This window comes from Dyadobacter alkalitolerans DSM 23607 (assembly GCF_000428845.1).
Taxonomy (GTDB): Bacteria; Bacteroidota; Bacteroidia; order Cytophagales; family Spirosomataceae; genus Dyadobacter; species Dyadobacter alkalitolerans.
Window position 1 is genome coordinate 1 of record NZ_AUAS01000012.1, and the last position, 57,671, is coordinate 57,671.

Annotated in this window: 46 protein-coding genes and 1 pseudogene (1 of these 47 running past the window's edge); 27 read left to right on the plus strand and 20 right to left on the minus strand. The window is 46.4% G+C overall.

Features of this window, described 5'->3' with window-relative positions:
• Positions 1-57: 57 nt before the first annotated feature.
• Positions 58-1,743: an IS1182 family transposase gene (locus tag G395_RS29785; protein ID WP_051350259.1), complete on the minus strand. Its 1,686-nt coding sequence runs from the start codon at positions 1,741-1,743 to the stop codon at positions 58-60.
• Between the two features lie 48 nt (positions 1,744-1,791).
• On the opposite strand from G395_RS29785, the gene G395_RS0119130 reads away from it, so the two are divergent.
• The 3 genes from G395_RS0119130 to G395_RS0119140 all read left to right on the plus strand — a co-directional run bounded on the left by G395_RS0119130 (position 1,792) and on the right by G395_RS0119140 (position 4,020).
• A complete protein-coding gene (locus G395_RS0119130; protein WP_026631537.1) occupies positions 1,792-2,364 on the plus strand; it encodes a Crp/Fnr family transcriptional regulator in 573 nt (190 codons plus the stop codon).
• 76 nt (positions 2,365-2,440) lie between these two features.
• On the plus strand, positions 2,441-3,178 hold the full coding sequence (locus tag G395_RS0119135; protein WP_026631538.1) for an SDR family oxidoreductase: 738 nt from the start codon (positions 2,441-2,443) through the stop codon (positions 3,176-3,178).
• A gap of 539 nt (positions 3,179-3,717) precedes the next feature.
• Entirely contained in the window at positions 3,718-4,020 is a 303-nt protein-coding gene (locus G395_RS0119140; RefSeq protein ID WP_026631539.1) for a putative quinol monooxygenase, read from the plus strand.
• Positions 4,021-4,430: 410 nt separating this feature from the next.
• On the opposite strand, the gene G395_RS0119145 is transcribed toward G395_RS0119140, so the two are convergent.
• Positions 4,431-5,321, minus strand: coding sequence for a VOC family protein (locus G395_RS0119145; protein ID WP_026631540.1), 891 nt, complete (start codon positions 5,319-5,321; stop codon positions 4,431-4,433).
• Positions 5,322-5,806: 485 nt separating this feature from the next.
• On the opposite strand from G395_RS0119145, the gene G395_RS32780 reads away from it, so the two are divergent.
• From G395_RS32780 to G395_RS32995, 3 genes are all read left to right on the plus strand, one after another.
• The gene (locus G395_RS32780) at positions 5,807-5,884 is read left to right on the plus strand and encodes a hypothetical protein (protein ID WP_229204235.1); all 78 of its coding nucleotides are present in this window, start codon (positions 5,807-5,809) and stop codon (positions 5,882-5,884) included.
• Between the two features lie 166 nt (positions 5,885-6,050).
• Entirely contained in the window at positions 6,051-6,182 is a 132-nt protein-coding gene (locus tag G395_RS32920; protein WP_262485398.1) for a hypothetical protein, read from the plus strand.
• Between the two features lie 934 nt (positions 6,183-7,116).
• Positions 7,117-7,323, plus strand: coding sequence for a helix-turn-helix domain-containing protein (locus G395_RS32995; RefSeq protein ID WP_026631542.1), 207 nt, complete (start codon positions 7,117-7,119; stop codon positions 7,321-7,323).
• 92 nt (positions 7,324-7,415) lie between these two features.
• On the opposite strand, the gene G395_RS0119165 is transcribed toward G395_RS32995, so the two are convergent.
• Together G395_RS0119165 and G395_RS0119170 are read right to left on the minus strand one after the other, a co-directional pair.
• Positions 7,416-9,905, minus strand: coding sequence for a bifunctional YncE family protein/alkaline phosphatase family protein (locus tag G395_RS0119165; RefSeq protein WP_026631543.1), 2,490 nt, complete (start codon positions 9,903-9,905; stop codon positions 7,416-7,418).
• Positions 9,906-9,936: 31 nt separating this feature from the next.
• Positions 9,937-11,946: a TonB-dependent receptor plug domain-containing protein gene (locus tag G395_RS0119170; RefSeq protein WP_157486743.1), complete on the minus strand. Its 2,010-nt coding sequence runs from the start codon at positions 11,944-11,946 to the stop codon at positions 9,937-9,939.
• A 266-nt stretch (positions 11,947-12,212) separates the two neighbouring features.
• On the opposite strand from G395_RS0119170, the gene G395_RS0119175 reads away from it, so the two are divergent.
• The 3 genes from G395_RS0119175 to G395_RS0119185 are packed head-to-tail and all read left to right on the plus strand — an operon-like array spanning position 12,213 to position 16,068.
• On the plus strand, positions 12,213-12,551 hold the full coding sequence (locus G395_RS0119175) for a PadR family transcriptional regulator (protein WP_026631545.1): 339 nt from the start codon (positions 12,213-12,215) through the stop codon (positions 12,549-12,551).
• Positions 12,552-12,567: 16 nt separating this feature from the next.
• Entirely contained in the window at positions 12,568-15,186 is a 2,619-nt protein-coding gene (locus G395_RS0119180) for an ABC transporter permease (RefSeq protein ID WP_229204227.1), read from the plus strand.
• A gap of 12 nt (positions 15,187-15,198) precedes the next feature.
• Positions 15,199-16,068 carry a carboxypeptidase-like regulatory domain-containing protein gene (locus tag G395_RS0119185; RefSeq protein ID WP_026631547.1) on the plus strand — a complete coding sequence of 290 codons (870 nt, stop codon included), beginning with the start codon at positions 15,199-15,201 and terminating at the stop codon, positions 16,066-16,068.
• Positions 16,069-16,114: 46 nt separating this feature from the next.
• Here the strand turns inward: G395_RS0119185 and G395_RS0119190 are convergent, their stop codons facing one another.
• On the minus strand, positions 16,115-17,512 hold the full coding sequence (locus G395_RS0119190; RefSeq protein ID WP_026631548.1) for a hypothetical protein: 1,398 nt from the start codon (positions 17,510-17,512) through the stop codon (positions 16,115-16,117).
• A 350-nt stretch (positions 17,513-17,862) separates the two neighbouring features.
• Here G395_RS0119190 and G395_RS29795 point away from each other — a divergent pair, with 350 nt between their 5' ends.
• Positions 17,863-18,921, plus strand: a complete 1,059-nt coding sequence (locus G395_RS29795) for a hypothetical protein (protein WP_157486744.1) — start codon at positions 17,863-17,865, stop codon at positions 18,919-18,921.
• A 15-nt stretch (positions 18,922-18,936) separates the two neighbouring features.
• Here the strand turns inward: G395_RS29795 and G395_RS29800 are convergent, their stop codons facing one another.
• Together G395_RS29800 and G395_RS0119205 are read right to left on the minus strand one after the other, a co-directional pair.
• Positions 18,937-19,356, minus strand: coding sequence for a BLUF domain-containing protein (locus G395_RS29800; protein ID WP_051350260.1), 420 nt, complete (start codon positions 19,354-19,356; stop codon positions 18,937-18,939).
• A 215-nt stretch (positions 19,357-19,571) separates the two neighbouring features.
• A complete protein-coding gene (locus G395_RS0119205) occupies positions 19,572-20,138 on the minus strand; it encodes a hypothetical protein (RefSeq protein WP_026631549.1) in 567 nt (188 codons plus the stop codon).
• A 238-nt stretch (positions 20,139-20,376) separates the two neighbouring features.
• Here G395_RS0119205 and G395_RS0119210 point away from each other — a divergent pair, with 238 nt between their 5' ends.
• Together G395_RS0119210 and G395_RS0119215 are read left to right on the plus strand one after the other, a co-directional pair.
• A complete protein-coding gene (locus G395_RS0119210) occupies positions 20,377-21,021 on the plus strand; it encodes a hypothetical protein (RefSeq protein WP_026631550.1) in 645 nt (214 codons plus the stop codon).
• A 146-nt stretch (positions 21,022-21,167) separates the two neighbouring features.
• On the plus strand, positions 21,168-23,576 hold the full coding sequence (locus tag G395_RS0119215; protein ID WP_229204229.1) for an FtsX-like permease family protein: 2,409 nt from the start codon (positions 21,168-21,170) through the stop codon (positions 23,574-23,576).
• A gap of 358 nt (positions 23,577-23,934) precedes the next feature.
• On the opposite strand, the gene G395_RS0119225 is transcribed toward G395_RS0119215, so the two are convergent.
• The gene (locus tag G395_RS0119225; RefSeq protein WP_026631552.1) at positions 23,935-25,329 is read right to left on the minus strand and encodes a DUF4270 family protein; all 1,395 of its coding nucleotides are present in this window, start codon (positions 25,327-25,329) and stop codon (positions 23,935-23,937) included.
• Between the two features lie 503 nt (positions 25,330-25,832).
• Here G395_RS0119225 and G395_RS0119230 point away from each other — a divergent pair.
• Both G395_RS0119230 and G395_RS0119235 read left to right on the plus strand, forming a co-directional pair.
• Entirely contained in the window at positions 25,833-26,861 is a 1,029-nt protein-coding gene (locus G395_RS0119230) for a Kelch repeat-containing protein (RefSeq protein ID WP_026631553.1), read from the plus strand.
• A gap of 2 nt (positions 26,862-26,863) precedes the next feature.
• On the plus strand, positions 26,864-27,214 hold the full coding sequence (locus tag G395_RS0119235; protein WP_035361803.1) for a DUF4907 domain-containing protein: 351 nt from the start codon (positions 26,864-26,866) through the stop codon (positions 27,212-27,214).
• A gap of 35 nt (positions 27,215-27,249) precedes the next feature.
• Here G395_RS0119235 and G395_RS29805 read toward each other — a convergent pair whose 3' ends face one another.
• Positions 27,250-28,371, minus strand: a complete 1,122-nt coding sequence (locus G395_RS29805) for an endonuclease/exonuclease/phosphatase family protein (RefSeq protein WP_051350261.1) — start codon at positions 28,369-28,371, stop codon at positions 27,250-27,252.
• Positions 28,372-28,541: 170 nt separating this feature from the next.
• Here G395_RS29805 and rimP point away from each other — a divergent pair, with 170 nt between their 5' ends.
• The 3 genes from rimP to infB all read left to right on the plus strand — a co-directional run bounded on the left by rimP (position 28,542) and on the right by infB (position 33,524).
• Positions 28,542-29,024, plus strand: a complete 483-nt coding sequence (gene rimP / locus G395_RS0119245) for a ribosome maturation factor RimP (protein WP_026631555.1) — start codon at positions 28,542-28,544, stop codon at positions 29,022-29,024.
• Between the two features lie 87 nt (positions 29,025-29,111).
• Positions 29,112-30,353: a transcription termination factor NusA gene (gene nusA, locus G395_RS0119250; RefSeq protein WP_026631556.1), complete on the plus strand. Its 1,242-nt coding sequence runs from the start codon at positions 29,112-29,114 to the stop codon at positions 30,351-30,353.
• Between the two features lie 72 nt (positions 30,354-30,425).
• Complete coding sequence (gene infB / locus G395_RS0119255; protein WP_026631557.1) at positions 30,426-33,524, plus strand: translation initiation factor IF-2; 3,099 nt, start codon at positions 30,426-30,428, stop codon at positions 33,522-33,524.
• Positions 33,525-33,596: 72 nt separating this feature from the next.
• Here infB and G395_RS0119260 read toward each other — a convergent pair whose 3' ends face one another.
• Positions 33,597-35,237, minus strand: coding sequence for a carboxylesterase/lipase family protein (locus tag G395_RS0119260; RefSeq protein ID WP_026631558.1), 1,641 nt, complete (start codon positions 35,235-35,237; stop codon positions 33,597-33,599).
• Positions 35,238-35,379: 142 nt separating this feature from the next.
• Here G395_RS0119260 and G395_RS0119265 point away from each other — a divergent pair, with 142 nt between their 5' ends.
• Positions 35,380-36,126 carry an NUDIX hydrolase gene (locus G395_RS0119265; protein ID WP_026631559.1) on the plus strand — a complete coding sequence of 249 codons (747 nt, stop codon included), beginning with the start codon at positions 35,380-35,382 and terminating at the stop codon, positions 36,124-36,126.
• 29 nt (positions 36,127-36,155) lie between these two features.
• Here the strand turns inward: G395_RS0119265 and G395_RS0119270 are convergent, their stop codons facing one another.
• Entirely contained in the window at positions 36,156-36,338 is a 183-nt protein-coding gene (locus G395_RS0119270) for a hypothetical protein (RefSeq protein ID WP_026631560.1), read from the minus strand.
• Positions 36,339-36,722: 384 nt separating this feature from the next.
• Here G395_RS0119270 and G395_RS0119275 point away from each other — a divergent pair.
• Together G395_RS0119275 and G395_RS0119280 are read left to right on the plus strand one after the other, a co-directional pair.
• Positions 36,723-37,562, plus strand: a pseudogene (locus G395_RS0119275) (ABC transporter ATP-binding protein); the annotation flags it as partial.
• A gap of 10 nt (positions 37,563-37,572) precedes the next feature.
• Positions 37,573-41,208, plus strand: a complete 3,636-nt coding sequence (locus tag G395_RS0119280; protein ID WP_026631562.1) for an ABC transporter permease/M1 family aminopeptidase — start codon at positions 37,573-37,575, stop codon at positions 41,206-41,208.
• A 20-nt stretch (positions 41,209-41,228) separates the two neighbouring features.
• On the opposite strand, the gene G395_RS0119285 is transcribed toward G395_RS0119280, so the two are convergent.
• The 4 genes from G395_RS0119285 to G395_RS0119300 form a co-directional block, all read right to left on the minus strand.
• Entirely contained in the window at positions 41,229-41,912 is a 684-nt protein-coding gene (locus G395_RS0119285) for a DUF2490 domain-containing protein (protein ID WP_084439730.1), read from the minus strand.
• On the minus strand, positions 41,912-42,502 hold the full coding sequence (locus G395_RS0119290) for a hypothetical protein (protein ID WP_157486745.1): 591 nt from the start codon (positions 42,500-42,502) through the stop codon (positions 41,912-41,914). Before G395_RS0119290 ends, G395_RS0119285 begins: the two co-directional genes overlap by 1 nt.
• A gap of 82 nt (positions 42,503-42,584) precedes the next feature.
• On the minus strand, positions 42,585-43,898 hold the full coding sequence (locus G395_RS0119295) for an MFS transporter (protein ID WP_026631565.1): 1,314 nt from the start codon (positions 43,896-43,898) through the stop codon (positions 42,585-42,587).
• Between the two features lie 83 nt (positions 43,899-43,981).
• On the minus strand, positions 43,982-44,446 hold the full coding sequence (locus tag G395_RS0119300) for a hypothetical protein (RefSeq protein WP_026631566.1): 465 nt from the start codon (positions 44,444-44,446) through the stop codon (positions 43,982-43,984).
• 160 nt (positions 44,447-44,606) lie between these two features.
• On the opposite strand from G395_RS0119300, the gene G395_RS0119305 reads away from it, so the two are divergent.
• Together G395_RS0119305 and G395_RS0119310 are read left to right on the plus strand one after the other, a co-directional pair.
• A complete protein-coding gene (locus G395_RS0119305; RefSeq protein ID WP_026631567.1) occupies positions 44,607-46,238 on the plus strand; it encodes a T9SS type A sorting domain-containing protein in 1,632 nt (543 codons plus the stop codon).
• 11 nt (positions 46,239-46,249) lie between these two features.
• Entirely contained in the window at positions 46,250-48,265 is a 2,016-nt protein-coding gene (locus tag G395_RS0119310; protein WP_026631568.1) for a thioredoxin domain-containing protein, read from the plus strand.
• A 24-nt stretch (positions 48,266-48,289) separates the two neighbouring features.
• On the opposite strand, the gene G395_RS0119315 is transcribed toward G395_RS0119310, so the two are convergent.
• A complete protein-coding gene (locus G395_RS0119315) occupies positions 48,290-48,811 on the minus strand; it encodes a DinB family protein (RefSeq protein ID WP_026631569.1) in 522 nt (173 codons plus the stop codon).
• Between the two features lie 144 nt (positions 48,812-48,955).
• On the opposite strand from G395_RS0119315, the gene G395_RS29810 reads away from it, so the two are divergent.
• The 3 genes from G395_RS29810 (at position 48,956) to G395_RS0119330 (ending at position 52,132) form a co-directional block, all read left to right on the plus strand.
• On the plus strand, positions 48,956-49,507 hold the full coding sequence (locus G395_RS29810; protein ID WP_157486746.1) for a hypothetical protein: 552 nt from the start codon (positions 48,956-48,958) through the stop codon (positions 49,505-49,507).
• 142 nt (positions 49,508-49,649) lie between these two features.
• On the plus strand, positions 49,650-50,573 hold the full coding sequence (locus tag G395_RS0119325) for a hypothetical protein (RefSeq protein ID WP_157486751.1): 924 nt from the start codon (positions 49,650-49,652) through the stop codon (positions 50,571-50,573).
• Between the two features lie 2 nt (positions 50,574-50,575).
• Positions 50,576-52,132, plus strand: a complete 1,557-nt coding sequence (locus G395_RS0119330; RefSeq protein ID WP_026631571.1) for a phosphatase PAP2 family protein — start codon at positions 50,576-50,578, stop codon at positions 52,130-52,132.
• Positions 52,133-52,211: 79 nt separating this feature from the next.
• Here G395_RS0119330 and G395_RS0119335 read toward each other — a convergent pair whose 3' ends face one another.
• The gene (locus tag G395_RS0119335; protein ID WP_026631572.1) at positions 52,212-54,374 is read right to left on the minus strand and encodes a xanthine dehydrogenase family protein molybdopterin-binding subunit; all 2,163 of its coding nucleotides are present in this window, start codon (positions 54,372-54,374) and stop codon (positions 52,212-52,214) included.
• Positions 54,375-54,408: 34 nt separating this feature from the next.
• On the minus strand, positions 54,409-54,900 hold the full coding sequence (locus G395_RS0119340) for a (2Fe-2S)-binding protein (RefSeq protein ID WP_026631573.1): 492 nt from the start codon (positions 54,898-54,900) through the stop codon (positions 54,409-54,411).
• Between the two features lie 173 nt (positions 54,901-55,073).
• Here G395_RS0119340 and G395_RS0119345 point away from each other — a divergent pair, with 173 nt between their 5' ends.
• Positions 55,074-56,309, plus strand: a complete 1,236-nt coding sequence (locus G395_RS0119345; protein WP_026631574.1) for a DUF819 family protein — start codon at positions 55,074-55,076, stop codon at positions 56,307-56,309.
• Between the two features lies 1 nt (position 56,310).
• Here the strand turns inward: G395_RS0119345 and G395_RS0119350 are convergent, their stop codons facing one another.
• Both G395_RS0119350 and G395_RS0119355 read right to left on the minus strand, forming a co-directional pair.
• Positions 56,311-57,072, minus strand: a complete 762-nt coding sequence (locus tag G395_RS0119350; protein WP_026631575.1) for an MBL fold metallo-hydrolase — start codon at positions 57,070-57,072, stop codon at positions 56,311-56,313.
• 5 nt (positions 57,073-57,077) lie between these two features.
• The gene (locus G395_RS0119355; protein WP_026631576.1) at positions 57,078-57,455 is read right to left on the minus strand and encodes a response regulator; all 378 of its coding nucleotides are present in this window, start codon (positions 57,453-57,455) and stop codon (positions 57,078-57,080) included.
• 186 nt (positions 57,456-57,641) lie between these two features.
• Here G395_RS0119355 and G395_RS0119360 point away from each other — a divergent pair, with 186 nt between their 5' ends.
• On the plus strand, positions 57,642-57,671 hold the 5' end (the start) of the coding sequence (locus G395_RS0119360; protein WP_026631577.1) for a DUF1684 domain-containing protein. The gene runs 630 nt beyond the window's last position; only the first 30 of its 660 coding nucleotides appear in the window; its start codon is at positions 57,642-57,644; its stop codon lies off the right edge, out of view.

Sequence of the window (57,671 nt, forward strand, 5' to 3'; positions counted from 1 at the left end):
GTGGCCGTTGCACAACTGATCATGAACTTGCCATAATCTCTGATTGTCTGATCTTTCTTAGAATGCGTGGGAAAAGACAGGAAAAATAGGAGAAGTGCGGACGTACCTGCGAATAATGGGCCTTGTATCCTCTAATGCTTCACTTTTTTGAGTTCTTCTTGTAAGTGATTTGAGGTATTTTTTCAGGTTGAAGCATGTTGCGGCCATCAGCATAACTTTATGGGCTCCGGCTTTACCAATCACATTAATCTTTTTCAATCCATAATGATAAACCAGACTACCGAAGACTGGCTCTACTGTACTTTGGCGTAATCGCTTCATCTGGTAACCTCGTTTACTTAACTGCCTGTGATGGGCTCGGCGGTAGTGCTCATCATATGCAGTAGTTTGTATTCTTTTAAACGGGGACTTGGGAGTACACGCATCTTTTAATACACATGGTAAACAGTCTTTTCGTGATGCTCGATAACCCTTTAGCAAGCGTCCATCTGAAGTCTGTTCAAAATTTTTAAAAGGAATCGTTTTACCCATAGCGCAGATAAACTGATTTTTTTCCTTATCGTAAATCAGGCCTTCTCTTTCTGGTTTATACATACCGAAAACTGGTATCCATCCGGTTATGTTTCTTAGCTCCAAAAATTCATAGTTAGGTCCATTAGAATAGCCGGCATCAGCTAAAAGATCAGTCATCCGAAGCTCGTTCGCTTTAAGTCGATTTTGAACTTTGACAGTCATTGCCGGCAAGTATTGACTATCTCGTCCATCTGCAAAATCAGCCTGAATGTGACTGATTACACCTTCGGCAGTATCTACCGACATGCTGCAGTGATAATTAAGCTTTCTTGCTTTACCAGGTTTTACCGAAATACGTGCATCCGGATCATTAGGACTGTAATGCGTCTTATTACTGAAGAGTTGGGCTTTTTCGTGAGAAGCGCCGCTGGCACCGACCGGGTTTTTACGCAGTTTATCATGGACATGTTTCACACGGTTCAATTCGTGCTGTGGAGCTGTGATCAACCCCACTGTCGAAGCTGTGGCAGCGATTACTGGCTCTTGGTTTTCGCTATCTAAGGCTTCGAAGTGTCTTTCAATAGATTGAAAAGGTCTTTTCAGTTCAAGGCTTTCCATTGAAGCGTTGGCTTTAACCGGAGCAGAATCCATGGCCTGGGTATGTCCACTGACCATGCCCTTATCAACACACAAGGTAAAGACCTTATTAAATAAACTTTCAAAAACAGCAGCAGGATACAGTTGGCGAGTGCGACTGATGGTCGAATGCCAGGGCAGCTGTTCATCTATGTCATATCCCAAAAAGTAAAGAATGTCCATCCGCATAGAACAGTGCTCAACGAGTTTGCGATCAGACGTTATGTTTTCGAGGTAACCTGTAAGCGTCAATTTGAACCGGGTCGCCGGGCGAAATACGACAGGGTCGATGGATGGATTTCCAGTGCGACCATACAGATCATGCGTATCGCTGTAAATGGATTGTAGATCCAGAGTCTCTCTGAGCCTCCTATAAAAATTATCCTTTGGAATCCGCTCGGATAACTGGAAGCTTAAAAAGAGCTTTTCGGAGTAATTTTTTCTTCCTTGCATTCCTGAAGTTACGAAAATCCAGGCAGTTATGGAAGAGCCTAAGGCTGTTTTTTTGCCGAGTTGTGCAACAGCCACCACCGTTTCCGCGTACACCCGACAAATAACATAATCAAGCAACCAATTAACAACTTCTATGAGCATTTGCACGGCGTTAGTGTCAAATACGCTGATGATAAGTAAATTTGTAAAGTGGAAAATTCACTTATCTGTTATCTTCAGAGAATCAGATCGCTCTCCTCAGTTCAGAAGGAGTTGATATCTGCTGCGTTTCACCCTTTAAAAGTAAAGGAAGATGCCTGTCTTTTCACCGGCGGGACCGTGTGTCATCACCTGTATTTTATTACCAAAGGGGTCCTGAAATTTGTATCCTCTGACGATCAGGGGCATGAAGCCACCCATTTCTTTCTTCAGGAAAATCACTTTTGTACCATCCTGGATAGTTTTCTCAATCAGAAAGTGACTGATGACCGCATTCAGGCCGCGTGTGAAGCCGAAGTACTCAGTGTTAATTTTCTGGCACTGCAGAAGGTCTACATGCAGTTTCCTGAATTTAAATCTTTGCTTGATGACATCTTCCAGCGGCAGCTTCTGGAGAAGGTAAACTTGCGTAATGCCTACCTGAACAGAGATGCGCTTAGCCGTTACCTGTTGTTTATCGAAAGGCAGCCGGACATCGCCTTACGCGTCAAAATGCAGGATGTGGCATCCTACCTCGGAATTGCACCACAGTCCCTAAGCCGATTGCGTAAACAAATTTCTTAACGATGTTGCTTTTTAACATATGTGAAGTGTAGCCTGATTGCAAATTCTGAATTTTGCAGCTGTTTAAATTTAACATATGGAAAATCAAGTAAACAGGTTATTAGCAGGAAAAAGGGTAGTTATCTTAGGTGGAAGTTCTGGTATCGGGTTGGCCACAGCAAAGGCCGCCGCAGATGAAGGTGCCGAAGTAATCATTGTATCAGGCACTCCACTGCGGATTAAGCAGGCCTTGCAAACACTGCCCGCAACCGCGCAAGGGCACTCCGCAAACCTTAGCCGGGAAGAAAATATTAAAAACGCGTTCAAAGCAATCGGCCGTTTTGACCATCTAGTGTATACGGCAGGCGAAAACCTGACTTTAAACACCATTGATGGAACAGAGTTGGCCGATGCGCAGCGGTTTTTCATCCTACGTTTTTGGGGCGCTTTTGCTGCGGTTAAATATGGTGCTCAGCTCATTAACGCAGGGGGCTCGATCACACTTACCAGCGGAACTGCAAACGCCCGTCCGGGAAAGGGCTGGAGCGTTGCCAGCAGCATCTGCGGGGCTGTTGAAGGCTTTGTTAGAGCGATGGCCGTGGAACTGGCGCCTGTACGAGTTAACAGCGTTGTACCTGGCGTAGTAAAGACTAACCTTTGGGGTGCCATGAGCGAGCAGGACCGGGAAGGACTTTACAACTCGATGGGTGAGAGCTACCTTGTCAAACGTGTCGGCGAAGCTAACGACATTGCCCAGGCACACCTGTATCTGATGAAACAACAATTTGGTACCGGACAAAATCTGGTTATTGATGGTGGGGGCTTATTGGTTTAAAACCATCTGAATGAAAAGAGCTGTATGGAGCGTTATACAGCTCTCTTTATGCCGATCTTTTTTAAATGCAATGTACAATTCAGGTTCTAAACTTAATCACTAGGTGGTGGATCGGCTCGAAAGCTTCATGGACATGTCCGAGCGCCTGCCCTAGCCGCTTCGAAAGCGCCTGTCCAAAACGCCTTCTAAGCACAGATGTGGCGATATCAGCCGTCTAACTATCATTTTCTGTACTGAATGCTTTTATCCGATCGAGTTAACCCACATTTCCATTAATTGCCGAATTTCATTTTAACCACCGTATTTTTTAAGCAATTTCTAGTTTGGATACTTCTGTAACACGTCTCACTAACTAGTTAAAGTTGAAGACAAACGACATAGAAATTTGAAATGGTCATTTGAGATAATCGCTATATAACTAAGAATTTAGTAGTTGATGTATCATCTATTCTCAGGAAACGGAGGAGGTTTTGCGAGATAATGCCAAAAGCGTTTTTTAAGTATATTTCGATAAAATACATCCAGATAAACAACGAACCATGTACTTACTTCACGGAAAATTAAATGCAAAGTCAGGCCATACCGAAGAGCTTGCAAATATTCTATTGGAAGCATCCACACTTATATCAACCGCAAAAGGATGTAAAATTTATGCAATCGGAAAGGATGCCAATGACTTAAATGCCGTCTATGTTACGGAAATTTGGGATAGCAAAGAAGATCACGATAATTCATTAAAGGTGGACGGAGTAAAAGAACTAATAAGTAAAGCAATGCCTATTTTAGATGGGCAACCATCCAAAGGACAGGAGTTAGAAATTTTAGGTGGAGCAGGAGTGTAAAACCTGCCTTCATCCGTTGCAGCTCACTTTGCCGGAACAAGCTGGGAGAAGTGAGCTGTATATGTACAAAACTAAGAACTTCCACAAAACGCCATTGACCCTCTTGTTCTGTGTTTTCTCACTTAACATAAAAAGGGTTATTTGAACAAAAACCCCAGGCCTAACCAACGTTTATCTCTCCAATCGTTGCAGCTTAAAATATATCACAAAGGCCTGAATTGAGACACATATTCGTAAGGGTACGACACGGCTCTACCCTTAGTTCAAGCCAAATGGTTCACATGTCAACCATTCCCCTGGGCCTGGTAATTGTCAAACATTCCGGACGTTTTATCAGACGCTTGGGTCTGATAATGTAGAGAGCTCAGTTTTGACAGGAAATTGATGGGAAACAGCTTTGGTTTGCCTGCTTACGTATGTTGTACGAGGTAACAGGCAATCTTGGTTTCAGGCTCGAAGAAAATGTACAAGTTTCCGCTAATTGCAAAATTCATTTTCTCAAAATACTGTTCCATACCCGGTTCAGATAGCACAATGTTAGATTCAGCTACTTTTACATCAAAATCCGTATCATTCCCTAATTGACAAACAAACTTCATGATTTTATTGCTCCTGGGGCACCTTGGAATGTCTGGCGCCTGAATCCACCCAGGAACTCCACAACTCCCAAGACTTTCGGCGAAGGCATCAAAGGCCGCAGCTTTAATGCCTACTGGTTCATAAGATAATTTTGATTCAGGGTTTAACTCTTTGTAGGAAGTGCTAAGCATTAGATACTTCTCATGGTCAAGTATCTTGGGGCTAGTAGGATCTGTGTAGTCTAAAAACAACTTATCAATATCATAATAAATCGGACAGATTAAATGCAGATCGGATGGAAGCCATTCAAATGGCGCTTCCTGCCTTAGAAAGCCTAAATACTGAAAAGGAATTTGCCTGTGCTCGGAAGGTAACAAAAAACCCTCAGGTGTAACCCCACCCAGTTGATGTCTGCCTGCCTTGGATCTAACCAAACTATGGACTGAATGAGTGGGGATATCTCGAAAAACAAAGTCTTCTTCTTCTTTTCTTATCTCCCGATCCTGGACATCTCCATATTCATAAAGTTTGCCGCTAACCAGTCTATTATCCACGAAAATAAACTCTGTACTCGACTCTAACTTCCTTGCAGTCTTTTTATCGACGCCTTGTGTAGCAAGGACTTTTTCGCATTGATCATCCCCATTCAAAAAGTTTTCCCAGCCGGCCAGGAATATTCTTTTTTTTTCAGCTTTAAGCCCTGATACCAATTTTTCTAACATAAAGCCATTATGTAAAGTGTGAGTTACAAGAATAACAATAAGTCTGAAAGGTCATCTACCTCCGTTTCTCCCCTATAGATTCAAGTGTTAAGCATTTTGGTCGTAAATGCGAATGAATTTCTTATAAAATAAACGTTCGTATAAATCGTAAGGATAATTTAGCAAAAAGGGTTTAATATTATACTGTTATTATTATAAAATAATCCGATAACTCCGTTTTCGTCTAATCATTCAAAAATGCTCCGGAATATCGCCTATTTACGTGTTTCGACGGCAGCGGCCGACCGTCCTTGGACCAAGACCTTGAAAAAAACAAAGCTGACATAGTGCACTTGGCTAATGAGAAGAATTTTAGGGAAAGTCAAATTTGTGCAAAACGTTTCCGGGAAAATTTCCTGGCTTAGCCGCAAAATCGGTTCAATCCTTGATGAGCTAAAAAAGGAGACGTCATTTTACTAAGGGAATTTTCCCGATTTGGAAGATCCATGCTGGAAATGATAGAGATCATATCTCTAGCAATGCAAAAAGGTGTTCGTATCCACAATGTAAAAGGAGCATGGTAACATGACGATTCGATTCAAAGTAAAGTGATGACAATGGTTTTTGCGATGGCATCAGAAATTCAAAGAGACTGATCAGCAAGCGCACAAAGGAGTCACTAGCCGCCAAGAAATTTTCTGGGATAAAACTAGGCAGGCCGACTGGCTCAGGCAAAGGTAAACTCGATCAATGCAGACCAGAGATCGAAGCATTGCTCCTCAGTGGTTCGAGTCAAAGTACATTTCAGACCGCTACGGAGTAACAGAAGCAACTTTATCCAACTGGATTAAAAAGAATAATGTAAAAGAGACCGGGAAGTAGCATAGCAGAAGGCAGGGCATACCTCATATTGCAACAAAAATTAAACAATCGGTAGAACAAGTCATTACTCCGAAAAATATTTGTTAAAAAAAGATAGAGCGAAGACCACCATTTAATTTCGATCTTATATGCAAAACCCTCGAGCCAGCTATGCATCCCAAACCATGCAAGCGAGGAAGCAATCAAAATAGCCAGCAAACTTATGATTAGAAACTCTTCGAAACCATTCCTGCAACTGAGACCCTTAGCACCTTTCGTACACCAACTTCTCTTGTCCGTTGAGCAGCAGAAAGGAGGAGCGCGCATTGCCAAATATATAATGATCCATGACGATGGTCCGACCCGGCAGTTTTGTTAGCGAAGAACACAATCCGCAGACAGGTGTAACGCCCCGGTAAGGCATATTTGGTTAGCGTTCAATATCATTAAGTTATGAAAACAGAAGCGCCAGCTTAGTAAAATTTAGATCATTAACCGACTTGGATCGGGTGTTCGGGCTTTCTAAGCCTTTGCACCCGATGGTAAGTCTCATCAACATCGAAGATATGACGATTAGTCCGGGAGCGCTGCCGACCTCAATGGTCTTGCCTTTTTACAAAATCGCCTACAAGATGAACCTGTGTGGTAAGCTAAGTACGGGCAAAGTTTTATGACTTTGGTGAAGGCGGCCTGGTGTTCACTGCGCCAGGTCAAATTTTTGAAAGTCCCAATGGCAATGCAAGCTCCGGTTACATTCTTCTTGTTCACCCGGACTTTTTCTTATCTTACCCTTTGGCCAGTACGATCAAGCAATATGGCTTCTTCACCTACGCTGCAAACAATAGACGGAATTTTGGACGACTACTTTAAAAATGGAACAGCCTCTTAAAGCGGCCTTCCAACCGTTCAAATGCTGGCTGAAAAACTGGGCATGTCGGCAAGCTAGCTTAGCGATATGCTGCGCTCTTTGACAAGAGAAAATGCCCAGCACCATATTCAGGATAAACTCATGGAAAAAGCAAAGGAAAGGCTTTCCACTTCCAATTTGTCCGTGTCTGAAATCGCCCATGAACTGGGATTTGAGTACCTTCAGTCTTTCAGCCGCCTTTTCAAAACAAAAACAAGCCTTTCCCCACTTGCTTTCTGGCAATCATTTAATTGATAATGGAATATCAATCATCGATGTGCCGTACGTTAGTTGAGATATTGCCATCTTTCGATCCGCCCAGCCGAAAACGTTTTGTTTTTAGTAAATTAATCCTGATCAAATCCCTCTTCGTCTTCTTCACCTCCTTTTTCCAGTCTAACGAATGCACCCCGACGCGGAGCAGGCATGATGCTGTTTTCGCCGCGCACTGTCTGCCATACTATTTCGCTAAAAACCAGGTCATCAATCGCATCGGGAATGGAAAGATCAAACTGGTCTGTTTTACGGGAGTTTTTATTAACCGCCACATTTTTCTGATCCAGATCCACTCCAGCTTCTTTTGAAGTGAATGTGCCCGGATTAACCTTATTATCAAAACACCTCCACATCGGTGTGGCCGCCGCATCGTACTGGCTCATGGGCTTGATCCCCAAAATCAACTCCATTGTACGCAGCATACCGGAAGTAGAATACATCGTATGGTCCACAAACCCTCTCTTTACAAAACCGCCAGCCACAAATGCAATGGAACGGTGTGCATCCACGTGATCGGGTCCATTCTGAGCATCATCTTCGAGGATGAATACAACTGATTCATTCCAAACCTTACTTTTGGAAAGGTGCTCAACAAAGCGCCCAACTGCCAGGTCATTATCAGCCACAGCAGCAAACGGCGTGGGCTTTCCTACACTGGCACCCGATGTATGATCATTACCAAACCTTAATGTATTCAATCTTGGGAGTTTGCCTGCGGCGAGTAATTCATCAAAATCCTTTTCCCATGCAGCTTCCCGATCAATATCCTTATAGCCCAGATTATAACCTTTGAAAGTCGGGCAATAATGTCCTTCAAGTGTTTTGATATTGGCTTTCCCCTCGTCTGCAAACCAGCCGTAACTGCGGAATGTTAGCCCGGCACGCAAGGCATGGTCCCAGATAAATCCGTCCCTGGGATGCGCGATTTCTTTCTGCCCCTCGTAATCATACGTGCCGCCACGACCTCCATAGCTGGTTACCCAGTTTTTCTCCACATAGTCATTGGCATAAGCAGCCGATGACCAGTTATGCCCGTCGGCACTCACCTCTGCATCGACGTAAAAGTTATCGAGTAACACAAACTGACGGGCCAATGCGTGCTGGTTCGGTGTGATCTTTTCAGGAAACAAACAAAGGGAAGGGTCGCCATTTCCTTCCTTCATATCGCCCAGGACCTGGTCGTATGTACGGTTTTCCTTGATAATGTAAAACACATATTTAATCGGCGATTTATCACCCACTTTCATCGGGATCGGATTACCAGCCTCTCCTTCCGCATTCAGCTCCTTATTTTTGGTATAAGGCGTGTTGGCATATACCACACGCGAGTACGCTGAAAGCGTTTGCGCCGAAGGTGCATCTATGATGGATAATGTACCTTTAAACAATCCTCCGATGTACTGCTCCCTGCCCGTGTATGCCTGCGGATTTGGCCCTACTTGTTGCGGAACTTTTGATAAATTCGGGTTTGGACCTTTTGGATTTGCCTTAGACGAAAATCCTTTCCCATTAGTAACAAATATCTTTGAGCCAATTGTTTTCACAGCCGTCGGATACCAGCCTGTCGGGATAAATCCGATGGAACGGCTGCGACCTTTGGTTTCTACATCAAAAACTGCCAGGCAATTATTATCAGCATTGGCGATGTATAAGGTTTTCTCATCTTCACTCAGTGCAAGCCCATTAGGCGTCGTACCCACAGGCGCATCCGGAAAAAGAGAAGTCGTTAATGTTTCCGACACTTGTCTTTTTGCCAGATCAATGAGCGCCACGGTGTTATCATTGCCGTTGGCTGCATATAAAAACCTGCCATCTCTGGTCAATAGCAGGTCGTTGGGATTTTTGTTGGTCGCAATTTCCGCTGCAATCTGCTGTGTTTGTGTGTTTACGACCACCACCCGCGAGCCGCCCCAAAGCGAAACATAAAGCTCTTTTTTATCATTAGAAAGCAAACAGGTGTAAGCCGCCGCACCTAAGTTTAGCTTACCAATGGTTTTTTTGGTCTGAGCATCACAAACATAAAGCGCGCTGTCTTCTTTGGTCACCACATAAATCCGATTTTGAGCGTCGTCGACTGCTATTCCGGTAGGAGATATTTTGACGGGCCACGGTTTGCCCAGCACAATCGGCTCAGCAGCAACAAGTTGTTGGTCTTCTATTTTGTATACCAAAATCTTATTGTCGTTCCCACCTGAGGCATATATCATTTTCTCATCCTGACTGAATGCCAGACCAAGGTATGATTTGGCGACAATGGCAGTGTCCAGCACTTTCTCGGAAGCCGCGTCAATCAATGTAATGCTTTGGGTGCTCTGCCCGTTGTTAGTGACAGCCAGGTATTTTTTGGAAGGGGAAACAACTAAGTTTAAAGGTAGGTCGTCCAGGTCCAGGCTACGGCCTACCGGTGTGAGTGACCAGCCATTGGGCAGGTCAATGCGTTTGGCGGAAAGTTGCTTATACAAGGCTAATTCCTCGGATTGACCGCCTGCATTCCTTTTACAGCCGTAGCAGATGATGCCCGCCAGCATCAGGTAAATTGCAAATTTCAGATTTTTTGTCATGGTGAGTTAGCAGAATTTTGTACTATATTTTTTAAAATTTTCCCGTCAAAGTAAGCCATAGACTGCGGCCGACGCCATTGATCCCCGAACCGTGTGTACGATAATCTTCATTACTAATGTTCTGTAAAACAGCGTTTAATGCAAAATACTTGGTCTCATATCCCGTCATTAAGTTCACTATTAACCAGCCCGGCGTGCCTCCTTTTGGGATGCGGTTATCTGCTGCGTCTCCCGCTGCCAACCTGGTTTGTTTGCCGGCAAACCATGCCTCCGGACGGGCAAACCATCCATTATTGCGATACTCTAGTCCAAACCTTCCGTTCAATGGCGGAATGCGACGGACCGGCTCCTTTTTGGTTACATTTTCACCAAAATTATAAGCAGCTGAGCCGTACACTTTCCAATCATTTTCAAAGACATATTCTGCCTCAAACTCCCCGCCCCTGACGTATGCACGCTCTACGTTTTCCTTTCGGTACACATCAATGCCATCTATTTTCTGACCATCAACTTTCACGCGGGCAATCAGGTTGCGCAGATTGTTTTGAAATAATCCGGCACACAATGCAAGCCCGCCAGAATGGTATTTGTAACCCGCCTCAAAATTGTAGGATGTTTCGGGTTTGAGATCGTATGCAGGTAACTCGTACCGGAAATCGACGATTCCCAGTGTTCCCATATCATCAATGTTCGGTGCCCTGAAACCAGAGTGGAAGGATGTGTAAAAATTGGAATTTTCGCCAGGCAGATAAGAGATAGATGCATTCCCGACAAGTGCATGCGGCTTCACAGAAACGCTACCCAGCGCTTCGTCGGCAACTTTTATATTAAAACCATTAAAGCGCCCGCCAAACGAAAACCGCCAGGCATCCAGCTTTACTTGATGAAGTGAATAAACTGCATAATTCAGGTATTTACTATCATCAGGATAGAGCCCGCGGCTGGCCAGTGGCGCGGCATCTGCTATTTGATCGGTCTTACTGCTCTTGACAACATCATTGTAGATCTCTATTCCGGAACTGGCGTTCCAGAAAGGCGTAATGTCAGAGATTGCATTGATGATCAGCCCGGTAGTCTGCACTTTATCAGTCTCTGTGCGCAAACTGTTACTGCCATTTTTTCGGCTGAGCCGACCTTCATTAGTCGATTGGAAAGAGCCGGTCAGTGACAATTCGGACGCCCATTTACTGGATGTATTGCCTTTTAATTTAACATAGCTTAAAGACCGTCTTTGCGGATCAAATTCATTCAGTGCAAAGTTTTCGAGCTTGTAACGATAGTACAGCGGCACGTGTTTTTGAGAAACCGATTGATGTGCCAGGGTCAGCGTCCATGAATCAGTCAGTTTCAAAAGCAGTTTCGCATCAAAGGCCCGGTCTTTGTAGCCACTCGGCGTTTGTTTGCCGGTAGTATCTCCACCTATCAGATCCCCAAAATTACGGATACTGATGCCGCCCGAGAATGCAGCACGCAAGCCCGAGAGCTCGACCCCTGCCCGTAATGTCTTTTCCATGTTACCCGTCGCGTAACGCGCTACTGCTTTGCCATGGACAGATATCTTTTCGGAAAATGCAGGAGTCGCAGTCAATAATTGAAGAGTGCCACCCAATGCATCCGAGCCATAAGCTACCGAACCACCTCCGCGTAAAACCTCCATTTTATTGATACTAAAAGGATCAATGGTGTTCAGGTACTGGTTGGGACCATAGCGAAATGTGCTGTTGTTCAGTCGGATTCCGTCTATTAGAATGAGCGTCTGATTTCCGGTTAGTCCGCGTAAAAAAGGCGATCCCGCTCCGTGCGTGGTTTTTTGCACAAAAACGCCGGTGGTCCCCATCAGGGCTTCCGGCGTTGTGCGGGGCTGATATGTCTGAAAACTTTTGGAAGAAAAAACGGAGATAGAGCCAGCTGTTTGAAACGTTTTTTCATTGGCCCGGCTGGCCGTAATGTTAACCTGACTTAATAATTCGGTCCGCAGCGAATCGTTCTTCTGTCCGTAAGCTGAAATACTTAAAAGAATAAGACCGTAGATTATTTTCATAGACGTGATATGTCAATATTGAATTCACATCAAATCTAGGCGTTCTCTGCTGGTTAAATTCAATTGATAAATTAAGGAATTATTAAGTCAATCGTGTAAGTGTTAGACAATAAGCCTTTGCATATGTCCATCAATGAACGATAACCTGTTCGTATTTGAACAATATACTATCCATCCAGTCTCATAACTTCCAGTAATTGAGTATATTACAATCTGGGCACGAGATTTGATTTAACTTATTGTATATAATCAGGACGCCGACTTTTATGAAGAAAACAATCCTGGGAGAATTGGAAGAACTTGTGCTCCTTGTAGTAGCCGCAAGCACCGAGCAAATGTATGGGGTTCCTGTGATGGAACAACTTCAATTGCATGCGGGCCGCAGCTTCACCATCGGTGCTGTTCATACAACATTGTATAGACTCGAGGAAAAGGGTTTCCTATCCTCTTCTGTGGGAGGCGCTACAACTGACCGGGGCGGAAGACGAAAGCGCTTTTTTGCGCTGACTGCAGCTGGTGCCACCGTACTAGCTGAAATCCGGACAATGCGAGAAAATCTCTGGCAAGCCATTCCGGAAGGAAAATTTAAGTTATTAGGCCAGTAACATAGCTCATCACAACGTGACCCGAAAGCCTCAAAATCAGCAACCGAAAGCCCAACCTCCCCGCTGGGCCGACAAGCTTCTGGAATGGTTCATAGCACCGCACCTCCTAGAATTTGTACAGGGCGACTTGCATGAAGTTTTCTATAAACAATTGGAAATGAACGGACTGTCCCGCGCTCGCCAGGGTTACGTATCGGCCGTATTCCACTGTCTGACACCGTTCTTTTACAAGCGTAACGCAACTTCGAAACACCCGAATCCATCCCTTACCGATATGCTTCAATCCTATTTTACCACCGCCCGGCGCAATCTTGCCAAGAATAAAATGTACACAGCCATCAATGTCTTTGGGCTCGCCCTGGGTATGGCCTGCGCACTAATGATCGGTTTGTGGGTTCAGGATGAGCTCAGTTATAATCACTTTATTCCCGATGCAAAAACCGTCTTTTTTGTACGGACCAACTCGACCAACCGAAATACGGGAGAAATCGGCACGGGTGAAGTCACACCCGGGCCGCTACAGGATGCGCTTTCCAAAGACATACCCGAAATTGCCGCAGCCACAAAGGTCAATGCCTGGGCAGAGCTGCTGGTTAAGGTCGGAGAAAAAAGTGCCAAGGAGAAAGGATATTATGCCACGGACGATTTTTTTGGCATATTCGAATTTCCTGTTTTGAAAGGCAACCCACACATGGCGCTTGCGCAAACCAACCAGATAGTCATTACAGAAAAAATGGCTGCTAAATATTTTCCCAATACAGAGGCACTTGGAAAAACATTGCAGCTTAATAATGAAAAATTCTATGTCGTCGGTGCTGTGTTGAAGGATTTGCCAGGCAATTCAACTTTGAAGTTTAGCTGGGTGGTAAACTGGAAGGAGCAGGAACAGCCGTGGCAAAAAACCTGGGGCAACAGCTCTTTTTTAACCTATGTCCGGCTGCGGCAAAATACGACACAGATACAGGCTGAACAGAGTATGAAAGGCATTTACAAGCGCTATACGGATAAGGAGAACACCACCATGCCTATTCTTCAACCGATTACGGACGTTTACTTGTATGGTGAATACAAAATGGGCAAGCCGGTCGGTGGGCGGATCGAATATGTCCGGGTGTTTTCTGTCGTTGCAGCGTTTCTTTTGCTTATTGCCTGCATTAACTTTATGAATCTTGCCACAGCACGTTCTGCTACACGGGCCAAAGAGGTGGGTGTGCGAAAAGTGGTTGGCGCACTACGATCCTCGCTGATCGGGCAATTTTTAAGTGAATCTGTTCTCACCAGTGTCCTGGCCGTTGTCCTGGCGCTGGCTGCCGTGTGGTTCGCGTTGCCTGGCTTCAACCAGTTGTTTGGAAAGCAATTGGCCCTAAACCTTGCCAGTCCGGCGCTCTGGGCGGGGATTATAGCATTAACAATGCTGACCGGGCTTATGGCAGGAAGCTATCCGGCGTTGTTTTTGTCAGCATTAAGGCCGATAGCAATTCTTAAAGGCAAAATACAGTTTGGGAATGGTCCGGCACTCTTCCGAAAAATACTGGTTACATTTCAGTTTTCCTTATCCGTTTTTTTGATTGTTGGCATGCTTGCCGTGAGTAAGCAAATGCAGTATTTACGGACCAAAAATCTGGGTCTGGATCGTAACAATGTTATTTACCTGACCCTGGAAGGCAATCTTACCAACCCCGAAAAGATGGAAGCTTTCAGGCAGGAAGTAATGAGGCAACCAGCCGTAGCATCGGCGACGGCCACGGCTATGCTCCCGGTCAACATCCAGGCAACATCGGGCGATTTATCCTGGCCGGGAAAAGATCCGAGCCTTGAAACCAATGTGACGGCGATGACGGTGGGAGCTGATTTTGTCAAAACCATGAACATTAAACTCGTGGACGGCAGGGACTTTCGTGCTGGCAGTGCAGCGGACTCGTCTGCCTACCTGATCAATGAGGCAACGGCCAGGCTGATGGGCGAAAAAAATCCTGTTGGCAAGGAGATCAAATTCTGGAAAGGCACCGGGCGTGTGATCGGACTTATGAAGGACTTCCATATGATTTCGCTGCACCAGGCTATCACCCCGCTTGTATTGACTTATATTCCCGAGAATTCGGGTTATTTATTAATAAAAACGCAGACGGGAAAAACGAAGCAAGCCCTCGCAGAGCTGAAAAATCTAGCCAGGCAATTCAATCCCGATTATCCTTTCGACTATCATTTTCTGGATGATGAGTATGAGAATCTTTACCGAAGCGAGCAACAGGTCAATACGCTTGTCAATTACTTTGGTGTGCTGGCGATCCTGATTTCGTGTCTGGGGCTGTTCGGGTTGGCAGCGTTTACTGCCGAGCAGCGGACGAAGGAAATTGGCGTACGAAAAGTGCTCGGAGCAAGCTCTGCAAATATTGTCGGTCTTCTTTCTTCTGACTTTCTGAAACTCATCCTGATCGCATTGGTTCTTGCCTCTCCACTGGCATGGTGGGCTCTAAGCAGCTGGCTAGGCACATTTGCATACCATACAGGTTTAAGCTGGTGGATTTTCGCCATATCCGGCGTCGTAACAACGTCCATTGCACTACTCACTGTCAGCTCCCAGGCAATCAAAGCCGCCTGGTTGAATCCTGTTTCTGCTTTAAGAACCGAGTGACATTTAACTGATATGACCACCAAAAAATTAATAGTGTTATCTTTTTTGATAAGTCTGCCCATCACCTTAGTAGGCCAATCTTTTAAGGGAACGGTAATTGATGCTGTCAATGCAAAACCGTTACCTTATGCCAGCATAGGGGTGAAAGCAAAAAGCATCGGGGGAATAGCAGATGCAGACGGGCGCTTTCACATTGACATAAACAAGGCAGCACCAACAGATACCATCATCGTGAGCTATCTGGGCTATGCGTCTGTAAAATTTATCAAACGGGAAATTTCGCAATCAGCCCACCAAATTAAGCTCAGCCCGGGCGCCCTGCAACTCCACGAAGTGATTGCACAAGGCAAACGGGAAATAATCCCGATTGGCAATCAGAAAGCAAGTGGGCAATACACGGGCTGGGGTGATTATATCAGTTCCAGAGGACGTCTAAGGGGTGTTGCTATTGAGACCAACGAGCTACCGTTGAAGCTGGCCAGGTTTAAGATGCATCTGGATGCATGTGAATTTGACAGCGTCCGCTTTCGCTTGCATATTCTGCCTTTGGCCAAGGGCTACTCAGGCAATTTGAAGGCGGAATTAATTGATGAAAACATATTCTTTAATGTCAACAAAGGCCAGAAATGGGTCAGTGTCGATTTAGCTCCTTACAATCTTGTCATTGATGAGAACATAGTCGTCGCCGTTGAATGGCTAGACGCATGGGTAAAAAAAGAAGCAAGGGATGAAAGTTACAAACTGACGATCTCTCTATCCAGAAAGGAAGGTTATATGTTTATCCGAAATACACCCGAAGAGCCTTTTCTGCCAACAAAGTCCAAGTTCAGTCCCACAATGTATTTTGAAACCTATAAACCGGGTAATGAAGGCGTAGAATAAGTAACTAGAAAGAAACTGACGTATCAATACTTCTTCTTCACTATCACTAATTTTCCTTTACAAAGGTCGTTGCAAATCCATTTTCCGTCCAGGTGACTGTTTTGCCGTCGGCACTAAATATTAGTTCGATACCCAGTCCAAGTTTGAAAGTATTTTTCCCGGTATAACTCAGCGGCATGGCTGCCTGATTGCCCTCCTGAACAAAAATCTCTCCGCTTTTTTGAGTAAAAATTAATTTTAACACCTCGTTATTTTTCTCAGAATAAACGCCGACGTATTGATCAATGCCTTCAATATAAATTTTTTCCGGAGCTTTGAAGGCTTTGACAGCCGTGATGCCTTCCAGACTTTCCAGCCTGGCCATAAGGCCCCATCCATAAAAATCATTGGATATGCCAATCAGAAGATGATTTTCGCCTTCTCTGAGTTTGAGTTGAGTACTGCCATTTCGGATGGATATGCGTCCGTCTGGATACTTTTTCATGTTCTGAGGGAAGATATTCTTATCAGTATAAGTAATCTGGTCGTTGAGATAAAGCCAGATTTCGTCACTAAAGCCCAGTTGTAAATTCGTTTTTACGGGTTCTTGTGTTGTGATGGTTGCTTTGAGCCAAACGATCCTTCTTTGATCACTTCCGCCAAATTGCCTTGTGAGATTTACAAGCCCATACCGCTCCGCCTGCATTTTGGTGACAAATGATTCATTCTTTGGTATATCCTGCTGCCTGGTTGGTTCCATCCCTTTTGCAAGATAGGCCGGCTGACTGACTGTCCAGCTTCTGATATAATTAGCTTCATGTTCAGTAATATCTGCCGCCTCATTTGCATCCAACCCTTCCGTTTCACCCGGCCTGACAATAAGGTTTCGAATATAGGAATCCCCTTCGAAAGCAATACTGCCCTCAGATATACGCCCTTCCAATTTAGGGATATACAATCTCGGTTGATTGTTGACTAATACACGCATTTGCAGACCCGAAATAATGAGTTTGATGTGATTCCATTCGCCCGCTTTTGCAGGCGCAGGCGCTTGATACTGCGGATACATATCCCACATATTGACGCCATCTAAATAAGGGCAGTATTGAATTGCTTCATTGGCAAATGGGTTGGATACCTTTGGAACCCGCAAATAGACAACCTCCTGTTCTTTTTGATTTTTCCTATGAAAATATACCGACGCAGCAAACTCTGTTTTGGCCGGATTAACGTCAAATTCAATCACACCGCTTTGAAAAACCACATTTTTTAGCACGACCTGCCCGGATCCCGGTGCTATTTTCATAACAGGTTTGTTGTCGTGTTCGGCAAATTCTACCTTCCCGGCTGAAAATTCCCAATGCGCCGGATCAAGGGGTATAACATTGGGGAGTGCCTTCTTTTGTGCATAAAGCTGGCTGCACAATAAAAAGATAAAGACAAGCGTGGAAGTTATTTTTTTCATGACCGATTAAGTTTTTTTGACAAATTTGCCTCAGTTGCTTATTGTTTATGCGCTGAAACCCGATCAAGTTCAATCAAAAATATTCATAGACTTAAAATGCTGCTAATAAGATAATTATGCTCGATACAATTGGTGTTAAGTCGATACTTCGTTTGAAGGGTTTGGTAGAAGAACAGCTTGGATGGGGCCAGATAGAACAGTGGCGAAGCTATGATTTTGAAAAACTTTCTGGAAAAATTCATGAAAAAACGGGTGTTGTACTGAGCATATCAACGCTGAAAAGGATTTTTGGCAAAGTGAGCTATGAAAGCTCGCCTTCGGTGACTACGCTGAATACATTGTCTCAATTTGTGGGCTTCGAAGACTGGCGTGCATTCTGCAATTCTGATAGAAGCGAAAAGCAATTAGCTGAAGTCTCCCATGAAGAGTCGAAGGATCAAAGAATCGAGACCAGTGAAAAAAAGGCTCGCTTGCTTCCAAAAGTCGTTTTTATGCTAGCAGTATCTTTGCTTAGCGGCTTGTCGATTTATTATATTTTTTCGAAAAAGGAGGCGACAAATAAGTATTCATTTGCTTCAAAAACTATTCAGACCGAGGGATTGCCTAATTCTGTCATTTTTGATTATGACGCTTCTGCCGCCGGCGAAAATGATTCTGTTTTTATTGCGCAAACCTGGGATGTCCGTCGGAAAGTGCCTGTCAGCCGTACGGATAAACATCATTCGACTATCTACTATTATCCGGGATATTTCAAGGCTAAACTGTTAGTTGGCAGCAAAATCGTTAAAGAGCATGATATACAGATTAAGACAAATGGCTGGCTTGGCTTAATTGCGGCCGATTGGGGTAAAGAGCCGTTTTATTTTAAGCAAAATGAAATTATTGGAGCAGGGAAAATATCTGTCAGCCAGGCATTGCTGCAAAAGTACAACATTCCAACCTTGCCAGAATTACCGTCGGTTCGCCTCTTTAATCAAAAAGATATCCATGGAATTCAAACGGATCATTTCACTTATGAAACTGAATTGAAATCCGATCATATTGGTGGCGGCAATAATAGCTGTCAGCGCGTGGAAGTTTTATTGCATTCAAAAACGGGCATTCTGATTGTCCCGCTGGTTCATCCGGCTTGCGTGGGGGATATTTCGCTGGCTGCATATGGATTTTACACCGATAGCCAAAGCGATGATCTAAGCGGATTTGGTTGTAATTTGAATGATTGGGTAAAACTAAAAGTAGTGTGCATTAATCGCAGGATCCAGTTTTTGGTAAACGGCAGGGAAGCATATAAAACCATCATAGCCGACCTGGCAACCGAAATTGTTGGTGTCCAGTACCGTTTCAGAGGCCCTGCTGCCGTCAGAAATACGAGGCTGCAAGGAAAATCTGGAAGCCAGGTGGTCTTTTAAAAGGAACAGTATAAACTAATTCCGATGGTTATTCTTAAAGAAAACTTGAAGCAATGAAAAAATCTTATTCTCACTTTTAACCTGCGTGTATGGGTCTTCAATAAAGGAAAGCTTATCTTTTAATTCATCCATGTTACGGGATGCGGGCGTGCTATAGCCCATCGCCCAGTTATCGAATGATCTGACATTCACAGGTCCTTGAAAAAGCGGGATGACCTGATTATGGCGGTCGTCCCGCTTTATCTTTTCAAATAAGGAATGAATGGCATCCTTCTCTCCTTCCAAGACCTGTATAATGCTGCCGTTACAGTAAATCAAAACGCCAGTAATATCAGCCAAAGCATTATTTACACGGCTTTTTTCGATAATATTTCCCATTTCTCTCTCATCTAGGAGGACTCTTGATGAGCTCAGATATACAATTGAATGCATCATTAAAATCAATTAAAACCTCCGCTAAGGCGATCTCTTAACGTATATGCTATTAGTTACATCGCTAACCAATATATGACAAAAACGTGTCAAAGCCTCGTTTTGCCCAGGTATTAACTATATTTTTAAATATTTACAAGCGAAATTTTCGGGACAAATATGTTCTTTGATTGTTAAAGTGCGGGGTGTTTTAGCTATTAAGTGTGCTGGCTTTTTCATCAGCAACCACCTTTGCCAGCGGCACGTTTATAGATTACTTTTCCATCCCGTTCTACATAGTCGCCCGATATTATTGGATATAAATACTTGGGGGCGTGAGATACACTACGGCTTCTTATATTTATTTTGTCGCTAATTTTCAGGCTGTGCAATTGCCGAGGTTGATTAATAGCGTTTAGAGAATTCCTGTCGGATGGTTGCGGGCCAAAACTAAGAATGTAATCTTCATCATTAATTCTGACCATCACCCCAAAACCCAATCGGGAGCCAGCTGGAAGAGACAGAGCGGTTACGGTAGCCTCCATATCGGTAAAAGCCTTTATATGTTTGCGTATTTTAGCTTCACCGGCATACACTTTTCTGCCTTCGGCAGACACTTTCCATTTTTCGTATCTTATAGCATCCGGGGTAGACTTCCATTTTTCCAGCGATGCTTTTCTTTCAGCATCGGTGCGTGAATTCGGGGTTGACTTTTCATAAACTTCATTTTTGATTTTACGATTTGCAAATACTAGTCCGCTTACCACAACAAGTGGCAAAAGCAGCGCATAAATGATTTTTTTCATGTTTTTGACAGGTTTTAATTTAAATAAATCTATTTGGCAAAGCTAAATGGTTGTATTCTGCCGGCTGTTAATGAGCTGTAAAAGAATGTAAACGATAAGTAAAATCAGCTTTAACAGACTGTCGTAGATTTTGCCGACAATGGATTTTTATAAAAATCTGGAAAAAAGTGCAACGGTTTGACCAGCTTCATTTGTCTGTATTGAAGGCAATGAAGCCATTCTCTAAACTACTCATTCCATGAAGAAACTCTTATTCTCTGCATTGATCCTGTCCGGTGCATTTTTCATCGGTTCCTGCACCGACGAATCGGTTGAAAAGAAAGAAGTAGTAGCCGAAGAATTCGACAAAGAAAGGTTTTACAGTCAAATCAGATCGGTACCTTTTTACATATCAAAAGCTTACCGGGTTGTTGGACAAGACACCATCAACGTGCTGGCAGACTCACTCAAAGTTCGCTACCGCGATGCTGTTTATGTAACCTTCCAAGCAAGCGGCGGGTCTGGCGAAATAGGTTATGTACAGTATTATGCCGGCTCTGCCTGGACCAATCCACCGTTCGCGCCGCCCGCAAAGGCTTTTAGTACCGAAATGAAGTTTTCCAGGCCTACCAACATGACTTTCAATTGGGATGATACCAAAAAAACCGTTGTCGTCACCTCTTCCGGATCTGACAATGCGTTCCGCCTGGTGCCTCCCGGTAAAAGCGCATACCTGGATACCAGCCGTTTTCACTACAATTATGACTTTGAGGCGGCCAAAGCAGGAGCCGACCAGAGTCTGACCTGGATTTATGATGATTACACCATTGTAATGAAACCCATGTATGTCTTTTACAAACATCCCGACGAGACCCTTTTTTTAAGAGGCATTGTGGTTTTTTAAGCGAACAGCGATGTCCGAAATCGCACAGTAAATTCTATCAAATAGCCGCTATAATCCGCTGTATGGCATTTTAGCATCGTGGAATGAAAATTGGGCCGTAAAGGGAAAAGTAGCTTTACGGACTTGACAATAACTTAGCGGTATATATGATGGTGCTCAACTACATGAAAATTGCCTGGCGTAATTTGCGCAAAAATCACGCGTACGCATTCATTAACATCACTGGTTTAGCACTCGGCATAGGCTGTGCATTGCTGATATTCGCGCTTGTCCGCTATCATTATCAGACCGATCGTCACCACCGTAATTACGAGCGGATCTACCAATTTACATCGCGGTTTACATCCTCTACCAGCGAGTTCAACATTCAGGGCATCCCTTATCCCTTCGGCCAGGCGGCGCGAAACGACTACCCGGGAATTGAACATATCGCTATGCTGGAAGAGTGGTATTCACCGCTGGTAAGCGTACCCGTTGCAAAGCAGGCAGATAAGAAAGTAAAGGATAAAAATCACAACGGCGCATTTGTTGAACCCTCCTATTTCAGCATTTTCGATTACACCTGGTTAGCAGGCGGGCCCGAAGCGCTTACTGAGCCGGGCACTGTGGTTATCAGTGCTGAGATGGCCCGCAAATGCTTTGGTACTACCACAAACATTATTGGCCGGACCCTTCGACTGGATGCCCGCATCCCCGCGCGCGTAGTAGGTGTATTTGCAGATTATAAGGATAATACTGATCTGGATTATTCTATCCTGGCTGCCTGGGGATCTGTTAAAGAGCAGCTGGGGTCCCGGCCAGAAGATCAGCCTTTTGATAATACCAACGGCAGCACGCACTGTTACGCATTGTTTAACGACAATTTCACGGCAGCCGACTGGGAGCGGCAATTACCCTCATTTGTCAAAAAGTATAATCCAGCTAAAATCAAGGAGACCTCCTACCCAGCCATACCTTTCAGCACCACGCACTTATCGGCTGAGTATGGCGGAGTAAGCAAGGGATTATTGCTCTCTTTGACATTGATTGCCGTGCTGCTTATAGGAACTGCCAGTATCAATTTTGTAAATCTTGCCACTGCGCAGGCACTTAACCGTGCACGCGAAGTGGGCGTACGCAAAGTTTTAGGCAGCACAAAAGCACAGCTGTTCTGGCAATTTATAGGTGAAACCGCGCTCATTGTCTGTGCTGCCCTGGCACTGGCCATCGGTATCTTTCAGTACGGACAGACGCTGGCCAATACGTCCCTGAATGGCCCGTTCCGGTTTACATTTTACTTTTCTACCTCGGTATTAGGTTGGTTGGCGTTACTTGTTATAACGGTTATTTTGCTGGCAGGTTTATATCCGGCCCTGGTTTTGGCTGGTTTCCGCCCGGTTGTAGCGCTGGCAGGGAGGCTCACCACGCATCAGGCAGGTGGTTTCAATCTCAGGCGCGGTCTGGTGGTAACACAGTTTGCCATTTCACAAATGCTCATTATCGGCTTGATAGTCGTGGGCAGTCAGCTCCGGTATGTTCAGAGAAAAGACCTGGGCTTTCGAAAAGAGGCTATCCTGACGGTAAGCCTGCCAAACCTTCCAGCGCAGGATCTGGTTAAAATGCGTGCGTTCCGCAACCTGGCAACAGCCATACCTGAGGTAGGCCAGTTCAGCTACTCAATGGGCGGGCCTCCTCAGTCGGGTTGGAGCAGCGAAACCAGGGTTCGCCTTGATGGCCGCCCCAGCCAGGAGCCATACGGACCACAACAAGCCTGGATCGATGCCGACTATGTGGGCTTATATGGTTTAAAATTAATGGCCGGGCGCAATTTACAAGCTTCGGACACGGCTCGTGAAGCGCTTATCAACGAGACATTCATGCAGCGACTGGGATTTTCCCGCCCCACGGACGTTGTGGGCAAGGTCTTGCATAAGGCTGGCTTTGCGCCTTTGGAAATTGTAGGCGTTTTAAAAGATTATAACCAATCAGATCTGAAACAGCGCATTAAGCCCTTATTTCTGACCACTATGGCCACTGGTTTTTACTCCGCAAATATTCAACTACGCTCTGCCAACTACGCTCATGTGCTGGCTCGATTAGAAAAGGCCTATAATCAGGTGTATACCGACAGCTTTTTCGAACCAGCATTTGTCGATGAACAGATTCAGGAATTTTACCAGCAAGAGCAGACAATGGGCAAGCTCATTAACTTCTTCACCGGAATCGCCTTGGTCATAGGTTGCATGGGCTTATATGGACTTGTCTTATTTATGGTCACTCAGCGTACGAAAGAAGTTGGCGTTCGCAAAGTACTGGGCGCCAGCGTTGGGAGTATCCTTTGGCTTTTCAGCTGGGAGTTTATTCAACTGATTGGCATTGCATTTGCCCTTGCCGCACCTGCCGGGTGGTGGGCAATGAATAGCTGGCTGAAAAATTTCGAATATAAGATATCGATTAACCCTTTCGTTTTTCTGTTAGCACTTTTAGCATCAGTTCTCGTTGCACTGATCACTGTAAGTTTTCAAAGTGTCAGAGCAGCCTTAACGAACCCAGTGAAGTCTTTACGGAGCGAATAGAATCTGTGGCATACATTTTTAACACCTGACATTGTACACCAAATACTATAAACCATGGGAATTAAGCCAGGACCTAAAAAAACCGCCCAGTCTACCGAAGAGCCAGACAAGCGTCAAAGGGATAACAAGGAATCACCGGGCAACACGCCTTCATTAAAGCCACATAAACATAAAAAAGGCGATTAACTTTGCTGTAAGCACGGCAATGCATGCTGCTAGACTGGCAGATACATTGCTTTGATGATGCTTGAAACTGTCTTTTCCGACACTTGATCATGCCGGTAAACAAAACGGAGCTGCCCTATAAAGAGCAGCTCCGTTTTTTATTTCTATTTTAAAATTCCTTACCTGATAAGCTTTACCGAGCGTTAACCGAAGTATAATAGAGCTGCAATTTAACGCTGTTTTTGCTATGGCGCTGATTGCCGATTACCAGACGCTGGGCGCTTTTGGTAAATTCCGTATCGTAGGTGGGCTGCGCGGCAGTCTCGCTGGTATTGAATGGTGAAGTTCTGAAAATCAAACCGGTTGTATTTTCACCACCGGCGGCTAAAACACTTGAAATGTAACCGCCTACATCAAAGAGGTAAAAAGCAGTGTTATTAAGCAGATCAACCTGATATCTTCCAAAAACGGGCGTTCCCGCCAAAGTCCTTGCCGGTTCAGGAAAGCCCGTGCTTCCTTGAAAGTATTCGTTGTTTTTGTCGACCAGATAGGCATACAATGTATCAGGCGCGCGGTAAAAATTTGTCACCGAGCCTGCCAGCGGCGTTACGTGCAAAAATGCTTTGTTAACAACGGTATAGGGGTTGATTTTCAAATCCATAATGGTCGGAAAATCAACGCGCGTCATCACACCCAGGCCGGCCTGAACAAAGGACATGTTACCCGATTGCTCAGAAGGCAGGGAAATTCTTTTTGTATTAGGAAGCTTAACCAACTGCGTTCCTTTCCGGTCGCTAAGGATCTGATTGTAACCGATGCCGGACTTGATGATTGTTGAATCCCGCTTTACGCCATCGTCTTCCGTTAAATGATAATGCAGCTGAATGGATGTATGATCATCAAACAATCTGAACCCGACAAGTGGACCATTGTCCGAGGATCCCGGTACCAGTACGAGCCCTTTAACAAGATCGATCCATTCGGTGTTGCTGGGCAACTGATTGTTTTTACTCATTGAAAAAATCTGCTTTCCCAAAACATCAGAAAGCTTGATTCTAAGTCTTCCGCTGGATCTTGGAGTGGGAACTACCTTTACTTTGCCTAGTGCCGTCGCCTCGTAAGGCGTCTTATCGGTGTTGTAATATGCATTTTTGTCAAGCATGTTGGCCAGCAACTTGTGGACGGCAATGTTCATGGCAATCGTAGTATCGCCATACGTATAATTATCGTATCTCAGAGAAAGTACAAGCGAATCGTAAACAGCAAGTTCAGGAACTACGAGCGCCGTTTGAATGGTAGGCTGGAAAAATGGAGTAGCTTGAAATTTACCAAAATAAGGGTCAATATTTCTTCCCAGTAAAAGTCTTCCCGAGCCTCCGGTAAATACTGAGTCTGTTCCAACCGAAGAAAGTGAAACCGATGCCGTATCTGAAAACGCCACGGAAAAGTCATCAACATTAGGCTGGACGATCGCTTCAATCTGATCACCGGTAGGTTCACAACCAGACAGTGAGGCTGTTACACCCAATATAATCAGTAGTCTAAAAACCGTTGAAGATCTTTTAAGAAAATGCGAATTGAATTTCATTTAGTGCAAGAACAGTAAAAAGTGCAAAATTATCATATGTAATCTTAATTACAACATCATTAAGATAAATGCGCCAATTTAAAAGTGCATTCACATGTTGCAACAAAAACGCAAAGCGTCACGTAAGGGTTAAAAATGCCAGCAATCAACGCCTGCCATTAGCCTGAATTACGCCGCCGATTGTAGTTACGCACTGCGGCAGCAAACAGTGGCAAACCTGCTTGATAAACGTAAAACAGACCAGCCTATCTTAAACCAAACACAACAAAGCCTTATGACAACATTACGGATGCTACAAACGTTGAATGCAACAGAGAGGGTTAAACTTTTAGACAAAAAGTAACATATAATTTTACTTAGCAGTATCAAGATGTTATGTTTGCAAAAAATTTGAAATTCCGTTTGCTGTTTTTAAAGCACTAATCCTTCTGATAGGCATGATTTCAGGGCCGTGTTATTGCCCAATATTCTTTTGTATCAATTAGTCAAACCATATTTTTTACATGTTTAATATCTTAAAAAAGACTTCATTAGCCCTTCTGGTTGCGTCAACCGCATTACTTTCGTTCAGTTGCAGTAAGGATGATCCCGAGGCAGACAAAATTGGAAACTGGTATAGAGCAGGCATTCCCAATTTTGGTGGATCTGCAAGGGCACGTGCAGTAAGCTTTGTCATTGGAAATAAAGGATATATCGGAACAGGTCTTACAAATGAGACTGTTCAAAGAGTAAAGGATTTTTGGTCTTATGATGCAACAACCAAAATCTGGTCACAAGTTGCTCCATTCGAAGGGTCAGGAAGAAATGATGCTGTTGCCTTTGTTGTTAATGGAAAGGCTTATGTAGGAACAGGTTTCGACGGCGTGACCACAGTAGACGGCGGATACAAAAAGGATTTCTATCAATACGATCCTGCAACCAACAAATGGACAAAAAAGGCGGATTATGCAGGCGGAACACGCCAGTATGCAACGGCTTTTGTTGCTGATAACAGAGCATATGTGGGCCTTGGATGGAATGGAAGCGGTTACTATCAGGATTTCTACGAGTACAATGTACAAACTGATAAGTGGACAGAAGTTGCAACATTCACAGGTGGAAAACGCAGAGGCGCACTAGCATTCACAGTGGGTGGTAAAGCTTATGTAGGCTTTGGTCAAAGCAATTCGGGCGCCGGATCCGAACCAAAAGATCTTTACAGCTTCGATCCCGCAGGAAACAGCGGAACGGGCGCATGGACCAGAATGGAAACCAACACGGATGATAAATTCACCGGAAGAACTTACGCTTTGCCTTTGGTTATCAATGATAAAGCATACATCGTTGGTGGAAATGCCAAGTCGGACACATGGGAATATACACCCGGCACCAACACATGGACTGAGGTTGCAAGCTTTGAAGGCGGCCAGAGAGGCTTTGCCGCTGGTTTTGCAATCGGTAACACGGGTTATGTAGGAACAGGCGGAAACATTGTTGACGATTTCTGGGCTTTTGATCCTGCTGCTGCCAAAAATGATGACGATAACCTGTAATTGTGGGTAGCAAGAAAAAACTCATTTTATTTATAAGCGTACTGGCCTTTGCTGCTGTAACTTATATCTTTCTTTACAAAGGAGATATTGGTGCAGACGGCAAAGGCCTTCGCCGTCTTAGCGTAGAAGCATTCAAAGTTGAATCAGGCTGGGGTTACCGCATTCTTGACAACGGCACGCCCATTATTGAGCAGCGCAGCATTCCGGGAATTGCGGGGAACAGAGGCTTTCAGACCGAGCAGTCGGCCCTTAAAACGGGCAATTTGGTGGAGCGCAAGTTGCAGAGCGGCATTTTTCCACCCTCAGTTTCAGCCAGCGAGCTGGATAGCCTGGGGATTCAATACGGGCAGTAATCTTGATTGTCGGCTATCCTGCCGCGTGATTATCATTAATCCTTCTTTGCTTGCTCAGCCGCTCCTGCATCCGCGTGACTGAACTGGTAATGACCCATCACCGGGTAATGATCCGAGTAATCTACGTTATTGAATGTAGTAAAGTCCTGGATATCAAGCCTGTCGCCACTATAAAACTGGTGGTCTATGCGGATAAAATAAGGCAGGTGGTTGAATGTAAAGCCAAAGCCCTCCCCTTTTTCTTCAAATCCGTTTTTAAGCAAGCCGCGCATTTTGCTGTAAACATATCCGTAGGGAATCTCATTAAAGTCGCCGCATACAATGACCGGGTGCGGCGAACCATTGATCCAGGATTCGAGGATTCCCATTTCTACCGATCTTCTCACAAAGCCATTCCGCATGCGCTGGAAAGTGATTTTTCCTTCTTTTTTAACGCCCTCGACCTGCTTTTGGCGCACCAGTGTACTGAGCTTTAATGTCATCGAATAAAGGTGCACGGCAATGATGCGCACCGTATCTCCCTTTATTTTAATATCTGCTTGGAGAAGACCATTTTGCGCTTCAAAGATCGTATCCCTTTTTGCAATGATAGGATATTTGGAAAAAATCGCCAGCCCGGCCGACTGCGTGGGGCTTCCTGATGTGTTCTTAGTGTAAAAGGCGCTGTGGCCATACCCGCTGCTGTCCAGTGCTCTATTAATATTAAAGAGGTTTCCGCGGTCACTGAAATATTCAGACATGCAGAGAATGTCGGCCTTCGAAGAAGTCATCCACGCTTTCATATCACTTACGCTCTGCCTGACGTGGGGATCCTTTAAATCTTCGTTTCTTTGAAAGCTGTGCACATTATAGTTCATCACAGAAAATGACTTAGCCAGCATATCCCGGTCCGTATCGTTGCCGAAAGAATAAGTCCTAGGCAGAAAAAGCCCGGCCAGGGCGACCATAATCAGCGGAAGCAAAGCCCTTTTTCTTTCAACAATAAACCAAATGGGTATACTGACCAGATGAATGATGACGACAACCGGAAAAGACATCATCATAAAACCAGCCACCCACCCTTTGGGCGGGACCCAGAGTATCATGATGTAAATCAGCAGGGTATAAGTCGCAAAACACTTGTAGAGGAACCAGAGGAAATTTTTAAACCCTTTCATTAAGTCAATATCGCATTTTTCAACAAAAATAGGGGATCAAGATGAATTTCGAAGACATCTGCTTTAACTTGTACAAATGATAAAATATTTTTACCTTTGCAAATAATTCTATTTTGATCGATTGATTGAGGGGGTCTTAAATCCCCTTTTTTATTTGCAGTAAGCCGTACATGACAATAAAAGAGCAGTTGGAAGCTTTGCTGGAACCCCTTCTTGAGGATGGCAACTGTTTCCTTGTAGATATCATCATTAAGCCTTCCAAGGTAAGTCAAAAAGTTTCAATTCTTGTCGATAGCGATGAGGGGATAACCATTCAGCAATGTACATCCATCAGCAGAAGATTGGCCAAGCAATTGGAAGAACTGGAAATTTTCGCAGATGCCTACACACTTGAAGTTTCATCACCGGGATTAGACCAACCTTTGCTTTTGTTGAGGCAATATCAAAAAAACCTGGGCAGAAATTTGAAGGTTACATTAAAAACGGGAGAGGTAATTTCGGGGACATTGATGGAGGCAAATGAAGAAATTGTAAAATTACAGTTACCTGCACCTAAAAAGAAGACGAAAACACCCATCGACCCAGCTGAGTTGATCCGGGATATTCCGTTTGACGATATTTCAAAGGCTTTAATAGAAATTTCTTTTAAATAAAGTTACAAGCCAGAGCCAGTTTTCTGATTTGTAATCAATTATATAATATGTATAACTTAGTATCAGCAAATATCTATAACATAAGCAATGGATAGCGGAATATTAATTGAATCATTTGCCGAGTTCGCAAGCTCCAAAAACATCGATCGTCCAACGATGATCAGTGTTTTGGAAGAAGTGTTTCGCACAATGATTCGTAAGAAATACGGCACTGATGATAATTTTGATGTAATCATTAACCCAGAAAGCGGTGACCTTGAAATGTGGCGGACACGTGAGATCGTTGACGACAACTCAGAGGACATTTGGGATTACAACAAAATACCACTTGCAGAAGCCCGCAAAATTCAGGGTGACTTTGAAGTAGGTGAAGAAGTTGCAGAAGAGGTTAAGCTGGTTGAATTCGGCCGCAGGCTTGTGCAGACGGCAAGACAAACTTTGATCCAGAAGATCAAGGACATGGAAAAAGAAATCATGTTCGAGAAATACAAGGATCAGGTAGGTGAAATGATCACCGGCGAGGTTTATCAGACATTACGTCATGAAGTGATCATCGTGGATTCAGAAGGTAACGAGCTTTCACTTCCACGCACCGAGCAGATTTCAAAAGATCGCTTCCGCAAGGGAGAGTCCGTTAAATCTGTGATCCACAAGGTGGAAATGAATAATGGTTCTCCAAAGATCACACTATCAAGAACTTCACCTGTTTTCCTTGAAAGACTCTTTGAAGTTGAAATTCCGGAGATTTACGATGGAATTATTTCAGTAAGACGTGTTGTTCGTGAACCAGGGGAGCGCGCCAAAGTTGCCGTAGAATCCTACGATGACAGAATCGATCCGGTAGGCGCTTGTGTAGGGATGAAAGGATCCCGTATCCATTCAATCGTACGCGAACTTGGTAATGAGAATATAGATGTTATCAACTACACAGACAACCTTGAACTGCTTATCAGCAGGGCTTTGAGTCCGGCCAAAGTAAGTTCGATGCAGATTGACCGCGATGCCAAACGTGTTTCTGTTTTCCTTAAACCCGATCAGGTTTCACTTGCAATCGGAAAAGGAGGTCAGAACATTAAGCTGGCCGGTAAGCTGGTTGGAATGGAAATTGATGTTTTCAGAGATATTGAAGAGCAAAACGATGAAGACGTCGATTTGACCGAATTCTCCGATGAAATTGATGAATGGATTATCAGTGAACTGCACAAAATCGGTCTGGATACAGCCAAGAGCGTGCTGGCACTTAATAAAGAAGAGCTTGTCAGAAGAACCGATCTTGAAGAAGCAACGGTTGAAGAAGTTCTTGACATTCTTCGAAAAGAGTTTGAATAATTTACAATAACCGGCAGTTTTAATCCAGGGGTTAGATCTGCCAATGCAAAACTTTTTCTACTAATTGCTAATATGGCAGAAGATAAAATGATGCGCCTAAGCCAAGTGGCACGGATCCTGAACGTAGGAATTACTACGATCGTGGATCACCTGTCTGCCAAAGGGTATAAGGTGGAGAGTAACCCGAATACAAAGATTAATTCTGATCAGATTGAATTTCTTGCGAAAGATTTTAAATCTGATGATCTGAGATCATCCCTTTCCTTTAAACCAGCTCAGACTGAAACTCCGGTAGAAACCAGGGAAGAAAAAGTAAAAAGTGATGTTGATGGAATTCTATACTTCAGAAACAGTGCTTCTAAACCAGAAGAGAAACCTGTTGTTGAAGAAACTGAATCAAATGCTCCATCCGCTTTTGAGAACCGCCTGCCTGGAATTAAGGTAGTCGGTAAAATAGATTTGGACGCAAAAAGACCTGCACCCGTACCCGCTGCTCAAGAACCTAAGACGGAAGCGCCTAAGGAAGTTGTAGCTGAAAAACCAGCTGCGCCAGCGCCAGCCGCTGTTGTTGAACCTAAGCCAGAGCCTAAACCAGAGCCTGTTGCTGAGGTAAAACAAGAGGCAGAGCCCGTTCAGCCAAAAGCTGTTGAGACTCCGAAAGAGCCTGTCAAGGAAGAGCCTAAGGCTGAACAGCCGCAGGAGACTAAGGCCGCTGAGGAGCAAAAACCAGCTCCTGCCCCAGCGCCAGAAGAAAAACCCCAAGCAGAAGCAGTGCAACCAGCGCCTGTGGCTGAAACGCCTAAGGCTCCGGAAACAGCCCCGGCTCTAAGCGAACCTGTGGCAGCTGCCGCCGAAGAAGCAGTTGAGTCAAACCTGATCGAGGCCAAAGGAGAGCAGCTTCGCGGTCTTCGCGTGATTGGTAAGATTGAGCTTCCATCCGATAAGATCAAGAAAAAAGACCCTGTTGCATCCAGCAGTGATACAGCAGCAGATAAAAAACGCCGCAGAAAACGCAAGAGAATCCGTGATGGCGTTGTGGTTGCCGGTGAAAACCGCCCCGCAACAACAGCAGCAGATCCGAATGCACCGGCAAGGCCTAAGGAAGCTAATGTTCCACCGGCAGGAAATCGCACCGGAAACCGTCCGGCTGCACCGGGAGCACCAGGCACAACGCCGGCAGCAGGTAATGCATCTGCAAGAAGCGGCCCGGCAAATCGCAGTGGCGCAGCAGGCAACAACCGCCGTGGTGTTAAAAGAGAAGAAGTTTCAGATAAGGAAGTTTCAGATAACATTAAAGCTACAATGGCCCGCATGGGTGGTGGTAACACCAGAAATGTTGGCCGTGGTGGAAAAGGAACCCGTCGCAGGGACCGCGGAGATCAGAATGATCCCAACGGACTTGATTCGGACGAAACAAAAGTATTGCGCGTAACAGAATTCGTTTCTGCAAACGACTTGGCTTCACTGATGGACGTAACAGTTCAGGAAGTAATCTCGGTTTGTATGAGTATGGGAATGTTCGTTTCCATCAACCAGCGTCTGGATGCAGAAGCGATCACTTTCATCGCCGATGAATTTGGATTTGAAGTTGCCTTTATTTCTGCCGAAGAAGAAGTGCAGAATGATGTGCAGGAAGAAGTTGATGACGAAGAAAGCCTGAAAGAAAGAGCGCCGATCGTTACCATTATGGGTCACGTTGACCACGGTAAAACATCGCTTCTGGATTATATCCGTCAGGAAAATGTGGCCAGTGGTGAAGCGGGTGGAATTACCCAGCACATTGGTGCATATAGTGTAAAAACCAAAACAGGCAAACAGGTAACATTCCTGGATACGCCGGGTCACGAAGCATTTACAGCGATGCGTGCCCGTGGTGCCAACGTTACCGACGTGGTTATCATCGTGATCGCAGCTGACGACAGCGTCATGCCTCAGACACGTGAAGCGATCAACCACGCGCAGGTTGCCGGAGCACCAATCGTATTTGCATTCAGTAAAGTAGATAAGGCCGGGGCTAACACGGAAAAAATTCGTGAAGAGCTTGCCAATATGAACCTTTTGGTTGAAGAATGGGGTGGAAAATACCAGACCCAGGAAATATCTTCCAAATCAGGTATGGGTATCGACGAGCTGCTTGAAAAAGTATTGCTTGAAGCCGAACTGCTTGAATTGAAAGCCAACCCTGACCGCCGTGCAGCTGGTGCCGTTGTAGAAGCATCTCTTGATAAGGGCCGCGGATATGTTACGACCATCCTTGTACAGACGGGAACCTTGAAAGTGGGTGATGTGGTCCTTGCAGGTTCGCATTACGGAAAGGTGAAAGCCATGACTGACTATCTGGGTAGAAAGCTTAAATCAGCCGGACCATCCATGCCAGTTCAGTTGCTTGGTCTTAACGGTGCCCCGCAGGCAGGTGATCGTTTCAATGTATTTGAAAACGAGCGTGATGCCCGCGATATCGCAACCAAGCGTGAGCAGATCCAGCGCGAGCAGTCGATCCGGACGCGTAAGCACATTACCCTTGAAGAGATCGGTCGTCGTAAGGCAATCGGAAGTTTCCGCGAGTTGAACCTGATCGTTAAAGGTGACGTGGATGGATCGGTTGAAGCCCTTTCAGATTCGTTATTGCAACTATCAACATCTGAGGTGCAGGTGAACATTATCCACAAAGCCGTGGGTCAGATCTCCGAATCCGATGTCAACCTGGCCATCGCTTCTGATGCGATTGTGATAGGCTTCCAGGTTCGTCCTTCCTCGAATGCCAAGAAAATGGCAGAACAGGATCAGATCGAAATCCGTCACTACTCGGTTATTTACCAGGCGATCGATGAGATTAAGGATGCGATGACTGGTATGCTTGCTCCTTCTATCGAAGAGATCATTACAGGAAATATTGAAATACGCGAAGTGTTCAAGATCAGCCGGATCGGAACCATCGCAGGTTGCTATGTTACGGATGGTTATGTTAAGCGCAGCAATAAGATCCGCGTAGTACGCGAAGGAATCGTATTGCTGACCGGGGAAATCGACTCGCTGAAACGTTACAAAGACGACGTTCAGGAAGTTAGAAACGGTTATGAGTGCGGTTTGAGTATCAAGAACTTCAACGACATTGAAGTGGGCGACATCATCGAAAGCTTTGAGCTTCGTGAAGTGAAAAGAACACTTTAATAGTTTAAGCGAATATGGAAAGCCCTGCTCCAAAACTGGATGCAGGGCTTTTTGCTGTTTAGCGCTATAATGTTACTTCATGTATTCTTTATCAAGAAACAGATAACGGTCCCTGTCGCTTTCTGTCTGCTGCTCGCTTTTCACGTCAATGTTCATGAACTTAACAGGAGCCTTGCCTGTGTTTGCATCCCACTGAGGAAGTCCTTTGCCGTTCGGATTACCCGTTTTAATAAAATTTGCAAAATAATCCACCATCGTTGCAGATACCTTATAATCATCCGGCGTCCATTCGTATACCTTGTTGCTGGCAAGGTTTCCTAATGCGTACTCAATCTCAGAAGCGTGGGCTGCTCCTACTGCCGCAGGCGTCGCGGGTGCAGTTTTGGCAGCATCGCCCTTGATAACCCCGCCCGCAAGACCCGCCTTAGCATTACCCATCGCTGCCGACATAGCCGGGCGAATGCGCGAGAAAACATATCGATAGACAGGCTTGCCACCAGTTTGAATTTGCAGATCGGCCCATTTCCATGTGCTGTAAACAATGAAGCGGTCGCTGGAAAGCGCTGTTGCCGCTTTGACAACCTCAACATCCGAGGCAGCCGGATACAATTTCAGAACCTGCTCGGCTTTATCGTTATACAAACCGCTCACTGCTTTCTTGTAGTTTTCAAGCGTTGGCGCCTCAGCCTTTAAAACGACCTGGTAAGGAACTTCGGCGGAATTCCAGCCAACCAGGATGGGGATTTTTGCCTGCTGGCCGGCCTGGAAGATCTCAGGCAATGTTTTTGGCAGGAAATAACCATCAATTGTTGGCGTAGTGGCCGTGCGCGTCTGGCCGGGTGTATAGGCCGCTTCCAAAAGATCCGCAGCAGACAAAGCCCGGAGCTCTTTCAGAGAGCTGCCCGTTTTAACTCCTTTGGCAAATGCCTCGCCGATCTTTTCAGCTTCGTCCAAAGGCATCGATGCTAATGTAGGGTTAATTCCTGCCCCGCTCTCTCCTATCGCTCCTACAATAAGGTCTTTGGATAAAGGCGAAGCCATCTGCACCGAAACGGAAATTGAGCCTGCCGATTCACCGGCAATGGTCACATGCTTGGGATCGCCACCGAACTTATCAATGTTCTTCTGCACCCATAGCAATGCTGCGTGCTGATCCAGGTAGCCGTAATTACCCGAGGATTTATTGGGAGATTCCTGCGTCAGCTCGGGATGTGAGAAAAAGCCAAAAATCCCCAGCCGGTAATTCAATGTAACCACCACAATGCCTTTTTTGGCTAATGTCTCTCCATCATACCGGGGCTCAGAACCATCACCGGCTGCAAGGCCTCCACCATAGAAATACACCAGGACCGGCATTTTTTCTTTCATCGTCTTGGCAGGCGTCCAGACATTTAAGTACAGACAATCTTCGCTCATATCTTTTGAGCGGAAGCCCATATCACCAAAAATCGGTTTCTGCATAGGCTTGTTGCCAAACTGGTCCGCTTTGCGCACGCCTTGCCAGTTCTGGGCGGGCTGTGGTTCTTTCCAACGCAGCTCACCCACCGGCGGCGCAGCAAAAGGAACACCTCTGAAAATCAAAAGCCCCGATCCGGCCTCCCGGGTTCCTTCCAGTGTCCCATTCTCGACGGTTACCTGATTACTTTTTTGGGCAAAGAGTGTCATAGAAGTGGTTACGCAGAGCAAAAGTGCTAGTACTAAGTGTTTTGGCATAATATAAAGGTTTGACATGTTGCAACATTTAAAGTATAAACCATACATTAATTTTATATTGTATCAATATGTTACAATGATAATTTAAATTCTGCCTGTTAGCAAATCTTTTTGTTACTTGCCCATATAATGCAAGCAAGCCATGGATCAGGATTTTAAAAAACAGGAAACAAACTTTACAGGAGCAGGTTATCTGCCCGGAATTGCGATTGACACCGTCATTTTTGGTTTTCATAAAAATGAGCTGAAAGTGCTGCTGCTAACCTATAAGAACACAGGTTTTTTTGCCCTGCCCGGCGGCTTTGTACATGAAGATGAAGACATTAATCAAGCCGCGCGGCGCATCCTTTTGCACAGGACGGGACTGGAAGATATTTTTCTTGAACAATTTTACACGTTCGGGGAGAAAAGTCGGCATGATACTGAGCCGCTTAAAAAAATTATGGCTGCCCGCGGTTTTGTTCCGGATGATAAGCACTGGCTGCTGGCCCGCTTCGTATCTGTGGGTTATTACGCGCTTGTAGATTTTACCAAAGCGATTCCCAAACCCGACAGCATTTCAGACAGCTGTGAATGGTTTAATTTAACCGAGCTTCCCAAGCTCATGCAGGACCACGAGCACATTCTGGCCAAAGCCCTGCAAACCATTCAGCTGGATTTAGATCACAAACTGATTGGCTTTAACCTACTTCCCGAGCAGTTCACCATGGGCGAGCTGCAAGGACTTTATGAGACTATTTTAAACAAAAAGCTGCTCCGGGCAGCCTTCCAGCGCAAAATGCTGGGCCTGGGCATACTGGAACGAATCGCAAAAAAATGGACGGGAGGTGCTCATAAGGCTCCGTACTTGTACAGGTTTCTTCCCTATCCCAGCCCGGAGGCCCGATGAGCACGCCGCGTCCGCTATAATAGATCCGGTTACATTCTGCCCGCCGAATCCGTGGACATTGTATCTGTCCCCATTTCTGTCTGCATGGTATCCATACCTGTTGAATCCATATTTGCCTCAGTGCCTTCTGCATTTTTGTTGCCATTACAAGCTGCCAGACTCAGAAGTGCACTTAGGCTCAGGAATGAAACTACTCTTACGATCGCTTTCATAAATTTCGGTTTTAGGTGAAAATTTCTGCTTTATCAAAAAACCGTTCCATCATCACGCCTTCCGATACATTTTAAATGAGATATCCGCCTGTGAATGAGCAAGATTAAGCTACACAGATAGCGCGCGGGCTGGTCTGGGTTTATTTTTCCAATATTTTGGAATTCTGCATCTGTTCAATTTACTTTGAAACACAAAGTACTTTATATAGTTCCATACATACAGTCCATTACGTTTGAATATGCTTTCAAGGTTTACATTACTGCTTCTGAGTTTGTCCTATACCCCGACTCAGCAAATCATAAAAAATTGAAATCATGAAACTGGAAATCAGTGGCTTATCAAAGTCATACCGGAATGACAGCTCCGGCGGAACTGTGCAGGCATTAGCCAACATCAGCCTTACTATTCCCAGCGGCATGTACGGTTTGCTAGGACCGAACGGAGCTGGAAAATCGACACTGATGCGCATTTTGGCCACATTACAGGAACCCGATTCAGGCAGCATCAGACTTGGCGATATGGATGTGATCGCTCAGAAAGAGGAGGTGCGCAGGACACTGGGTTATCTCCCACAGGAATTCGGGGTTTATCCCAAAGCAAGAGCCGAAGAATTGCTCGAATATTTCGCCGTACTGAAAGGTTTTTCAAACCGCAATTCCAGAAAAGAGATCGTGGAAGCACTGTTACGCAAAACGAACCTGTGGGATGTGCGCAAGCAGCGGCTGGGCGGCTACTCGGGCGGAATGCGCCAACGCTTCGGTGTGGCTGTGGCGCTGCTGGGTAATCCTAAGCTCCTGATCGTTGATGAGCCGACGGCCGGCCTGGACCCTGCCGAACGCGTCAGGTTTCTGAACCTGCTCAGTGAGCTTGGGGAAAACAGTGTCGTGATCCTTTCCACGCATATTGTTGAGGACGTTTCCGAGCTCTGCACCAATATGGCCATCATCATCAAAGGAAAAATACTGCTCGAAGCCCAGCCGCTGCAAGCCGTATCGATGCTGAAAGGAAAGATCTGGCGAAAACTGATTGAGAAAAACCAGCTGGCCGATCTGGCGAGAGATTACCGGATCATTTCCACAAAGCTGCTCAGCGGGCGTACAATGGTACACGTGCACAGCGAGCTGGCTGTCGGCAGTGGTTTCGAGCTGGTTGAGCCCAGTCTCGAAGATGTGTATTTTACTACCATGGCCGGAAACGATCATTTTAGCTCATACCAGAAATAAACATTCAGCCATGCAGTTTTTTGAGATCTTTCGCTTCGAATTTGTCTATCAGGCGCGCCGGCCCTGGCTATGGGTTTTTGCTGTGGTTGTAATGGTCCTATCGTTTCTAATGACGCGGGACGGATCGGTATCGGAGGTGCTTTATGCAGATTTTTTTCTCAATTCTCCATTTTCCATTGCCCTAACCACGGTCTTTGGCAGCTTGATATGGCTGGTAATTGCTGCTTCTGTCGCCGGAGAAGCCGCCGCCCGGGATGTGGCCGTGCGGATGTATCCGCTCATTTATACTTCTCCGGTCAGTAAGGCCCATTATTTGGGAGGACGCTTCTTTGCTGCACTGCTGCTGAATGCTTGTATCCTGCTTTTTGTGCAGGCTGGCATTCTGCTGGGTGTTTACCTGCCGGGCGTAGATCCCGAGCTGATCGGACCCTTCCGGCCGGCCGCATTCCTGACAGCCTATATGTTCATTTCAATGCCCAATGCATTTGCGGCAACAGCAATCCAGTTTTGGCTGGCCGCCAGAAGCGGCCGGGTGATGGCTGGCTATCTGGGAAGCTTTTTCCTGATTTTTATGGGCTTTTTTGTGGCTTCGCTGCTGCTTTTCAAAAGTAGTTCCGGAACGCTGCTGGACCCGATCGGTATTCGTTTCCTGGTGGAAGACATTGCCCGTTTGTGGACGCCGATCCAAAAAAACACCCGCCTGCTCACCATGGAAGGCGCCTTACTTGCCAACAGACTTCTCTGGCTCGGCGTCGGTATGCTGGTTGCTTTGCTGGCATTTTTCACCTTTCACTTTAAGCACCGAACCGGCCGTAGTACGGCCAGCCGTTTCAAAGCATTCAATACAGGGCCCGCGTTTAACACCGATCCAGCCAGTTTCCGGGCAACCAGATTAGTCCAGGATTTGCCGCCAGGTTTTGGATTTGCGTTTCACAGCCGGCAAACATTTGCCATTGGCTGCTCATCCTTTCAATCCATTGCCAGCAGCTGGGCAGGTCTTACCATGCTGATATTCATACCATTGCTGGCCATTTTGGTTATTACGGATCAGATGGGGGCAATGGGAACGCCGATTTTACCTACCACTTCGCGCGTGGCTGTGGAATTGACCGGCTCCATGTCCGATGAGCTCAACCGATGGGTCATTGTGCCGTTTCTGATCATCTTTTTTGCCGGAGAGCTGGTCTGGCGCGAGCGTGACGCGCGAATCAACGAACTAACCGACACCATGCCGGGCTCGGAATGGCCACTGTTCCTGGGTAAATTCCTGGCGATGGCGCTGCTGCTCGGATTATTTATGGCTGCCCTTACTGCTGCCGGTCTGCTTTCCCAGCTATTGATGGGTTACTATGATTTCCAGATCGGGTTGTATCTGAAAATCATGTTTGGATTCCAGCTCACCGAGTATCTGCTTTTCGCACTTTTGGCCCTGGCTGTGCATGTCATTGTAGATCACAAATACATCGGGCACCTGGTGGCGATCCTGTGCTTTGTATTTATAGCGCTGCTGGCGGCAATGTTTGGCATCGAACATAACCTGCTTATCTACGGAGCCGGACCCAGGTGGTCTCATACGGAAATGGCCGGGTTTGGCAGTTCCGTCGGGCCGTGGCTATGGTTTAAGCTTTACTGGACGGCGTGGGCGGTGCTGCTGGCGGTTGCGGCGAAATTATTTTGGGTAAGGGGTTTAAGCAAAAAATCGTCAGCCAGGCTTTGGATTGCGCGTTTCCGACTTACCAGCGCAACCATTCTTACAGCAGGTTCAGCCGTCACGCTTATCCTGACTACCGGAGGTTTTATTTTTTATAATACCAATATTTTAAACAAATACCGGACGTCCTCCGATGTAAAGCAGCTGCAAGCCGACTATGAAAAACTCTACGGCCGCTACGCAGCAGCGCCCCAACCCACCCTGACGGCCACCCAGCTACAAGTTGAATTCTACCCGGACCAGCGAATCATTACCATTCAAGGCACCTATACATTGATCAATACTCATCAACAGGCAATCGACTTGATCCATATCGCTACTGCCACAGGGGCAGTTGAAACGGCAAACCTGCGTTTTGACCAAAAAGCAAAGCCGGTTATTGAAGACAATGCGCACGGTTACCGCATTTATGTATTGGAAAAACCACTTGCAGCCGGAGATACCATGCAAATGAAGTTCAACCTGCGGATTTCCCGCCAAGGCTTCGGCAACTCGGGCAATGACCCGGCTTTGCAGGAAAATGTCAGCTATTTTACCAGCGAGCACTTATTCCCGTTCATCGGCTACCGGCGGCATCGCGAGCTCATCGGCAGCGCAGACCGCCGAAAGTACGGGCTTGAAGCCCGGCCGGTCATTGCCTCATTGTATGCCCACGAAGGCCAGGCGCCCGGATCGCGCGGCGGGGGCGTTGCTTTTGATGCAGTAGTAGGAACGCACAAGGGCCAGGTAGCCGTGGCGCCTGGGGCATTGCGCCGAAGCTGGGCCCGCGGCAACCGAAGCTACTTTCATTACAGAACCGATGCACCCATAGGCAGCGAGTGGGCTTTTTTCTCTGCCAATTTTGCCATTCATAAATCGCGCTTGCCGGATACAGCCCAGCTTGGACGCGATATCGACATTCGCATCTATCATCACCCCGCGCATACGGAGCATGTAAAGCGCGTGGCGCAAAGTGCGCAGGCTTCACTGAAGTATTACATCAGCCAATTCGGTCCTTGTCCATACAATCACCTGACGCTCGTGGAACATCCCGGCGCGCGTGGGATTGGCGGCCACGCTGAGGCAAGCCTGATCTCTTACGGTCAGGGTTTTGCGTACTGGCTTGCCAAAGATGGAAATAATGGTCTTGATTTTCCATACTTTGTCATTGCCCACGAGGTGGCCCATCAATGGACGCTGCCCTATGCGGTAGTGGAAGGGTTATCGTTTCTCAGCGAAGGACTGGCGACTTACTCTGCATTGCAGGCCGTGAAGGCCGCACGTGGCGGTCAGTCATTGCGCCAGCTTTTGCAGCAACTCCGAGAGCACCATCCGCACGCGCCGATACGCCGCGGCGAGCCCTTGCTTCGGGCACTGGATCCGTATCTGGGTTACAGGCGGGGACCTTTCGCCATGTACGCGTTAAGCGAGTACATGGGCGCTGATAAAGTAAACGGTGCGCTTAGAGATTTGATTAAAAAACATGATGCACCCTCCGCACCGCTCGCTACCACGCTGGATCTGTATCGAGAGCTGAAAGCCGTTACGCCGGACTCTTTAAAATATCTTTTGCACGATTTGTTTGAGGTTAATACATATTGGGAATTCAAAACAGAGCGGGCTGTGGCAAAACAGACCAATGCTGGCGCCTGGGATGTCGTACTAACCTTTCAGGCGCGTAAAACGGTTTATGACAGCGCAGGTGTGGTGACCGAGCCAAAAATCGACGACTGGGTGCAGGTTGGTGTTTTTGCAGTTGGCGGCCAAGGTGACGGACTAACCAAACCGATCCAGGTTCAAATGCACCGCATCCGCTCCGGCAGGCAAACAATAACGCTTAACGTACCGCATAAGCCAGTCCGGGCGGGCCTGGATCCCTATCATTTGCTTGACTGGGAGCAGGGCTATGGCGATAATGTTCAGGAAATATCCTCAGCGCAGCCGGCCCTTCCTTAGCTAATTGAGCTCTTTAAGGCTTAAATACTAACAAACCATCCGATTGTAAGCCAGAACTGCTGGGCTTTTGAAGGATTGTCGAATTCATTGACACGGTACTCGACTCCGAGCTCTATTTTGTTGTTGTCGGTAGCATTGTACCCCAAAGCAAGTAATCCGCGAATTTCAAGATCCGCATCGCCGTCTGACCATATGCCCAGATACTCGTTGTTGACTTTGCTGTAAAATTCACGGGGGTCGATCTGCCGGCCGCTTAATGGCAATTCCAGCCCCAGCCGATACCGCGCCCGAAACTCAGGAGATTCCGATGGACTGAATGTTTCATCGGTCACGACCCGGTGCGCCAGGCTGATTACTTCCAGATTTTGAACATTACTGAATTGCTGAATGAGGCGGTGAGTGAATTCCTTGCCATCCCACCTGACCAGATAGCCCGCTCCCAGGGTGTTGTCTGCAGAGATTTTCCTGGTGACTACCGTACTTAAATCGGTTCTTTCATATCGCAGCCGGCGGCTGAGGGCGGTTTCAGGCTCTCTTTCGAAGAATATCTGTCTTGCTTCCAGCTTTGTATTCAGCTTCCAGCCGGGTGCAAGTTTTATATTCACATTAATTTGCGGAAGCGTGCCGGTCCTGAAATTGCGTTGACCCAATACGGCCAAAGGCAACATCACCAGGAAAAGACAGTTAAGAGCGTATCTGTACATTAATAGATCAGATTATCCGTGTTACGCTGAACGATCTGATGAATGCTCACAATCGCTCCGTTTTCTTCGGCCAGCACTTCAAAATAACTTTCCAGTTTATCCCTGGTCCCTTTCAATACAAGCTCATATCTGGTCTGTACGCCCTTTGCAGCCATGTTTTCAAGCAGGGATTTTTTCAATGCGGCCACTGGCCCGTTCCAGTGAAGCTGTGTTTTCACGATCTTATAACGTGAAAATTCCTTGCGCAGATTATCCGTTAATGTGGCCCGGCTGCCTCCCTCCATGGCATCTATACCCGACACGATTTCGACGTCCCGGATATTTCCTGATTCATCGAATTCAATGCTATACCGCTTTTTTGAATGTTTCAGTTTCGCTTCAATGGAATTTCCAGTCAGGCTTTCTTCCCTATACCAATGAATTTTTGATTTTGTAAAAACCGAATTGACGAAGTCAGCCGCTGGTTGCGGAACCGCGTCGGGTTTAATGCTGAATTCGCGCTCATACTTTTTCTGTGCTGAGCACGGATTCCATAGCACCCCGGCCATCAGCACAAAAATGAGATTTATGAAGGATTGTTTACTTTTCACCAGCGCATTCGTTTAACATTATTTACTTATGCTTTAATAGTAACGTAAGCCTGAGCGAAAAAAGGTTCTGCAAACATTCTAATTACCGCTCTTGATCCTGGATCTGGTAATGATAGGCTTTTTTGGATGGGATGCGGGAAAGCAGGATCAGTCCGAAAACGAAAATCACTAAAAGGGCCAGAATGCTGTTTCGCATGCTTCCCGTCAGGTACTCGACCGTACCGTAGATGAATGTGCCTACGACGATGGCGAGCTTTTCGGTTACGTCATAAAAACTGAAATAAGAGGCTGTATCAGTGATATTTTCGGGGATCAGCTTGGAGTAGGTCGAGCGGGAAAGCGATTGTATTCCACCCATCACCATGCCGACAGCGCAGGCGACAAAATAGAATTCCATGGCCTCAGTGGTGTAATAGGCCCCTGTACAGATTCCGATCCAGATAGAAACGCCAACCATCAGAGCGAAAATATTGCCGATTTTTCCTGAGAGCCAGGCGAATGCAAATGAGCCGATGATGCCCACGATCTGAATTAGCAGAACCGTGACGATCAGGCTTTGCGATGGCAGTTTCAGCTCGGTTGCCCCAAAGATCGTTGCCACATACATAACTGTTCGCAGACCCATGGTGTAAATGAAAAATGCGCTGAGAAATTTTGCCAGAAAGGGCTGTTGACCCAAATTGAAATAAACCTTTTTAAGCTCTGCAAAGCCATTGAAAATCCAGTTTCCCGGCTTTTGCTTTGCGGCTTTATTAGCGGGTAAATATTTGAAGGGGATCTGGGCAAAAAGTATCCACCAAAGCCCGACGGTAAAAAAAGAAATCCGGGCAGGAAGCGCTTTATCGGTAATGCCGTAAAATCCGGGCGCTAAGATCATGCTCAGATTAAACAACAACAGCAGCACGCTTCCCAGGTAACCCAGAGAAAAGCCCCGGGCACTATATGCATCAAAGCGGTCTTCGGTGGCTATTTCGGGCAGGTAGGAATCGTAAAAAACAATGCTTCCACTCCACCCGATCAGACTCAGGGCAAACAGGATGACGGAAGGCATCAGGGTGTCTTTGGTAAAAAAATAAAGCAGCATACAGCTGACAGCGCCCAGGTAGCAGAAGAACTTCATGAATTTTTTCTTCTTGCCACTATAATCGGCGACAGCGGTGCATAAGGGGATCAGAAGCGCAGTGATAAGAAAAGAAGCCGAAACTGTGTAGGTGAACAGCACCGAACTTTTGATTTGAAACCCAAAAAAATCAGTGAAAAGGTTTCCCGAAGCCTTTAAGGCAGTGGCGCTGAAATAAACGGGGAAAATGCTTGATACGATAACAAGGGCGTGAACTGAATTAGCCCAGTCGTACATATACCAGGCGTTTATAATTTTTGGGTCGTTCTTTTTCATTCAGGGTTGAATTTGGCACAAAATAATAAAAGCGGCAGATTTAACCGGCCGCTTTTACTGAATTATACCAAAAAGTGAATTGTTTACTTGATCACAGGCTCAAAAACCATGATCGTTTCCTGCTCAACTTTGTCAACAGGCATTTTGCTTTTCAACTTCAATTTGCTGTTTGAAATTTCCACCACACCGAATTCGCCTGAAAATCCGGAAATCTTAATGTCAAGCATTTTATCATCATTTTTCAAATACCACGTCCCGCCGTTGATAACCTGCTTTGAGCCTTGGTCAATGGCTTTGGTAACATTGTTTTGAAGGAATTGAATGTCCATAACTTCCTTAATGGCGCGCGTCTGCGTGTTCAAAAGGTTCAACGGGATGGTTTTACCGTTCAGGTCAGTTACGTCCGACATCCGCCATGGATAGTTGATCAGAATCTTGTCCTTTTCAGATAGCTGCGGGTTTGGATCCGGGTTCTCTTTTTTGTCTTTATCACAAGCCACCAGAAATAGGGCCAGAAAAAGAGGGGCAATAAGCAGTAATCGTCTCATATCAGTTTTATATTTTATGTTCCAGGCAATTTCTTTTCTTACTTTGTCATTACTATGTTGAAGTCTGCGCCTTTCACGGAAAGCGTTTCGCGGAAATCGTTTCCCGGAAAAAATCAAATTCCAATGTTGCAAAAGTAACGAATTTGTCTGGTCAATTCTTATGATCCATTTTACCAATATGTATGTGAGGGTTTTTTACACCACTTTATTTTATTGTTTGGCCCAAGCTGTTCCCGTTTTAGCGCAGGATTGCCAGCCCGCTTATATACTAAATCCGGTCAAGGCCAATAACACGATCGAATGGCAAAAAATCCCTGAATTCACCCTGCCTTTTACGATCGTTTACAATGCAACGCGGTTTGGCGATACGCAGTCGCAGCCGCTCAAACACGGATTTAGCCATCTTGCCACATTCAGCGGATCGGAGCTGGCAACATTGCCTGTTGCCAAGCGCGCATTGATCTGGTATGGCGTTGCCACATCGAGCGGCAACCAGCCCTGGGCAGATAATGCCCTGCGCAGCCCATGGGGAAACGATACGGCTGCTTACCGCAGTTTTTGGGACAACTATGCCGAAACAGCCAAAGGGAGTGATATCATTTGTATGGACATCGAGCGCATGCAGCGCGAAGACCGCGACATTCTCGCGTTAAAATCCAATAGCCAGATCCCGCAGCATTACCGAGACTTGTCGGATACAGACTTCCTGGCAACCTATAAAAAAGATATGCGCTGGTGGTATACCGAAGCTGCCAAAAGGCTCAGGGCCAAGGGTGTGACCGCTCCGCTGAGCAGTTACAGTGATGTTCCCGTGCGAAATACCTGGCTGAACATTACCTCCAACAGCTGGCAGGACTGGACCACCAACCCGGCGCGGACACATTATCTGGTGCAGGACAATGCAGGCAAAATCGGCGGCAGCTTTTACGATGCGCAGCAGTTTTTGACGCCTTCGCCTTACTATTACTATGGCTACGATAACCCGATCGGCAAGGATTACCTGTCCTATCTGCTCTTTAACATTGAGGCCAACCGCGCTTGGAGCGACAAACCCATCATTCCGTTTGTATGGATGCGCATTCATGACAGTTATGATCCCAACACACCGCTGATTGCGCCATTTGTGGCAGAAGCAACGGCTATTCTCCCATTTTTCTCGGGAGCAAAGGGCTTGTGGCTTTGGGAGAACCCCGGCTTTCCGGGCAGCCGCCAGGAAAACTACGAGCCTTATGAACGCTTTATTTACGGACTTTACCGGCTGTCGGCTTTCAAGGATATGTTTGAAGGAACTTATGAGCTGGTCATTCCGCAATCGGCGCGCGATCATATGGAGCGGCAAAACCCAATCTGGCGCGGCGTAGTAAAAGGCAACAACATTCTCATCGCTGCCCAGAACCCCTATGCGGCTGATAATGCCGAAACCGAGATTGTGGTTTCGCATCAAAAGTGGCTTAAAAACATTAAGCTGAAAGGAAAAGAAGTCTTTCTATGCAAGTTTGATCTTAATGATACGGTCACTGGCACCGAGCCTATCCTTTCGGATGCTTATGTTTATGCTAATCCCGTCTCATTTGAAATGAATGTTGTTTTGAATGGCATGAATGGTGTTTCCAATGTGGCTTTTTCCCTGCTTAATACCAAAGGTCAGGTTGTGCTCACAAAGGAGCTCAAAGCCGTCGCGGGCGAAACGCGTGAGCGGATCGATTTACCGCGGTTATCTGCTGGCATATATTTTGCCCGCTTTGTCACCGAAAACCGGACCATTACCAAAAAAGTGGTCATTCATCAATAGCACTTACAACTATGAACCGCCTGAGCCAGCAAACCAGCCCTTATTTACTCCAACATGCACATAATCCCGTTGACTGGTATCCCTGGGGCGACGAAGCATTAAGCAAAGCAAAAACAGAAAACAAACCGATCCTGGTCAGCATTGGCTACTCGGCTTGCCACTGGTGCCACGTGATGGAAAGGGAATGTTTTGAAAAAGAGGACATTGCCCAGGTCATGAATGCACATTTCGTATGCATTAAGGTGGACCGCGAGGAGCGTCCCGATGTAGATGCTGTGTATATGGACGCCGTGCAGGCCATGGGCGTGCGGGGCGGGTGGCCACTGAATGTTTTCTTGTTGCCGGATAGTCGGCCGTTTTATGGGGTTACCTATCTTCCACCGCAAAACTGGGTGCAGCTTCTGAAAAGCATCAACAACGCATTTGACAAACATTATGATGAGCTGGCTGGCTCGGCAGAAGGTTTTGTGCAGAACATGCTGATATCGGACACAGAAAAATATGGCCTTATAGCCAGCAGCAATGGTTATGAGACTGCCGAGCTCGATTCAATGTTCGAACATTTGCAGCGGAATTTTGATACAGAAAAGGGCGGAATGGACCGGGCGCCCAAATTCCCTATGCCTTCCATCTACAAGTTTTTGTTGCGCTATTATGATATAAGCCAAAATCCGGAGGCGCTTGCCCATTTGGAATTATCGCTGAACCGCATTGCATTGGGTGGGATATATGATCACGTTGGCGGAGGCTGGGCCAGATACTCCGTTGATGACGAATGGTTTATCCCCCATTTTGAAAAAATGCTTTATGACAATGCGCAGCTGCTCAGCATTTACGCCGAAGCCTATTCACTTACCCAAAATCCACTTTATGCCGACCGCCTTAACAGCACAATCCAATGGTTGCAGACTGAAATGCGAAACGAGCAAGGCGGATTTTATTCGGCACTGGATGCTGATAGTGAAGGTGTAGAAGGCAAGTTTTACATTTGGACAAAAGCAGAGCTGCAACAAACCCTGGGTGAAGACTTTGAATGGTTTGCCAAACTTTATAATGTTTCCGAGCATGGCAACTGGGAAGAGGGCCACAATCATTTGCATTTGACCCGGCCAGTTTTGCAAACGGCAAGCGCTTTGCGGCTAGATGTGGTTGATCTTGAAACAAAATACAATGCTGCTCTTCAAAAACTGGCCGAAAAGCGCGCAGAGCGTATCCGGCCCGGTCTGGATGATAAGACGCTTACTTCCTGGAATGGATTATTGATCAAAGGACTGGCGGATTCTTACCGGGCTTTGGGAGATGAAAACATTCGGGCGCTTGCCGTGTCAGCTGGTGTTTTTATCCGGGACAATATGATAGAGCAAAGCCGGCTTATGCATAGCTACAAAAGCGGCCAGGCCACAGTAACAGGCTTTCTGGAAGATTACGCGGCGGTGATCGAAGCTTACCTGGCTCTTTACCAGATCACATTTGATGAGCAGTGGATCACGCTGACTAAAAACCTGACTGATTATACCATCCAGAACTTTTACGATCAGCAGGAAGGCTTCTTTTATTTCACCGATATTTCCGGAGAAACGCTGATAACCCGTAAAAAAGAGCTTTTTGACAATGTGATCCCGGCCTCCAACTCGATCATGGCGCATAATCTTTATCTGCTTGGAATGATGCTGGATGATGATCAATACAGCAAAATTTCAGATGCCATGCTCTCCAAAATGAGCAAAGTGATGCTTGCTGACGTGCAATGGGTCACTAACTGGGCCGCATTATACTGCATCCGGGCCACACCAACAGCCGAAATCATCATTGCAGGCCCGGAAGCAGACGAAATTCGCAAAGACTTCGACCGCTTCTTCGTCCCCAACAAACTCGTCATGGGAACCACGACCCGCTCCGATCTCCCCCTGCTCCAAAACCGAACCGACATCAACGGAAAAACGGCAATCTACGTATGCTACGACAAAACCTGCCAACTGCCCGTAACGGAAGTTGAATCAGCGCTCGATCAGCTGGCTGGGGTTTGATTTGGGGTTGTAAATTAAATGCTACTAACCCAGCAGCGGATAGTACCGTTCTTCAATCACACGCATGTGGTGGATGGGGTGGCCGATGATGACGAAGCCTAGGGCGAGCGCGGAAATTTCGGATTTGAAAGCAAAGCCGGAGCGGAGCATCATTTCATCATTCATGCTTTTGTAAAGTGAGAGGGTGCTCTGCCTTACCTGATTGAATTCGACCATCAGGTCCTCAATGCTGCGCTGGTGTGCGATGGTGTTTGCTGCCAGAAGCCCCTCGTCGTAGCCCGGCAGGGTGGTTTTGTCGTTTCGGGAAAAACGCATGGCGCGGTAGGCCATAATACGCTCGTTATCAATGATGTGTTGTAAAATATCCTTCACGCTCCATTTTCCTTCGGCGTAAGCCTGGTCTTGAAGGCTGGCTAGTTTTGTAATGTCAGTATAAACTTTGTCAGGTGCATATCGTTCAAATGCTTCGAAAATGCTAATGTCTTCAACCAGATTGATATAGCGGTCAAAAAACTGGGGCATTGGGTTGATCATTGATTTTATCATGGCTGCAATCGCTTTTTTTAAGGCGAAAATATAAGAAAAATCCGCAGGATGCTTTTTACTGCACATTTGATACCATAGTATTTTAAACAACACTTGCAGAATTGCACTTAACTTGATTACATTTGGATATAAATCCTCTTGAAATTGAAAAGACTGTTACCAATCGGATTGTTGGTTCTGTTGCTCTACAACACGTTCGGGCTGACTTTCGCTGTACTTTTCTTTGATAATCATCACCTACAAGCACCCATTTCGTCCTTAAACGATGAAACGGTGGTTGTGAAAATGCATTTGCCGTCACTTCCCTATTCGGGCGATCTGCAAATTACCGATCTGCCTCAGGGTCTTATCCGCCAAAACGACCAGTTTTACAATCCCACTAATGTCCTGCATCAAAACGACACGCTTTACGTCACTTTGACATCCAACCAGGTGGCCAGGGACGATTTTTTCGCATTAGCCAATGCCATGCAGATCCTGACCGATCCCAATGCAAAACTTCCTGAGGATCCGTATAGCAAAGCCATGAAAATGGTGGATCATCTGCTAAAAAACTATGTTTCCAACATTAATGAAATAAGCTTTCAAAACGCATCATTTACCGAACAAGCGCCTTTATCGATGGTCTTGTATTCGAAAAATATCTATTCAGCCAACTTCATTCAGCTAACAAGCCCGCCTCCCGAGCTTAGCTGAATCTTAGCGGATCACTAATCCCCAGCCGCAAGCCTACTATTTCATATATACCATTGCCCGCAAAAACGCTGTGTCTTTTTTGGAGATCGCACCGGCGCGGCATTATTCCTTATTAAAACAAATGCAACATTCTTTACGGAAAATGAAGCAACTGGTCTTGTTGCTTTTTATAATCTTGCTGTGCGTGACAGGAAGAGCATTCGCTCAAATGCCCAACGACGCCATTTACATGTCGAAAAACACGGCTTGCCTGGCTCTTTCTTATGGCCACAGCTCCTGGGATAAATATTGGGAAAACAGCCTCAAACGCCCAAATCTCAACATTGGCACGCACACAACCCAAAACGCAATGGCCATGCTGGCCGTAGGTGTTACCAAAAATCTGAACGTGATCGCAGGCGTGCCTTACGTATGGACCAAGACGAGCGCGGGCAACTTGATGTGGCAAAACGGATTCCAGGACGCCTCCCTTTGGCTTAAATATCGTTTTATCAACAAATCCGGGTTCTCTTTGCATGCCATAGGCGGGGCTTCTATCCCCATAGGCAACTACGTTCCCGACTTTTTGCCTATGTCCATTGGCATCCAGTGCAGGACGGCGACAGCCCGTTTGCTGGCCAGATATTGGAACCGGCCAACAGGCATTTACCTGACTGCATCAGGAAGCTATATTTTTAGAAGTAACATTAAGATTGATCGCGATTCGTACCTGGCTGATGGTAAGTTGCACGGCACTAACCGGGTAAGCGTACCCAATGCTTTTGATGCGTCGGCCAGAATCGGCTACCAGAAAGCTGCCATCCAGGCCGAAGCTTTTGCTGAATATGGCGCCTGCGATGGCGGGGATAACATCCGCCGCAACGACATGCCTTTTCCATCAAATAACATGAAAAGTACTGTGGGCGGGGTTTATGCCAAATTTCAGCCGAAAAATATCGGCGTTAATGCCCGGGCCGCTTACGTTTTGGACGGAGCTAATGTGGGCCAGAGTACATCTTTCTCTGTTGGCGTGCTGTACCAGTTCCGGTATATCAAAGCTGACAAAAACCCAAACATGCATCAATAACAATGAAAGTAAAATATATATCAAATAGCAGACTGCTGATTGCGTGCGGGTTGCTGATCACATTAGGGTTTTCTTCCTGTACCAAAACCATTGATGAGCCTACGGCTTCGGTTAATAACCCTTCCAGTATGGATGCCGATGCAGGCAACTGGAAACCATACGTGCTTACTTCTTCCAGCGAAGTGGAAGTAGCTGAGCCTAAGAATGCTGCGTCGGCCGAGTATAAAGCAGAAATTGAAAAATTAAAAGAGACAACTTCTAAAATCACGCCGCAGCAGCGGGATATCGTTAATTTCTGGGGTGCCGGCGCTGCTTTCCGCTGGAATGAGATTGGCCGTGAGCTGGCTGCCCGCTATAACACCCCGCCGGCATCCAACCAGGACGGCAAATATCCGCTGCCTGACCCGGCTAATCCGCTGGCTGACCCTAAATTTTCATTCGCTAACCCGCCTTACACGGCGCGCGCGCTGGCTTACCTGAGCGTTGCGCAGTATGATGCATTGGTAAGTGCCTGGAATTATAAGTTCAAATACAACCGTAAAGCACCTTCAAAAACAGACGCTTCTGTGCAGGCTATTTTGCCGGTTACCGATCTTCCTTCCTATCCTTCTGAGGATGCGGTCGTCGCCGAAGCCTCGTTTTTGGTTTTGAAAGCCATGTTTCCGGGGGAAGTGCCATTTTTGGAACAGAAACTTGCAGAGCATAAAAACAGCCGTTTATGGGCGGGTATGAATGTGGAAAGTGATATTGCCGCTGGTGCAGAACTTGGAAAAGCGGTAGGCGCCAAAGTTATGGCAAGAGCAAAGACAGACGGTATGGGCACGGCAAACAACCAGGCAGCAACAGCTGAAATGGTCGCTAACGCTAAAAAACTCGGCGTTTCCGAGCCTTGGGTGAGCCAGGAGATGCCTGCGCGCCCGCCCATGCTTCCAACATACGGATTTGTAACGCCTTGGAACTTTGACAAAGAAACTGTTAAAACATTGCGTCCCGGCCCGCCGCCAACCATCGGAAGTGCTGAATATCAGGAAAATATCAATGAGCTTTTGCAAATCGCCAAAAAGCAAACCCGTGAACAGGCGCGCATTGCCAGTTTCTGGTCAGATGGTGTGGGAAGCTATACGCCTCCGGGCCACTGGCACAGAAGAGCTGCTGACCTTTGCCATAAAAATGCGTATAGCGAAGTGCGCACAGCCCGAACGCTGGCGCTTTTGGGCACTACCTTGCAGGATGCAGGGATCTGCTGCTGGGACGTGAAATATTTCTATTACTACCCGCGCCCAAACCAGATGAACAGCAAAATCAAAACATCTGTGGGCTTACCTAACTTCCCGTCTTACACATCCGGACACTCCACCTTCTCGGGCGCCGCGGCTGAATTGCTGGCCTACATTTTCCCGGAAGAAAAAAAGAAAATCGACGAAATGGCACAAGAAGCCTCCGTATCCAGAATGTACGGACTGATCCATTACCGCTTCGACTGCGAAGCAGGTCTGGCATCGGGCCACAAGATCGGCGAATACGCCGTCGTCAGAGCGAAAGCGGACGGGGCGAAGTAACCGTTTTAAATATTAAATAAAATGGCTTCCCGAGTGATCAGGAAGCCATTTATTGTTTATAAATACATTAAAAACCGCATTACCCCAGATTCCCAATATCAAATGGAAGCTTGCGGAGGCGTTTGCCGGTGGCGGCGAAGACGGCGTTGCCCAAGGCCGGGGCGATGGGTGGCAGGCCGGGCTCTCCTACTCCGCCCGGTGCTGCGCCGCTGTCTATGATATGGATGTCGATGGCCGGCATCTCGTTGAGGCGCATGATGTTGTATTGGTGGAAATTGCTTTGGTCGCTGATGCCATTGGTGAATGTGATGCCGTCTTTGATAGCGGCCGTAATGCCCATGACAATGTTGCCTTCGGTTTGCGCTTTCACGTTATCCGGGTTCACATAATGCCCGCAGTCGATGACAGAGACCACTTTATCAATCTTAACTCCCTGGTCTTTCTTGGAAACTGTGATGCAACATGCCGAAATGCTGCTGAAAGAGCTGAATATGGCAAGCCCTTTTCCCGAACCGTCAGGCAATTTTTCTTCCCAATTTGCTTTTTCAGCCAATGTTTGAAGCACTTTCTTAAACCGGTCATCAGCAAGAATCTCCATTCGGGCTTGCAACGGATCTTTTTTGGCCAGATGCGCGAGCTCATCCAAGAAGCATTCCTGCCCCCATCCGAAGTTTGAAGCATAAACAGAACGCCACCAGACTACCGGGATGTCGGTTTTAACATGCGTCCAGCTTACCTTGGAAGCACCGTCGAAGCGATATTTATTGTTCTCTGTGGCCAACTCTCCGCTTAGCCAGGGATCTGCGTCGGTTTCTTTCAATCCACCAAAAACCTGACCGGAAATGGATTCGCCGATGGCGTGATGATGAAAACCAGTAATTTTACCATTTTCTACAAAACCCTGCATATGACTGAGCATTCCCGGCCGGTAAGGGCCTTGCGAAATGTCGTCTTCCCGCGTCCAGACCACCTTAACGGGTTTCTTAACCACTTTTGAAATGTGGCAGGCTTCCAGCACAAAGTCGTGATATGCTTTCCGGCCAAATGCACCTCCCAGCAGCGTAACATTGATTTTAACCTGCTCAGGTTTTACTTTCATATAGCCGCAAACATCTCGCAATGCCCAGTCGGGCCCTTGCACGGGCGCCCAGATTTCGACTGTTCCGTCATCCTTGACATGCGCTATTGCATTTTCAGGCTCTATGGGTGCATGTGCTAAAAACGGCGTTTCGTAGTTGGCTTCGAGCTTGTCCTGAGCAGAAGTGTATTTTGCAGTAAAATCGCCTTTCTCCTCAGCATTAATGCCCTCTTTTTTAGCCGCCTCGTAGGTGGCTGCGAAATAATTGGCTGTGCTTAAAGATTTTTCCAGATCACCATTATCCCATTTTACAACCAACGCCTTTTTGCCTTTCAGAGCGGCCCAGTAATTGGTGGCCACCACAGCTACGGCTTCCGAAGTGCGGTGCGGCATGGTCCTTTCGGTTTTGATAACCTGCAAAACGCCCTTGATCTTTTTCGCTTCCGTATCGTCGATGGAAGCCACTTTACCATGGATCATGGGCGAATGTAGAATGCTGGCATAAACCATTCCCGACACATCCACGTCGATGCCATACACCGCCTTGCCGTTTACGCGCTCGGGCACATCGAGTCTTTTATTGTATTTACCAATGATCTTGAAATCCTTGGATTCTTTGAGCTTGGGATTTTTGGGAATTTCCAGCTTGGAGGCTTCATCGGCCAGCTCACCATAAGTCAGGCTTTTGCCGGTTGCCTTGTGAACGATTGTGGCATCTTCGGCGTGGCATTCCGAAACGGGGACATTCCACCTTTTGGCGGCAGTGGTTGTAAGCATTTCCCTGGCTGCGGCCCCGGCTTTGCGGATCGGAAACCACAGTTCGCGCACCGAACTGCTGCCTCCCGAAGTCTGGCTGCCGTATTTGCCCATTCCGTCGCTTTGCACGATGAGCACTTTTTCCAGGCTTACTTCCAGTTCCTCGGCCAAAAGCGACGGCACGGCTTGCGTTGAGCCCTGGCCCATATCCGGCCTTGGATTAACAAGGGTAATGTTGCCGTTGGTGTCGATGATAATGAAGGGATTGATTTCCAGACGGAGCACAGCGGGCGTTATCTTTTTCAAAGAAGCGTCCGTGGTAAAACCCGAAATGCCTAATGCGAGCCCGAAAGTGGTAATACCCGAACCTTTCAGAAAATCGCGACGTGATGTTTGTATATTTTTCAATGTCTTTAAAGCTAATGTTGACTAAAAGTTGCCTTTAACGCTTTCCAATGCCGTTTTCCGAAACTTTCATCTCCCCGGCAGCCCGGTGGATGGCTTTCCGGATGCGATCATATGTGCCGCACCGGCATAGGTTTCCGCTCATAGCCGCATCAATGTCGGCATCCGTTGGATTGGGTTTGGATTTGAGCAGCGCCGCAGCAGACATGATCTGGCCCGACTGACAGTAACCACATTGCGGGACCTGCTCTTCGATCCAGGCCTTTTGAAGTACATTCATTTTGCCATCTCCGATGCCCTCAATGGTTGTGATCCTATCATTTTTACCCACGCCCGAAACCGGCAGCTGACAGGAGCGTGTGGGCTCTCCGTTCAGATGCACCGTACAGGCTCCGCACAGGGCCATTCCACAGCCAAACTTGGTGCCTTTTAAACCGGCAAAATCGCGGACGACCCATAGCAAAGGCATATCGGGCTCGACATCAACTTTTACCTTCTTTCCATTCAGTGATAGATTGTATATCGCCATAGTAAAATATTATTAACATTATTCGCAAAAATGACCATCTAAATTACGAAAAAGGAAATTTTTTCAAATTTATATTTCGCAAAACCAGCGTTTTACGTGATAAGCGGACAGACGCCTTTCGTCGGGACAAAAAACAACGTTAATTTTACCCCATCTCATTCTCAGACCTATTCATGATTACAAACGACGCAGTTGTTCTTGGTTTATTAATGCTGATTTTAGCTGCTATTTTTTATACAGCTTCCGATGATAGCGCTGCCTGGAGGCGGTTTTATGCAGTAGTCCCACCGCTGTTGCTTTGCTATTTTATTCCCGGCCTGCTGAATTCGTTTGGCGTTGTTAATGGTCAGACCTCGCAGCTTTATCCGGTAATTTCCAAATATTTCCTTCCCGCTTGCCTTGTCTTTTTTACCATCGGCATGGACTGGCGCTCATTGAGCCGGTTAGGACCAAAAGCGTTGATTGCTATGCTGGTAGGAACGCTGGGGATCATGGTGGGCGGGCCATTTGCTTTGTGGATCGTGGGTCTGATCAGTCCGCAGACTGTTGCTGGCGAAGGTGCCGATGCGGTCTGGCGCGGGCTTGCCACCATTGCCGGAAGCTGGATCGGCGGCGGGGCTAACCAGACTGCATTAAGGGAAGTTTTTCAGCCCAGCGACGCGCTTTTTTCACAAATGGTGGCGGTGGATGTGCTTGTTGCAGAGCTATGGATGGCATTTCTGATCTACGGGGCAGGAAATGCCGTACGGATCGACCGCTGGCTCGGCGCTGACAGCCGGCCCATTGAGCAGATAAAGCAACATCTTGATATACAGAACAAAACCAACGAGAACACGCCTGCCATGCGGGATTACATTTTCATGGGAGCAGCGGGCTTCGGCGCCACGGGAGCAGCACACTTTCTTGCAGACAATATCACGCCGTATCTGTCCGAAAACTACCCTTTTTTAGCTAAATACAGCCTTACCTCACCATTTTTCTGGGTGGTAACCATTGCTACATTCATTGGAATCGCCCTTTCGCTGACGCCTGTGCGAAGACTGGAACATGTGGGCGCCTCCAAGCTTGGTTCGGTATTCCTATATGTGCTGGTGGCAACGATCGGAATGCAGATGGATCTGGGTGCGGTGGCAGGAAATCCGGGACTTTTTGCTATTGGCCTGATCTGGATCCTGACCCATGCCATCATTTTGGTTCTGGTTTGCAAATGGCTTAAAATCCCGTTCTTTTTTCTGGCAGTGGGAAGTCAGGCGAATGTGGGTGGCTCAGCTTCGGCGTCTGTGGTGGCCGCTGCCTTTCACCCGTCACTGGCAACCGTCGGGGTTTTGCTTGCGATTCTGGGCTATGCGATCGGCACCTATGGGGGTTACCTGACGGCGCTGGTTATGCAATGGATCAGCGAGGGCTGACCTACAAATCCAGCACAAGACCATCATAGGCCAGATGCACATGAGCAGGCAGCTCATTTTCAATGTCGGCATGCTTTCCTAGCTTATGGCTCATATGCACCAGATAGGCCTTTGGAACTTGCAGTTTTTCAATCAGTTCCAAAGATTGAGATAAAGTAAAATGAGAAAGATGCGGCTCTTTTTGCAGCGTATCCAAAACCAGGACCTTCGATCCTAAGATCTTTTGCTGCTCTTTTTCAGAAATAAAATTGGCATCGGTAATGTAAGTAAAATCACCAACCCGGTAGCCGTAAACCGGCAACTTGTGGTGCATGGCCTCAATAGGCGTGAAGGTTACACTATGCACATCAAATGGCTCATTATCAATGTTATGAAGTTCAAAATGCGGCACGCCCGGATATCTTTTTTCAGAAAAAGCGTAGGCGAACTCGTTTTGAATCTGCATTAAAACAGATTCTCTTCCGTAAAGTGGAATATCACGCTGGCTGCGGTGGTTGAAGGCGCGGATATCGTCGAGTCCGGCGGTGTGGTCCTTGTGCTGATGCGTAAAAATAGCTGCATCCAGGTCCTTTACATTGGCCCGGAGCATTTGCTGACGAAAGTCGGGCCCGGTGTCAATAACGAAAGATTTGCCATAAACCTGGATCCAAACGGAAGTCCTTAAACGCTTGTCGCGCGGGTCATCAGATCGGCAAACGGCACATTCACAGGCAATAACCGGTATTCCCTGTGATGTGCCGGTCCCTAAAAATATAATCCTCATCAGGTTTATTCTGTCAAATGCGCGACCACTTCAACCAGACGGTCAAAATTCAAAGGTTTCATCAGCGCATCGTCAAATCCTGCTTGTTTAAAGTCTTCATCCGAATAGTTTTTGGCGTTTCCGGTAATGGCAACAATGGGCGTTTTAGCCTTTTTCTCGTTAGGCAATTTGCGGATGCTTCTTGCGCACTCCATTCCATCCATCACAGGCATATTGATATCCAGCAAAATAATATCGAAATCCTCTTTTTCAAGAAGCTGCAAAACCTGCTCTCCGTTTTTCACGGACGTGATCTCGTAATGTTGAAATTCCAGAATCTTCCTTGCCAGATTTTGAATAACTGAGCTGTCTTCGGCAATGAGTACTCGTTTGGTGTATGACATATGATGGGTCAGGTATTGTGTTTAATAATTTGCCAGGGTCAATTTAGGGATATTTCATCCAAAGTCGCAACCTGGCGTGGTGCGAAGATTCAAAATTATCATAAAAAAGTAAATAAACATGTTATACTGTTTCAAAGCACCGTTTCGGGTGTAAGTTTGTGGTCCGATAAAAAATGATGAAGCGATATGTTCAAAAATAAAGTAATGCGATATAGC

Coding starts and splice junctions, on each gene's coding strand:
- G395_RS0119205 (WP_026631549.1), bottom strand. CDS start 20,138: ATGAAAAAAATCATTTATGCGCTGCTTTTGCCACTTGTTGTGGTAAGC.
- G395_RS0119225 (WP_026631552.1), bottom strand. CDS start 25,329: ATGAAATTCAATTCGCATTTTCTTAAAAGATCTTCAACGGTTTTTAGA.
- G395_RS29785 (WP_051350259.1), bottom strand. CDS start 1,743: ATGCTCATAGAAGTTGTTAATTGGTTGCTTGATTATGTTATTTGTCGG.
- G395_RS0119325 (WP_157486751.1), top strand. CDS start 49,650: ATGAAGCAACTGGTCTTGTTGCTTTTTATAATCTTGCTGTGCGTGACA.
- G395_RS0119215 (WP_229204229.1), top strand. CDS start 21,168: ATGATGGTGCTCAACTACATGAAAATTGCCTGGCGTAATTTGCGCAAA.
- G395_RS0119305 (WP_026631567.1), top strand. CDS start 44,607: ATGATCCATTTTACCAATATGTATGTGAGGGTTTTTTACACCACTTTA.
- G395_RS0119165 (WP_026631543.1), bottom strand. CDS start 9,905: ATGACAAAAAATCTGAAATTTGCAATTTACCTGATGCTGGCGGGCATC.
- G395_RS0119340 (WP_026631573.1), bottom strand. CDS start 54,900: ATGGCGATATACAATCTATCACTGAATGGAAAGAAGGTAAAAGTTGAT.
- G395_RS0119170 (WP_157486743.1), bottom strand. CDS start 11,946: ATGAAAATAATCTACGGTCTTATTCTTTTAAGTATTTCAGCTTACGGA.
- G395_RS32995 (WP_026631542.1), top strand. CDS start 7,117: ATGCTGCGCTCTTTGACAAGAGAAAATGCCCAGCACCATATTCAGGAT.
- G395_RS0119145 (WP_026631540.1), bottom strand. CDS start 5,321: ATGTTAGAAAAATTGGTATCAGGGCTTAAAGCTGAAAAAAAAAGAATA.
- G395_RS0119135 (WP_026631538.1), top strand. CDS start 2,441: ATGGAAAATCAAGTAAACAGGTTATTAGCAGGAAAAAGGGTAGTTATC.
- rimP (WP_026631555.1), top strand. CDS start 28,542: ATGACAATAAAAGAGCAGTTGGAAGCTTTGCTGGAACCCCTTCTTGAG.
- G395_RS0119330 (WP_026631571.1), top strand. CDS start 50,576: ATGAAAGTAAAATATATATCAAATAGCAGACTGCTGATTGCGTGCGGG.
- G395_RS0119140 (WP_026631539.1), top strand. CDS start 3,718: ATGTACTTACTTCACGGAAAATTAAATGCAAAGTCAGGCCATACCGAA.
- G395_RS32780 (WP_229204235.1), top strand. CDS start 5,807: ATGCTGGAAATGATAGAGATCATATCTCTAGCAATGCAAAAAGGTGTT.
- G395_RS0119350 (WP_026631575.1), bottom strand. CDS start 57,072: ATGAGGATTATATTTTTAGGGACCGGCACATCACAGGGAATACCGGTT.
- G395_RS0119285 (WP_084439730.1), bottom strand. CDS start 41,912: ATGTACAGATACGCTCTTAACTGTCTTTTCCTGGTGATGTTGCCTTTG.
- G395_RS0119355 (WP_026631576.1), bottom strand. CDS start 57,455: ATGTCATACACCAAACGAGTACTCATTGCCGAAGACAGCTCAGTTATT.
- G395_RS0119265 (WP_026631559.1), top strand. CDS start 35,380: ATGGATCAGGATTTTAAAAAACAGGAAACAAACTTTACAGGAGCAGGT.
- G395_RS0119345 (WP_026631574.1), top strand. CDS start 55,074: ATGATTACAAACGACGCAGTTGTTCTTGGTTTATTAATGCTGATTTTA.
- G395_RS0119230 (WP_026631553.1), top strand. CDS start 25,833: ATGTTTAATATCTTAAAAAAGACTTCATTAGCCCTTCTGGTTGCGTCA.
- G395_RS29805 (WP_051350261.1), bottom strand. CDS start 28,371: ATGAAAGGGTTTAAAAATTTCCTCTGGTTCCTCTACAAGTGTTTTGCG.
- G395_RS0119190 (WP_026631548.1), bottom strand. CDS start 17,512: ATGAAAAAAATAACTTCCACGCTTGTCTTTATCTTTTTATTGTGCAGC.
- infB (WP_026631557.1), top strand. CDS start 30,426: ATGGCAGAAGATAAAATGATGCGCCTAAGCCAAGTGGCACGGATCCTG.
- G395_RS0119185 (WP_026631547.1), top strand. CDS start 15,199: ATGACCACCAAAAAATTAATAGTGTTATCTTTTTTGATAAGTCTGCCC.
- G395_RS0119260 (WP_026631558.1), bottom strand. CDS start 35,237: ATGCCAAAACACTTAGTACTAGCACTTTTGCTCTGCGTAACCACTTCT.
- G395_RS0119280 (WP_026631562.1), top strand. CDS start 37,573: ATGCAGTTTTTTGAGATCTTTCGCTTCGAATTTGTCTATCAGGCGCGC.
- G395_RS0119270 (WP_026631560.1), bottom strand. CDS start 36,338: ATGAAAGCGATCGTAAGAGTAGTTTCATTCCTGAGCCTAAGTGCACTT.
- G395_RS0119315 (WP_026631569.1), bottom strand. CDS start 48,811: ATGATAAAATCAATGATCAACCCAATGCCCCAGTTTTTTGACCGCTAT.
- G395_RS0119175 (WP_026631545.1), top strand. CDS start 12,213: ATGAAGAAAACAATCCTGGGAGAATTGGAAGAACTTGTGCTCCTTGTA.
- G395_RS0119310 (WP_026631568.1), top strand. CDS start 46,250: ATGAACCGCCTGAGCCAGCAAACCAGCCCTTATTTACTCCAACATGCA.
- G395_RS0119295 (WP_026631565.1), bottom strand. CDS start 43,898: ATGAAAAAGAACGACCCAAAAATTATAAACGCCTGGTATATGTACGAC.
- G395_RS0119210 (WP_026631550.1), top strand. CDS start 20,377: ATGAAGAAACTCTTATTCTCTGCATTGATCCTGTCCGGTGCATTTTTC.
- G395_RS32920 (WP_262485398.1), top strand. CDS start 6,051: ATGCAGACCAGAGATCGAAGCATTGCTCCTCAGTGGTTCGAGTCAAAG.
- G395_RS29800 (WP_051350260.1), bottom strand. CDS start 19,356: ATGATGCATTCAATTGTATATCTGAGCTCATCAAGAGTCCTCCTAGAT.
- nusA (WP_026631556.1), top strand. CDS start 29,112: ATGGATAGCGGAATATTAATTGAATCATTTGCCGAGTTCGCAAGCTCC.
- G395_RS0119300 (WP_026631566.1), bottom strand. CDS start 44,446: ATGAGACGATTACTGCTTATTGCCCCTCTTTTTCTGGCCCTATTTCTG.